Raw genomic sequence first — 57,671 nt, 5'->3', positions numbered from 1 at the left:
ATGGCCGGCATTGAAAAACCTGATGATGGCACGCTGACGCTGGGACAAACCGTCCAGCTGGCTTACGTTGATCAGTTGCGTGACAACATGGATGCCGGTAAAACAGTCTTTGAAGAAATTACCGATGGATTGGACATGATTACCGTGGGTAAATATGAAACACCGTCGCGTGCCTATGTCGGACGCTTTAACTTCAAGGGTGCGGATCAGCAAAAAAGAATCGGCGATCTTTCCGGCGGCGAACGCAACCGCGTACATCTCGCGAAACTACTGAAAAGCGGCGGAAACGTTTTATTACTTGATGAGCCGACAAACGACCTTGATGTTGAAACTCTGCGCGCACTGGAAGACGCCTTGCTGGCTTTCCCCGGTTGTGCCGTGGTTATTTCGCATGATCGCTGGTTCCTGGATAGAATCGCTACGCATATACTGGCTTTTGAAGGCGACAGCCAAGTCGTATGGTTCGAAGGCAATTATCAGGATTACGAAGCAGATCGCCACCGCCGATTAGGCAGTGATGCTGACAACCCGCACCGCTTGAAATATAAAAAATTAACCCAGTAATGAGTCACCCCTATCTGATCTAAACATATTTTGTTTCAAAAAGGTGCGGGGTGTGTTTGGCGAGGATGTCGGCAGCAGGGATGCTGCCGTCAAGCCTCCTGGGACGGATTCACGGCGGACCTCGACAGGCAAATCCCGAACCTTTATTCAAGTCGAACGATTTTTCAGCATGAAATGGTTAAGGAATAAGCACAAAACACCCCCACAAGCATGACTGTTTGTGGGGCTCGGTGGCTCGTCTGACAGGACGGGACGCCGACACTTGTCAATCGAGCCACCGGAACCCCTTCCAGTCTTTGAAGAATATGTTTCATGCTTGTTCCTAAGTTAGATGCCGATTATAGAAAATCAGAACTGGAGCCTAATAACTAACCACACAACTGATCAACCCGGCAAAATCCGCTCATGTTGCTTGATAAAAGCGGCAATTTGACTTCTAGCAAGCAGTTTAACGGGTAAACAGAAATCCTGAGTAGACAAACCTCGCTGCTCTAACGATTCGGTTTCCGCATAAAAAGCATTAACATCGTAAATTTCCAAGGCTTCGAAAATAGCCGTAGTCGCTTTCAATCCCAAATCATCAGGCCGCTGATTTTTTTTTATTTGAAATACGCCGTCGTCAATAAACAGCAAAGACACAGCCTGATCAAAAGCCGCCGCGCTCATTATCTGATCAAGCGCTTCCTGAACAGGCACGCCACAGGCTGATTTGCTGATAATAAATAGAAACTTTTTCATCTGGATCAAGGGAAAACGATCAGTCGATCAGCCAACAAAGAGGCCTCGATCATTTGCCCCAAACCTGAAATTCGAAAGCCTTCCGCGAGATCATTATCCAATTTCCCCTGCCTTTGGGCTTCATCCGGATGTAATAAGCCCCGGCGTTGGGCTGCCGAAACGCAAATAACCAAATCAATAGCATGCTCTTTTGACAAAGCAGACCATAAACGTGAAAAATTCAGCTCATCGTCCGGCGGAGTGGAATAACGGTAACCGTGATAGATACCTTCCTTGTAGAAAAATATCCTGATGACCTGATGGCCAGCCGCTATCAGCTCACAAACGAAACGATAAGCATAAAAACCATTTTGACCTGCAGTAGGACTGCTATTGATCTGAAGGGTGAATTTCATTTTTAATAAGAGTTGTTAGAGAGACACAAATTGCTAGACGGTCTTTCAAAAGATTATAATCGGCCACGATTTAAAACAAAATGCTGACATGTCCTTTTCTCCTCCTCACTTGCTCGACTCTTGACACTACCACAGTTACGTTTAAACCGGGGATTGGCAATCATCTTAAAATTTCGCTTGAGAGCTTGGTATGAGCATTTCCGGCAAGTCTAGCAATTGGAGATCAGCAAAAATCCGTCATTCAAGCTCCCCTATAGAACACCCTACCCAGGGGAGTTTCCGAGTGGCAACTGATCAAGCAAGCCTTAAACAAAGGAACCAAAATTCCGCTCATATGTCCGATCTTTCATGATAAAAAATACCGCTAAATTTTTTGCCGCTTATTTAGTCCTTGCAACTTACAGCGCTGCCGCCCTTGACTTGGAACCCGAAAAATTCAATTTGCCGGATATCGGTGATTCCTCCGGCACACTGATTTCTCCGGTACAGGAACAAGAACTGGGTGAAGCCTTTTTCAGAAGCTTGAATTCACAGATCGATATCAACCAGGATGTTGAAATTCAGGAGTACATTGAAACCATTGGCAACAAGCTTGTGGCAAACAGCGATTCACCCGGAAATCCGTTTCATTTTTTTGTGGTTAATGATAATGCCATCAATGCGTTTGCAGGCCCCGGCGGTTTCATAGGTGTTAATTCGGGATTGATTTTAACAACTGAAGCGGAAAGTGAGCTAGCTTCGGTAATGGCTCACGAAATTGCACACGTTACTCAACGCCATCTTTACCGGGCGTTCGAAGCCGCCAGCCGCCTGTCTATTCCAACCGCGGCCGCAACGCTGGCGGCCATATTATTAGGCACCCAATCACCTGAACTTGCCCAAGCAGCTATTGTGGCGGTCCAAGCCAGCAGCATACAATTTCAAATCGACTTTACGCGCGACAATGAAATGGAGGCGGACCGGGTCGGCATGCAAACATTGGCTAATTCAAAATATGACCCACGCAGTATGCCGATTTTTTTTGAACGGCTACAACAATCAAGCCGGTATTACGGACGCGGCATTCCTGAATTTTTAAGAACTCACCCGGTTACTTCATCTCGGATCTCAGACACACGGGGACGGGCCGAAAAATATCCTTATCAGCAATACCCTGACTCGCTAGGCTACCTGATTACCCAGGCAAAACTACGGGTGAGCACAAGTCATGATTTATCTGCAGTGCAGGATTATTTTAAAATCAGGATTAACCAGGGAACGATCCAACAACGCGCGATAGCCCGCTATGGACTGGGCCTGGTTTATTTAAAGCAGCAGCAATTTAACGAAGCTGCCGCACTTTTTAAGCCATTGATGACTGAATACCCGGAACAGACCCATTACGTGACAGCAATGGCTAAAACAGCTCAAGAATCCCGTGACTACCCCGCCGCGCTGGATTTATACAAAAAAGCACTGTTTCAGTTTCCAGGCAATACGGCGCTAAAAATGGATTACATCAGCACGCTGCTCAAGATAGGCAAACCAGAAGAGGCGAGAGAAATCATGCTCTTACTGCCCCCTAAAATTAAACAAAGCGCCCTTTATCTTAAGCTCTTGGCTCAAATTTCCAGTGATTTACAGCAACCTGCGGAATCCCACCGTCATCTTGCCGAATACTATTACAAACTGGGCCAAAATGAAGCCGCTATCATACAGATTAAACTGGCTCAAAAGGCAGCCGGGCTGAACCAGCATCTTTCTGCAATTCTAGATGAGCGCTTGGCTTTTTTTATCAATGAGGAACGCGAGCGCAAACTCAATCGATAAACTAAATCGCCCATTAAAAAAATTAGCGAAGGTGAACTGAAACTTAATGACTGAAAAAACCCTGGCAATCGCTGCCGATTGAAAAGCCTGTTTCAAACTTAATATGACTTATAACTTACTGATGAATAACTATGTTTTCGACACGAAACCATTATTTTATTTAATTTGGCTATTTTGATAGACAATATGTTTTTTGATGGTATAGAATGCTCGGCAGCTAAACGGAGTGAGCCCGATTCTAAATCGGTAATGAGGAGGATAGACCAAATCGGTCTCGTAACAATAACAATAACAAACGAGTTAAAGCTTAGTTGGCCTTGAGTCAACAACGTTCATCCAATAATAATAATAACACCTGAACATGCCCGCGTAAGCGGGCTTTTTATTGCCTGAAAAAATCCAAAACCTATGTTTCTGCACCAAAAAAGGCGATCCACAATGACCGCCATTTCATAAAAAAATCAAAACATCCGATCACATGCTCAAGCGCACTCCAATCCAACCGGCTCTGGGCGCTCCTGGCGAGACAAAACGGCCATCGTCATAAGCGTCACCCAACACCTCATCCGCTTCACCATAAACACCGAATGAGTTGTAGCGCTTATCGAATATGTTGTCGACCCGGCCAAACACAGCAAAATTCTGGGTCACTTTGTATTCGGCCTTGCCGTTAAACAACCAGTAGCCGCTTAATTTGTCGTGATTGTTGGCCTCGTCACCCCTAAAGAAGCGGGCACCGCTATAAGTGCCATCCATGCCCAGCGAGACTTTTTGCCACAAATCAACGCTGACGGCCGCTTTAAACATATGCTCCGGTATCCCGGGAATCCGATCTCCCTTTTCAACCATCACACCCTCATCATTATCTTCATCAACCGGATCCTGAGTTTTAAATCCACTTAAGAAACGGGCGTTCAGATACGTATAATTCGTCATAAAATGCCAATCATCTATACTGCTGAATAACTGCGGATAATTGACCATGGCCCCCGCTTCAACTCCGTAGCGTCGGGTTTTACCCACATTGTCAAAAAAACCTTCACTGATACTGTCACCGCCACGCTGGAAGATAATATCGTTCGAATTAGTGGTATGAAAATAACCCAGATTCCATTTTAACTCGCCATGCCCCAATAATTGATTCAAATCCCCTCTGAAGCCACCCTCATACGTTTTAGCCACGACTTGCTCAAGTGGCGGGTCAGCGACGAAGGAATTCGGCAACTTACAAGGCGCTTCAGGATCGGCACAACTGAGTTCCATAGGCGATGGAATCCGGGAAGACTCACTGTAGCCCCCATAAACCGTCAAGTTGTCTAATAGCTTGTAGGTCAAGCCACCCGATGGATTCAGACGCTCAAAAGTATGGGAACCGTCCAACGTTTTGCCGGGATCATTGACGTACTGATCAATCATGTTGATATGCGAATAGTTGTAGCGCCCGGCAATGGTGGCACTCAATTTCTCGGTAACATCAAACGTATCGGTCAAAAAAACGCCTACCGTCGAAGTATTGGTATCCAGACGCACTCTTGATTCATCAACAAGCACACCACTTCTTGTCGTTCCTCTCGTGCTCGTTAAAGAGCCCAATTCCGTATCCGATGAAAAATTGACTTTGGCATAATCGTAACTCACGCCGGTCGTTAAACTGTTTTTGTGCTTGAACAAGTCCTGACCGAAGGTTGCCTGCAAGGTACCTCCCCGGCTGCGCATATTGGTTTGACTGGTGTTGTTCGTTGCGCCCTCGACAGCATCGGAAGCAAGAATATCATTACCGAAAATATCGGCGACACGTTCTTCATCACCATCATCTTCCTCGCAAAGAAAACTGGCATTACCGGCATCCCTACAGGCCTCAAAATCACTGTCATCACCATTAAATGTCTTGATACGATTCTGACGAAAATAAGCATTACCGCTGAGTTCAATATCATCGGTCACAGCGTAACTACCTTCCAGCTCAGAAAAAAACATACGGGTTATCGTTTGATCAGGATGGGTAAAAACCGCTTTTCTATGCTCATCCAGCAACTGAACCGGCACAGCACCGTTTCCTCTCAAATCGTTATCATTGCCGCCCAATGTCAGATCCAGAGAGCCTTTATCGCCCCGCCAGCTTAAGGTGCCGAAAGCCTGATCCGCCTTGGTCGGGGAAAAATCCCGCCAGCCTTCTTCTTCAAAATGATGCAGATCCAAAAAATAACCCCAGGTTCCGTTATTCCAGCCACTGGTTAGCTCTTCCGAATGCCGGCCCCAGGAGCCGCCATAAGCCTCAACTTGATGTCCTGGCGCAGAAAATCCGGTTTTAGTCCTGACCGAAATTGCACCACCCAGACTGTTTAAACCATAGACAGGATTGGATCCGGGATACAAAGCCATGGACTCGATAGCCCCTTCAGGGACCAAATCCCAATTGACCGTATCGCCGAACGGCTCGTTAAATCGGACGCCATTGACATAGGTAGACAAACCTTGCGGCAAGCCCAACAAAGGTGAGGCAACAAAACCCCGGTAGTAAATATCAGGCTGTAGCGGATTATTTTGAGCATCATTGACGTGCACGCTGCCGAGATAACGATTTAAATACTCAGCCAATGAAATAGCCTGTGCATTCTGCAATTGCTCTGATGTGACGGTTTGAATGTTTGCAGGGATCTTATCGACAGGCACATCCGATCCGGGCAACGGCGTTACGCCAATCACTTCCATAGCCTCCAGCTCCATCGCATCGCCATCAGCAAAAGCTGACTTACCGCTAGCTAGACAAGCAACGCCCAATACTGCACAAAAAAGTCTTTTCATTCCTTTTATCCCATGAAAATTTGGTTGGCCATGATATGAGGATGACTAAAAAATAACCATCGGCTTTAAAAAAAAGGAAATATTCCTAAACCCTGATTGAATACCCCCATGAAATCGAAGTGATTCAGCCTTAATTGTTTATAATATGCACGACGAGCGGCACTCTGATAGGTGATTATCTGTTTGCATACAACAGACCTGGCTAGAGTTCGAAGCGTTGACCCAAAAAACTCAAGGCACTTAATGCGTTAATCGATCTCCTTGAGTCATGTTTTCATTCATACATTAGCCCAGGGTACTTCCATGACCACCCCACCCATAGCCACAAAAATTCAGCAATTTTACGGCTCACAAGTACAAAAAGCGCAACAAAGCGAGTATTACAAAAAACTCATGGACATGCCTACACCCAAAAGATGGATGACCTTAGCCGGAGTTTTTGCGGCATCCCAAGTCATCGTATTCAGTGGGCTTTATCTGATTTTCGGAAAAATAGTGGTCATTGGCTTCCTCGCCAGCATTTTGGCAGGCCTTGCCACAGGCGTCGGCGCCATTCCTGCTTTATTTTTTACCAACATATCCAGAAACCTCTTCAACAGCATGCTGGGAGCCGCCGCCGGCGTGATGCTGGCAGCTACGGCTTTTTCGTTACTGGTTCCCGGCATAGCCTATGGCAACGAAATTTGGCCTGGCAATGGGTTATGGGTAGTCGCGCTAGGCATGGTCATAGGCGCTTTATTTCTTGACATTGCAGACCGCCAGTTGCCGCATATCCATTTTGATGCGGCAATGAATAGCCAGTTAACTTCGTTAAAAAAGATCTGGCTGTTTATTATTGCCATTACGATACATAATTTTCCTGAGGGCATGTCGGTAGGTGTGAGTTTTGGCTCGGGCGACATGAAAAACGGTATCGTATTAGCAACGGCAATTGCCTTACAGAATCTTCCTGAAGGACTGGCCGTTGCACTGCCTCTGGTAGGACTGGGTTACAACAAATGGCGAGCCGTTGCGATAGCTACAGCAACAGGACTGGTTGAACCTGTCGGGGGTTTACTCGGGATAACCATGGTCACCGTATTTTCACCTATACTGCCTATTGCCATGGGCTTTGCTGCCGGCGCCATGCTGTTTGTTATCAGCGAAGAGATCATCCCTGAAACACATTCCAATGGACGCTCGCGTTTTGCGACCTTTGCATTGATGATCGGTTTTATCATTATGATGGCTCTGGATAATATTCTGGGTTAATTGCAAGCGATTAAACGCTACACCCCCATTCCGAAAAAACTCGTCGCTACTCGTCAAGCGACGAGCTGAATAACCTCATTCATTCAACTGTCCACTATCAACCTTTATGGAAACCGCTCAAATAGCATTGCAAAACCTGGCAAGCTCTTTTATGGTCATCAACTTTGCCGAACTATCCTTGACCGGACTGACCAGTTTTACACTGATCGCAGCCGCTGAAATTGGCGATAAAAGCCAATTGGTTTGCATGACACTGGCAGCAAGACATCGGTCATTTCCGATTATTTTCGGCGCCATTGCGGCATTTGCCTTACTGAATACCTTGGCGGTTATTTTTGGCGCAGCAATCGCCAACTGGCTGCCTGACTATATTGTTGCATCGACGGTGGCAATTTTGTTTGCTGTCTTTGGCATTCATGCCTTGCTGTCAAAAGAAGAAGAGGACGATGAAGACATCAAGGAAAAAAGCGGACATGGCATTTTTTTCACCACGTTTTTACTGATCACTTTGGCTGAATTTGGGGACAAAACCCAGCTGGCCGTTGTCGCATTAAGCAGCACATCACAACCCTTTGCAGTCTGGCTGGGGGCCACCTGCGCACTAACTTTTACGTCAGCCTTAGGGGTTATTGCCGGCAGAACGATTATGAAAAAAATACCTTTAGTGTTACTGCACCGTATCAGCGGAAGTATTTTTCTAATTTTGGCTGTAGCGGCAGGCTATCAAGCTTATTTAAGCTTTGCCGTTTTATAAAAAATCCCGCAAAAGAGACGCCCTTAGCTAGAGGCAATGTCTGATAATTTCCAAAATTATCAGACATTGCCGGCCCTGTTCTTTTTTAGTTGCGCGATAATAATAAATAACATTGTGTTTCAATGCCTTAAATTAATCTTAACCACCAGTCGACCTACATTTTCACTAAAATTCCCACAATAGTTTTGACACAACACAGTCGACCATGATAAAAAGTGCCCTGTCGTAGATATTCACATCGACAGCGTCCTTATAGACAATACTATAAGGACTCCCCTTTGAGGAGAGGGGGCTTTAAATCATTATTAAAATAACAAAGAGGATATTAAAATGGCAGAAGCACAAGAAAAAGATAACTTTTGGTTATGGATCGGCGGAATCATTGTCGTGACAGTCGTCCTTGTTTTGGTGTTGAAAAGCAGAGAAACCGAGCATTTAGCAAGTGACGCCATACAAATCCAAAAAGCTGAAGTTGAAAAAACTTTCGCTAAAAGAAAAACTTCAAATACAGCTGTAGAATAAGTTTTTGACCCCCGTTGACTTTCGACGGGGGGTTTTTAAGCACACCTCAAGCCAGCCCAAGATACATACCTCTCTTTAGAATTATCCCCCCATTTGATTTGATCTTATTAATTGTGTTTGAAGCCGGCAATTAAATTAACATCTGCACAGACATTGATTGATCGCTATACGGCTGATCTGACTGCAACTCCATTCGAACCGACTGAGAAATTGCATCTCATGCTCTGCACCACTTTATACATACCACGCCAGATAACGCACCACGATAAAGCATTTAAACAACATGAGTTATACTTGACTTTCCAAGAGCATTTTTAATTAAAAGTTAACCTTTTTAAGATCTCCCAGCAAAATCATAAACATCCTTTCAAACGAAAAAAACCATCAAATCCAAAAACATAATCTTTTTTTCAGCAAAGGATATTCGACTACCCTGCACAACAAAACCTCTGATTGGCATTTTTTATGCTTAGTTAAAGGAAAATAACCTCATAATAAAAAGTGACACTATGTCTAGTATCTGGGAAAACTATAAAACCGATAACGCCTACGACGAACTGATGTTTGCTGAATATCAACCGCGAGCCGTTAGCCATACGCTTTGTCAGTATCTAAATACCCTCAACAGGGAAGATATAGACAAACGAAAAACAGCGGCCGAACTCGCTATTCTCGAAATGGGCATTACCTTCACGGTATACAGCGACGAAGGTAATATAGATAGAGCCTGGCCGTTCGATATCATCCCCAGAATCATTGATGCGCGCGAATGGAAAATCATAAACAAAGGCCTTAAACAAAGACTGACCGCGTTAAACTGCTTTATCAGCGATGTTTACGATCAGCAAACATTCATTAAGGAAAACCTGATACCTCAGGAAATTATAAGCAGCTCTAAAAACTTTAGAAAAGAGTGCGTCGGTATAAAGCCTAAACATAACGTCTGGGCAAACATATGCGGCACCGATTTGGTGCGCGACAAAAATGGCGTCATGTATGTCCTGGAAGATAATCTGAGAGTACCGTCCGGTGTATCCTACATGCTTGAAAACAGGATCATCACCAAACGCGTATTCCCCGAATTACTTCAAGACATTGAGATTCTTCCTATCGATGATTACCCGACGCAATTGCACGAAATGCTTTGCTCAATCGCCCCTAATCCCAATGGTAAGCCTCAAATTGCGGTACTGACACCCGGCATTTATAACTCGGCTTATTTTGAACACGCCTACCTTGCTCAACAAATGGGCGCTCAATTGGTTGAAGGCAGCGATTTGATAGTCGATGATGACGATTGTGTCTACATGCGCACCATTGAAGGTCACGAAAAGGTGGATGTTATTTACCGGCGTATTGATGATGACTTTTTAGATCCCGAAGTTTTCCGCAAAGACTCCATCCTTGGCGTACCGGGCCTGATGCGCGCCTGGAAAGCGGGTAATGTCGCACTGGCCAATGCACCGGGAGCCGGAGTGGCTGACGACAAGGTGGTCTATGCCTACGTTCCTGAAATGATTCGTTATTATCTTAATGAAGAACCCATACTGCCTAATGTGGAAACCTATTTATGCAGCAATCCGGATCATCTGGATTATGTGCTCAAACACTTGGCAGAACTCGTGGTCAAACCCGCCAATGAATCAGGAGGTTATGGCATGCTGGTAGGGCCTCATGCAACAGCCAAGGAAGTAGAGGCCTTTAGAAAAGTAGTGATAGGCAATCCCAGAAACTACATTGCCCAGCCAACGTTAGCTATATCGACATCGCCAACTTTGTGCAAAAATAAGCTTGAACCTCGACATATTGACCTGCGGCCTTTTATTCTCCAGGGAGAAAACACTTTCGTTACAGCCGGAGGCCTGACTCGTGTCGCTTTGAAGAAAGGCTCATTAGTCGTCAATTCTTCTCAGGGTGGCGGCAGTAAAGATACCTGGATAATCAACATGGAGACAAACTGATGCTTTCTCGTTCTGCAGAGCGCTTATATTGGCTGGCTCGTTATTTGGAGAGGACTGAGAATATCGCTCGCCAAGTTAACGTACACATGAATTTACTGATGGACTTACCCAAAGATGTAGAAATGGGCTGGCAGCATTTAATTCAAATTAATGGTTGCAAAGACGCATTCTATTCTCGATACAGTTCAACCCAGGAAAGAAACGTAACGCGTTTCTTATTAACCGACACGACACACCCAGGCTCCCTGTTATCCTCTTTGAGTTTTGCCCGCGAAAATATCCGCACCTCTCGTGAACTGATGCCGGATGAAGCCTGGAGGCAGGTTAACGAGCTTTACCTTTACAGCAATAAACAAATCGATGCAATAACCAACCGCAGAAGCCGGGTGCTTTTTTTAAATGAGATTTTAGAGGGCTGCCAACGCTTTAACGGGCTGTTATCGGGCTACATGAGCCACGACAACGCTTACCGATTCATCAGACTCGGCAGAAATATTGAGCGGGCCGACATGACCACACGCATACTTGAATTGGGTTCAATATTGTTATCAGAGGCCAGAAGCCCTAGCGCGCGACAGTACGAGAACATACTCTGGATGAATATCCTGCAATCCCTAAACGCCCTACTGATGTATCGCCGGCACGTAAGAAGTAGAATCAAGGATGATGACGTGCTTAATTATCTGCTTTTGGACGAAGCCCTGCCCCGCTCGGTCAATTGCTGTCTTTTTGAAATGGCTGACGCTATACAATCGCTACCCAATCACAATCAGTTGCCTGAAAAATTGGCTGAACTCCAAGATTACGTCAAATCAATTGATACGCGACAAACCACTCAAACACAGCTACGCGTAATACTGGATCATTTGCAATCGAGACTGGGTGTTTTACACGCACAGATTGCAAAACACTGGTTTCTAAACAGTACGCAGGATCAATATCAATCTTCCTCCAAGACAGAAGAGCAAAACCCAGCTTAGGAACTAATTGAATAAGGCATAAACGGAATATAATGCCACTAAGATAAGCGTATTTTCTAGGAGCGGGCCATGCCCGCGACCAATGAGGTTAACTCGCGGGCATGGCCCGCTCCGACAATACTGTCTATCGATCCTATCCTTAATAATCCATTACAAATCAGCTAATAATGACTTGGATTTTGTTTTATCCAGTGAGGGCAGTCTTGAAAAGGCTTCCCGCAAAGTTGCTTCCCAGCTTTTTCTTAGATTCAACATATATGCGTTTTCCGCCTCAAAGCAATAGTATTCGTCGAGCTTGTAACTGTCCTTTCGATAAATAACCATTTCTATGGGCGGACCCACACTCACATTACTACGAATAGTAGAATCCATAGATACCAGACAACAGAGAGCCGCCTCGTCCAGATCGCTGTCAGGCTTTAAAAAACGGTCCAATACCGGCTTGCCGTATTTTGTTTCGCCTATCTGCAAGAAAGGCGTATGTGCCGAGGTGGTAATATTATTGCCCTCAGCATAAATCATATAAGCGGCGGGCGGCTCATCACCGATTTGCCCCGCAAGAATAAATGTCGCTGAAGGATTGAATGCGGACTGCCCTTCTGCATCCATATGTTGTTTTTGTTTTTCAAGACTGACCTGACCGAGATACTGGGCCGCTTCAGACAGATAATCCACTGTATTGATATTTATTTTTGCGTCTTTGATTTTATCTCGCTTGAGCTGCTCCAAAACAGCTTGAGTCGTCGCTAAATTGCCCGCACTCAACAAGACGATCGTCCTATCTTCGGATGTTTCAAATGCATGCATTTTTCCATAGGTACTGACGTTATCGATTCCAGCGTTGGTTCTTGAGTCAGAGACAAGAACAAGCCCTTCATTTAATGAGGCGGCGATACAATAAGTCATAATTCAATCTTTCAAAAAGTTAAAACAGTCATGCGGACCTCTAATAGCAGGTCTTGCTGATTAATTGGAGCGATCCATGCCTATAAAGCAAAAAAATATTAACCGGGTAAACCTCACCAGTTGCTTGATTACTGATTTTTAAAAAGTGATTCTTAAACAGCCGCATCCATCAGGAATCATCGGTGAGGCTGGCTAATTTTGCCAAATGCGCCATGCGCCCCGACAACTGCTCCGGACTGTGCGCACGGACAGTGGCATGTGCCACTTTCCTGCCCTTTCTAGGCGCCTTGTTATAAAAGTGAGGATGAACATCAGATAAGCTCAGCAATTCTCTTAGAGAAGGCATTCCGCCTATAAAATTCTGCATGGCTGAATAACCCACCGGGGATGTCCTGCCCAGAGGCATTGCTAAAATCGCTCTGAGATGATTTTCAAACTGACTGGTTTCCGCGCCTTCAATAGTCCAGTGACCTGAATTATGTACGCGCGGCGCAAATTCATTAGCAACAAGATGACTATCAACATCAAACAATTCGACCGCAATGACACCGACATAATCCAGACCAGAAAGCACTCGGGTCGCAATCGACTCTGCTTGCTGTTGCAATGGGTCATTTTCAGAGCATTTGGCGACTCTTAAAATTCCACCTTTATGATGATTTTCAGATAACGGATAGTAGGCTATTTCACCTGAAACACTTCGGACAGCGATGATGGAGACTTCCCTGCGGAACGGAACAAAGCCTTCCAATATACAGGACGCCCCCATAAGTTCACCCCAACCCGTAGCCAGATCTGACGGTGAACGCAACAGGACCTGACCCTTGCCGTCGTACCCTAGACGGCGAGTTTTCAGTATTGCAGGGTAGCCAATTTTTGCAGCCGCATTTTTCAAATCGCTCAAACTGTCCACGGCGGCAAATGGCGCCGTCGGGATGTCCAGATCACGCAAAAAATTCTTCTCTATCAGCCTGTCCTGGCCGATAGCCAGGGCTTTGGGAGCCGGATAAACAGTTGCATGCGCCGAAATAAAATCAATCGTCTCAGCCGGTACGTTCTCAAATTCATAAGTGATCACGTCGCATTGCTCAGCCATCTGCATCAATAAGACATGATCAGTATAAGCACCTTGCAGATGGGTACCGACTTCTGCCGCGCAGGCTTCTGAGGCAGGATCCAGAAATAAAAACTCCAAGCCTAAAGGTTTACCTGCCAAGGCCAGCATTCTGGCCAACTGGCCGGCACCAAAGATACCTACCTTCATAAATCGAGTTCTCTTGGATCTGGATTAGCAAGCACCGTATCGGTCTGCTGCAACCTGAACTGTCGCAATGCCTCTTTATGATCCTGATATTTATTAGCCAAAATAGCCGCTGCCAGCAACGCGGCGTTAACCGCACCCGCTTTTCCGATCGCGAGAGTGCCGACAGGAATACCTGCTGGCATTTGTACAATCGATAACAAAGAATCCATGCCGTTGAGTGCTTTTGATTGCACAGGAACGCCTAATACCGGAACCAGTGTCTTGGCCGCCACCATCCCCGGCAAATGAGCCGCGCCGCCGGCGCCGGCTATAATGACTTCAAGCCCTCTTGACTCAGCAGATTCAGCATATTTGAATAGCTTGTCCGGAGTCCTGTGGGCTGAGACCACTTCAACTTCGTGAGAAATACCTAACTGTTCAAGTTTTTCCGATGCGTGACGCATTGTTTCCCAGTCAGACGTTGACCCCATAATTATCCCGACCAAAACAGCGGCCATCAGCAGATTCCTCTCAACACCATCATGAATTACACATGCATCAAATTAAAAAAAGTTGTTAATTATACCTGAATTGGACCGGTTTAAAAATTTCTACAGCCTTAAGGCAAAAAAATAAATCCACTTAATGCGTGAAAACCCACTCACACAGCATAGAATCGATTTGAACCGGCTATCAAGAACAATTGAGTTGCTTGCCTGACAGTCTAGTCCCGGAAAATCCAAGAAAGCATCTTGACTACTCATCCACTTTGAATTGAAGACGTAGGCAATTGATTTCAAAGGATACATCAATACGTCTCTGCAGCTATCCGCAACACCCCTGTTGCAGAAGCCTTTTCAATCAACCACCTACACCCAATAAAATGGGAGGGGGTGAGCCAGCAATTCTCAATTTGAAGAAAAAAAGGGCTGGGAGAAGCTTTTTGAGGATGTCGGCAGCAGGGATGCTGCTGTCAAGCCCCCATGGAAGGGTTTACGGCGTTCCTCAAAAGGCTTTTCCCAGCCCGAAATGATGCCGAAAAAATCAAACGGAGAATTGCTGGGGGGGGTGAGCAGAAATGGAAACATCATTGAAAATACCTGAATGGACTGGAAACATACAAACAACAATAGCCTGCATACGGCCACCCAGCAAGCCTGGTACGTATGCACCAAAATGAAGCAACAACGAACTTATGGTGCATTATTTTTAATAAAATGTATTATTTGCTGCTTGTTGAAGAGCACTCAAATCCACAGGTTAGCTATTTGATGTAAAAACTGGTTTTTTTACATGGAGTTAAAATAGATACTAACAAATGGTTTACATTTTGCTAATAAAAAACAAATAATCCTTACTTTCGTAAAATTCTAATAATGAAGCAGCTAAAGTGTGGCATACCTGATGTCGATGGCTTTAAAACGTTTCCTACTTTTAACTTGTTAGTACGTTAAAAACTCAAAAATTTTCTCCAGTATCAAAACAATGTCATCAAAAACTTATAATCCTTGCGACTTGGTCATATACGGTGCACTAGGCGACTTATCCAGACGTAAATTATTGACTTGCCTTTACCGTCTTGAGCTATCTAATTTTATTGAACCTGATACCTGTATCATCGGTATCGATAGAATGGAACTGGAATCATCCGAATTTATTGAGATCGCACATAAAAGCTTGCAGGAGTTTTTAAACACGGATCTGGATGAGGCCGTCTGGAAAAGATTTTCATCACGGTTGTCATATTTGCAGATTGATCTGACTCAAATGGAGCAATACTCCAAACTTCTGGCTTTCGTTGATCACTCAAAGCGCGTCATGGTCAACTATTTTGCCGTGTCTCCTGTGCTTTTCAAAAGCATCTGCCAAGGGCTTGATCAATCCGGTGTTTTGAGCAGAACGTCCAGAATGGTGATGGAGAAACCCATTGGTCATGACCTTAAGTCTTCCCGCGAGATCAACGATGAAGTGGCCAAAGCATTCAACGAAGACCAGGTATTTAGAATCGATCACTATCTGGGCAAAGAAACAGTGCTTAATCTGCTTGCACTTCGTTTTGCCAATTCAATTTTTACAACCAACTGGGATCACAACACCATCGACCATGTGCAGATTACCGTGGCCGAGGAAGTGGGCATTGAAGGCCGCTGGGAATATTTTGATCACACCGGACAACTCCGGGATATGCTGCAAAATCATTTACTGCAAATATTAACTTTTGTGGCCATGGAACCACCTGCCACTCTCGAAGCACAAAGTATCCATAGCGAAAAAATTAAAGTGCTTAAAGCACTGCGACCGATTACCGCCAAAAATGTCAAAGAGAAAACGGTACGCGGCCAGTACACAGCGGGTTACATGAAAGGCAAACCGGTTCCCGGTTATCTTGAGGAAGAAGGCGCCAACACAAAAAGTATCACCGAGAGCTTTGTGGCACTGAGGGTTGATATCGACAACTGGCGCTGGGCCGGAGTCCCTTTTTACTTGCGGACGGGTAAACGAATGAACGGCAAAAGAACAGAAATTGTCATCAACTTCAAACGCCTGCCGCATAATATCTTTAGAGACAGTTACCGCGAACTGCCTCCCAACAAACTTATTATTCATTTGCAACCGAATGAGGGTGTTGAAATCCAGGTTTTAAACAAAATTCCGGGAATTGACGAAAACATCAAACTGCAAAAAACCAAGCTCGATCTCAGTTTTTCGGAAACCTTTAAAAATAGCCGTATTTTTGGCGGCTATGAGAAATTGGTGCTGGAGGCCATGCGCGGAAACCCGACGCTGTTTCTCAGCCGGGAAGAGATTGAACAGGCCTGGACCTGGATTGACTCGATACAGAATGCATGGACCCATCTGCTTGAATCACCCATATCCTATCCTGCAGGAACCTGGGGACCCATTGCCTCGGACTCTCTTCTGGCACAAGACGGGAGAGCCTGGGAAGGCTGAGAAAGGTCACTAAATACCGCTCTTTGTGAAACAGGATTCTCAACGGACAGGAACATAAATAAGCCATGAGTCCCATAAAGTTATATACGGTGAGAAAGAACTAATTAAATAAAATCCTGTAAGATAAAATTAAATCGTACGTTTTAACAACGCTTGTTTATAAAGCCGCAAAAGCGGCCAATCGAAGGAAGTAAGCTATGCACTCGGTATTAGAAAAAGTTACTCAGGATGTGATAAAACGCAGCCGCGAAACCCGCTCAATCTATCTGGCCCGAATTGATTCTGCTGTATCGGACGGCCCGGCACGTGGCGCACTCGGTTGCGGAAACTTAGCTCATGGCTTTGCTGCCTGTTCCCCCAGTGAAAAAATCGATTTGGCCGCGACTAAAAAAGCCAATGTCGCCATTATTTCCTCTTACAACGATATGCTGTCTGCGCATGAACCCTACAAAGACGCCCCGGCACTGATCAAAGCAGCCATCAGTGAAGCAGGCGGTATAGCTCAGTTTGCAGCAGGCGTACCCGCAATGTGCGACGGTGTGACCCAAGGCCAACCCGGCATGGAGCTATCCTTGTTCAGCCGCGATGTGATCGCGATGGCAACCGCAATTGGCCTGAGCCACAACATGTTCGATGCTGCGCTGTATTTGGGCGTTTGCGACAAAATTGTCCCGGGCCTGTTGATCGGCGCTCTTACATTTGGTCATCTACCTGCTGTTTTTGTGCCCGCAGGCCCCATGACCAGCGGCATAACCAACAAGGAAAAAGCCCGAGCAAGGCAAAAATTTGCAGAAGGAAAAATCAGCCGCCAGGAATTGCTGGAATCGGAATCCAAGTCTTACCATGGCCCCGGCACCTGTACTTTTTACGGCACGGCCAACAGCAATCAAATGATGGTCGAAATCATGGGCTTGCATTTACCTGGCAGCTCATTCGTCAACCCTTACACACCGATAAGAGATGAACTCACCAAAGCAGCTGCCAGGCAGGTACTGAAATTTACCGCTCAAGGTAATGACTTCAGACCAATAGGGCATTTGATCAACGAAAAAGCGATACTCAACGCTGTTATCGGTCTCCTGGCAACGGGCGGCTCAACCAACCACACCATGCATTTGGTAGCTATTGCTCGCGCCGCAGGCATTATTTTAAACTGGGATGATTTTGATCAGCTTTCACGGGCTGTGCCGCTGCTCGCTAAAATCTATCCGAATGGTCCGGCCGATGTTAACCACTTCCAGGCAGCAGGTGGCATGGGCGTCTTGATTGGCGAATTACTGGCTAACGGCTTGCTCCATGAAGATATCATCACCATTGCTGATAAGCCCGGCTTGAGTAACTATACCCAAGAGCCCAAAATGATTGAAGGCAAACTCTCCTGGGAACCCTCCCCTAAAGCTTCTTTAGACCCTGAGGTGATCAGCTCTGTTGCCAGTCCTTTTGCCGAAGGCGGCGGCCTGCATGTCATGCACGGCAATTTGGGCCGAGGTATTTCAAAGATTTCCGCAGTCGCCAAAGAGCATCAAATTGTTGAGGCGCCAGCCATGGTATTCGATGATCAGGATGATCTGATGGCAGCTTTCAAACGCGGTGAACTGGAAAAAGACTTTATCGCGGTCATTAGGTTTCAAGGACCTAAATCAAACGGCATGCCTGAATTGCATAAGCTGACCCCGCCTTTGGGCTCACTGCAGGACAAAGGATTTAAGGTTGCCCTGGTCACCGACGGCAGAATGTCAGGTGCATCCGGCAAGGTACCTTCAGCGATTCATATGTGCCCGGAATGTGCCGATGGTGGGCCGCTTGCGAAAGTAAGGAACGGAGATATCATCCACTTGAACACGCAAACGGGCGAAATCAACGTACTGATCGACAAGACCGAATTCAACGCGCGTAAACCGGCCATAAACTCCGCCAAAGATCATCATCATGGCATGGGCCGCGAGTTATTTGCCGGTTTCCGTCTAAATGCCACATCGGCAGAAAATGGCGCGAGCAATTTATTTTTCAATGATTAACTCAGGAAACTAAAAAACTCATCAAGCAAAAGCCATGGCTAAATGACCGTCAACATGAACATTTACTCTTCTCTCATATTTTTAAATAGAGAAAGAGTCAATCCTTCGTTGCAGGCTTTATGAGACAAAAGTGAATAATGCTGCGTTACCTTGTAAACACAGCGAACTGAATAATTTAACTTTCTGAAAAAACGGAACCGAATGAATCAATTAGACTGGAAAATTAATCCTAAAGATATTCTTAACGCCGGACCGGTAATGCCCGTGATGGTCATAAAACAACTGGAAGATGCCGTTCCTCTGGCCCAAGCCCTGGTTGCCGGAGGCATAAGAGTGCTTGAAATTACGCTGCGCACACCAGTTGCACTTGAGGCCATCAAAGCCATCAGCACGCATGTCAAAGACGCCATAGTCGGAGCCGGCACTATTCTGACGCCCATACAATTAGCCGCTGCAGAAGAGGCCGGCGCCGTTTTTGCAATCAGTCCAGGGCTTACGCCCAAACTATTGGAAGCCGCCTGCAAAAGCAGGATTGCGCTGATACCCGGCATCTCAACGTTATCCGAATTAATGATGGGTATGGAGTATGGCCTGGATCATTTTAAATTTTTCCCGGCTTCTGCAGCGGGTGGCGTCAATATGTTAAAAGGCATCGCCGGCCCTATTCCTGCTGCGACTTTTTGCCCTACCGGCGGCATATCGGCAGATAACTACAACGAGTATTTAAAACTACCCAATGTGGCCTGCGTAGGGGGTTCCTGGCTTGCGCCCGACGAGGCCGTCTCGACCAAAAACTGGCAAAAAATAACTGAACTGGCTAAAACAGCCATAGCAAATGCCGTGAAATAATTCCGGAAAATTGAACATCTTTGAATCAAACGGAATTATTCAATTACCAACATGTAATTAGTAATAACTCATCCGGACACTGTCAGTCGAACAGAGTCCGGATGACATACGAATACTTAACCAGAAGGGCTATGCCATGACTGATGATAACCATGTAATTTTACAGAACGAAACCACAAAAACATCTTGTGAACTGCCTGTTTTATCGGGGACCATTGGGCCCGATGTGATCGATATACGAACGCTCAGTCAAAAAACCGGCATGTTCACTTACGACCCCGGCTTTACTTCAACCGCAAGTTGCAGCTCCACCATCACCTATATTGATGGTGACCAGGGCATTCTGCTGTACCGGGGCTACCCAATAGAACAGCTTGCAGAAAAGTGTGACTTTCTGGAAGTGTGTTACCTGTTGCTTAAAAGCGAGTTACCTACCGGTAAAGAAATGCAGGGCTTCGTCAAAGAAGTTACGTATCACACCATGGTTCATGACCAATTGACCAACTTCTACAAAGGTTTTAGACGTGATGCTCACCCTATGGCAACGATTGTGGCCGTCGTGGGTGCATTGTCGGCTTTCTACCATCATGAACTGGATATCAGATGCCCGATTGACCGCAACTTGTCGGCCATTCGCTTGATTGCGAAAATGCCGACCATCGTTGCCATGAGTCATCGTTACAGCACCGGCATGCCTTTCATGTATCCACAAAATCGTTTGGGCTACGTTGAAAATTTCATGCACATGATGCATGCCACACCTTGTGAAGATTATGTTCAAAATCCTGTTCTGGTGAGAGCGATGGACAGAATCATGATTCTTCATGCTGATCATGAGCAAAATGCATCGACCTCGACAGTCCGTCTGGCGGGCTCCAGCGGTGCCAATCCCTACGCCTGCATCACGTCCGGAATTGCCTGTTTGTGGGGAGCAGCTCACGGCGGGGCGAACGAAGCCGTATTGAGAATGCTGGAGGAAATTGGTCATGTGTCAAAAATTGGCGAATTCATAAAACGCGCCAAGGATAAAAATGATCCTTTCCGGCTAATGGGCTTTGGTCACCGTGTTTATAAAAACCATGACCCGCGAGCCAAACTGATGCGTAATACCTGTCATGAAGTACTTACCGAATTGGGTTTGCATGATGACCCGCTGTTTGAACTCGCTCTTGAACTGGAGCGCATTGCTCTGGAAGATGATTATTTCATCGAAAAGAAACTTTATCCGAATGTCGATTTCTATTCCGGCATCGTGATGCGCGCGCTGGGCATACCTACAGTCATGTTCACGGCCATCTTTGCAATGGCCAGATCCGTAGGCTGGATTGCCCACTGGGATGAAATGATTTCCGATAAAGAACAAAAAATCGGCCGACCAAGACAACTGTATAAAGGACCCGCCAAACGCGATGTGATAGCCATTAGCGGGCGTTAATGGTTTATACTATCGCGCTTTAAAACCATTGCCGGTTCTTTGATGTTATTTTTAATTACATCAAAAAAGAATCGGCCGTGATTTAACCACGTAAAATTTACAACTATACTCCGCGCGGAGTATAAAACTCTGACACAAAATCAGATCTCGCGTCTGACGATGGAGCTAAAAATAAATGACAAATAACACCATCCCTGCGGTTAGTGAACAGGAAGATATTGATCCAGTAGAAACTCAGGAATGGATTGATGCACTTGAAGCGGTTCTGGAACATGAAGGCAAGGATAGAGCCCAATATCTCATTGAGAAATTAGTGGCAAAAGCCCGCCAATCCGGGTCACAAATTCCTTTCAGCGCGAACACCGCCTACATCAATACTATTTCCCTGGACCAGCAAATAAAGTTTCCCGGAGACATAACGATCGAGCGGAGGATCCGGTCTTATATACGCTGGAATGCCATGATGATGGTATTGAGAGCCAATAAATACAGTAATGTAGGTGGCCATATCGCCAGTTTCGCATCAGCGGCAACCCTTTATGATATTGGTCACAACCATTTTTGGCGGGGTGCATCAGAGACTAATGACGGTGATCTGGTTTATATCCAGGGGCATTCCGCACCGGGTGATTACGCCCGCGCTTACCTGCTGGGCCGTCTGAACGAAGAACAATTGGATCGTTTCCGTCAGGAAGTCGATGGCAATGGCTTATCTTCCTATCCACACCCCTGGTTAATGCCCGAATTCTGGCAATTTCCAACTGTATCAATGGGTCTTGGACCCATTATGTCGATTTATCAGGCTCGTTTTATGCGCTACCTGCAAGACCGCGGCTTTGCCCAAACCGAAGGGCGCAAGGTCTGGAGTTTCCTGGGAGACGGAGAAACTGACGAACCTGAATCGCTGGGTGCTATCGGCATGGCGGGACGGGAAAAACTGGATAATCTCATTTTTGTCGTCAATTGCAATCTGCAACGACTGGACGGACCGGTCCGAGGCAACGGCAAAATCATTCAGGAACTTGAAAGCACGTTTAGAGGCGCTGGCTGGAATGTCATCAAAGTCATTTGGGGCCGCTATTGGGATTCGCTCTTCGCAAGAGACAAAGATGGCTTGCTGGTCAAACGCATGATGGAATGCGTTGACGGTGACTACCAAACTTTTAAAGCTAAAGACGGGGCATACGTCCGCGAATATTTTTTTAATACACCTGAACTGAAAGCGATGGTCGCAGACCTGTCCGATATGGATATTTGGCAGCTTAATCGTGGCGGACATGATCCGATGAAAATATATGCCGCATTTAATGCCGCTGTAAACCATAAAGGGCAACCTACCGTCATACTGGCCAAGACCATCAAAGGCTATTCGATGGGTGAATCGGGTGAAGCGCAAAACACTTCGCATCAGCAAAAGAAAATGAGCGGCGATTCGTTAAAACGCTTCAGAGAACGTTACGAACTCCCCATTGATGAAGAAGATCTTGAAAAGCTGCCATACCTGAAGTTTGCCGAGGACTCCAAAGAAATGGTGTATATGCGTAAGCGCCGCGAGGAACTTGGAGGCTTTCTACCGAACAGAAGAGCAAAGTCCACATCACTTGAAATTCCAGGTCTGGATACCTTCAAATCCTTGCTCGAAAGCACCGGCGAAGGACGAGAAATCTCCACAACCATGGCCTTTGTGCGCATGCTAAACATTCTGGTCAAAGACAAAAACATCGGCAACCGCATTGTCCCTATCGTCCCGGACGAATCGCGTACCTTTGGTATGGAAGGCATGTTCAGACAACTGGGCATCTGGTCTCAAGTCGGTCAGCTCTATACTCCACAAGATGCCGATCAGTTGATGTTTTACAAAGAATCCAAACACGGACAGGTTTTACAGGAAGGCATCAATGAAGCGGGCGGCATCTGTGACTGGATTGCCGCCGGTACGTCTTATTCGACACATAATGTTCCATTGATTCCGTTTTTCATTTTTTATTCGATGTTCGGATTCCAACGAATTGGCGATTTGATCTGGGCTGCTGCCGATCAGCGCACACGCGGTTTCTTGCTGGGCGGCACCGCGGGGAGAACAACGTTAAACGGAGAAGGTTTACAGCATGAAGACGGGCACAGTCATATTTTTGCCAGCACCGTTCCGAACTGCGTTTCCTACGATCCCACCTACGCCTACGAAGTCATCGTGATTATTCAGGACGGCATGCGGAGAATGTACGCCGAACAGGAAGATATCTTTTATTACCTGACGGTGATGAACGAAAACTACGAACATCCAGCGATGCCGCAAGGTATTGAACAGGATATTCTTAAAGGTATGTATTTGTTCAAAGCAGGCGGCAAGACGAAAGCGCCCCGCGTTCAATTACTGGGTTCTGGAACCATATTCAGAGAAGTGGTTGCGGCGGCGGAATTGCTTAAGGCGGACTGGAAAGTTGAAGCGGATTTATGGAGTTGTCCAAGTTTTACTGAATTGGCAAGAGATGGCCAATCATGTGATCGCTGGAATCGCCTGCATCCGACTGAAACGCCTCGCAAACCCCACGTCAAACAGTGCCTGGAAAACGCTAAAGGCCCTATTGTTGCAGCAACTGATTATATTCGTCTGTTTGCCGATCAAATTCGTCCTTATATTTCGGCGCCTTACACAGTCCTGGGTACGGATGGCTTTGGAAGATCCGACAGTCGAGAAGCGTTGCGCCGTTTCTTCGAAGTTAATCGGTATCATATTGTGGTGACCGCATTAAAGAGCCTGGCTGACGCCGGAGAAATTGAATTGACCACAGTTAAAAACGCTATAACCCAGTACGGCATCAACCCAGACAGCCCTGCACCCTGGCGCTTATAACAAGGAACCGGCAAATGAGTGATTTAATTGAAATTAAAGTACCCGATTTAGGCGGCGCGACTGAAGTCGAAGTTGTTGAAGTACTGATTAAGCCGGGCGACAGTATTGCCCCGGAACAGACACTGGCTGTAATGGAAAGCGATAAAGCGACGATGGATTTGCCCTCTACTCAGGCAGGAACCATTGTAGAAGTCAAAGTCAAAGTGGGCGATAAAATATCACAAGGCCACATTATTGCTTTATTCTCCCCCGCTGAGAGCCTGAAACCGGAAGCCGAAATTCCGGCCTCAGCTCCAAAAGCCGAAGCCCCGGCCGCATCTGTGGCGGCAGCTCCGAGCCCAGAAGTCGAAGCTGAACCGGCAAAACCCGCACCGCCACCTCCGATTGCCAGTCTTCAGCCGGTTTCGGTCGACACCAGCGGCGGCGAGGCGAAACCCCATGCCACGCCCGCTGTGCGTTTATTTGCAAGGGAGCTGGGCATTGATCTGTATAAAATTTCCAAAGGCACAGGACGAAAAGGCCGTATCCTCAAAGAGGATATCAAGTCCTATGTAAAACAAACCTTGAATACAGCCCCGCAAGGCGGCGTAGGCGCAGGCATACCGTCGATTCCGGCGGTCGATTTTACTCAGTTCGGCGAAATTGAAACATTGCCTTTGAGTAAGATCAAACGCCTCACAGGACAAAATCTGACTCGGGTCTGGCTGAATCTGCCGATGGTGACCCACCATGATGAAGCGGATATCACCGATCTGGAAGATTTTCGCAAATCTATCAATAACGAAAACAAGGAAAACAAGTTAACGGGGCTGATTTTCATCACCAAAGCACTCGCCACGGTCATGAAGCAATTTCCGCAGTTTAACGCGTCATTATCTCCCGATGCCGGTAGCCTGATTTTCAAAAAATACTGTCATATCGGAATTGCCGTCGACACGCCAAACGGCCTTGTGGTTCCTGTTTTACGTGATGTGGACAAGAAATCCATTTTTGAATTGTCGTCCGAACTGGCCGAACTCAGTGAAAAAGCACGCGCCGGTAAACTAAAACCTGCAGAGATGCAAGGCGGCTGCATGACTATTTCCAGCCTCGGCGGTATCGGCGGCACCGCGTTCACGCCCATAGTCAATGCGCCTGAAGTGGCCATTCTCGGAATCACACGTGCGAAAATGCAGCCGGTATGGGACGGCAAGCAGTTTGTGCCGCGACTGATACTGCCGCTGGATCTGAGCTATGACCACCGCGTCATCGATGGTGCTGAAGCCGCCCGGTTTATGGTCACACTGAGTAAACTCTTGAGTGACATCAGGCGTTTCATGCTCTGAGTGATCTTCTGAATAATTTTTAATAACGCAACCCCTTGTTTTACCTGCGGCGGCCTGATTGCATTCGCATTGAACCAAAAATAGGAACACCTCATGACCGATAAAGCAGTAACCCCTAATGAATCCAACTTACAAACAGAAGTGCTTGTGTTGGGCGGAGGCCCTGGTGGATATACGGCTGCCTTCAGAGCCGCTGATCTGGGCAAACAAGTTGTGCTCGTTGAACGGTATCCGGTTCTGGGCGGTGTCTGCCTGAATGTCGGCTGTATTCCTTCCAAGGCTTTACTGCATATGGCACAGATAATTCATGAAGCCCAGGAGTTTGCCCATCACGGCCTGGATTTTGGCCAACCGCAACTGGATCTGGACAAAATCAGAAGCTGGAAAGAGAGCGTCACCAAGGGCCTGAATACCGGATTGGACAGCTTGGTCAAACAACGCAAGATTACGCTAATTCAAGGTTCAGGCCAGTTTATCTCCGCCAATGAAGTCCAGGTGGAATCGGCTGAAGGAACGCGCGTAATACGCTTTGATAACGCCATTATCGCAGCCGGCTCTCTACCTACAAAAATACCTGTATTTCCTAATGATGACCCTCGCCTTTGGGATTCAACCGATGCGTTGAATCTGCAGACTATTCCCGAAAAATTATTAATCGTTGGCGGCGGTATTATCGGTCTTGAAATGGCAACGGTTTACCATGCCCTGGGCTCAAAAATCAGCATAGTTGAATTGATGGACCAAATCATTCCAGGCTGTGATAAAGATTTGATCCGCCCGTTACAAAATCGTATAAAAAAACAATATGACAATATTTGGTTGGAAACACGCGTCACAGCAATTGAAGCTCAAGAAGAAGGCCTGAAAGTCTCTTTCGAGGGCAGCAAAGCGCCCGAGACAGAAGTTTTCAATGCGGTGCTGGTGGCAGTAGGTAGAAGGCCCAACGGCAATAAAATCGGCGCTGAAACCGCGGGTATAGAAGTCAGCGAACAAGGCTTTATTCCGGTCGATAAACAGCAACGGACCAATATTCCCCATATTTTCGCGATCGGCGATATCGTCGGCAACCCCATGCTAGCGCATAAAGCAGTCTATGAAGGCAAAATCGCAGCCGAAGTTATTGCCGGACACAAAGCTGCATTTGATGCGCTGACCATCCCGTCTGTGGCCTATACTGATCCTGAAGTTGCCTGGATGGGCCTTTCTGAAAATCAAGCCAAGGAACAAGGTATAGAATATGATAAAGGCGTATTCCCATGGGCTGCCAGCGGACGATCGTTGAGTATGGGCCGCAGCGAAGGAATGACCAAAGTACTTTGCGAAAAAGGAACCGGACGTATCATCGGCGCAGGTATCGTGGGTCCGCATGCAGGTGATCTGATCGCCGAAGCCGTTCTGGCTTTGGAAATGGGCGCAGACGCTGAAGATATCGCTTTATCCATTCACCCTCATCCTACGCTATCTGAGACCTTCGCATTTGCAACCGAAGTCGTCACAGGCACCATTACTGACCTTTACCTCGGTAAGAAACGTTGATCGGCCTCTGACATGAAATTAAGCTTTCTCGCTTCTCATGGGGGCAGTTCGGCCAGGCAAATTATTACCGCGATCAGTGAAGGCAAATTAGTCGGCTATGAAGTCGGCATCCTTATTACTAACAATAAAGATGCCGCAATTTACCAATGGTGTATCGATAATCAGATTACAGTCCATCATATCAGCGCCAAAACCCATCCTGATCATGAAGATCAGGCAATCAGGGACTGTTTAGTTGAGTCCCGGACTGATCTGGTCGTGTTATCCGGTTACATGAAAAAAATAGGCCCGCTTACCTTATCGACTTTTGCTGACAAAATCCTAAACATACACCCATCCCTGCTGCCCAAACACGGCGGGCAAGGTAAATACGGGGACTATGTACACGCTTCGGTATTACAGTCCGGCGACCGGGTTTCGGGCGCGTCTGTTCACTGGGTAAACGGCGCCTATGATGAAGGCCCCGTTTTATTACAAGAAGAAGTCCCCGTTTACCCTGATGATACGGTTGAAACTCTGGGTCAACGCGTTCGAGCCATCGAAGCCGGACTCTACATCAAAGTATTGAAAGCTATTGCAGTCCGCTGACCACTCCATCTGCTATCGCGTTCCATCAACTTTGATGCCATTGAATCCAGCCATTCCCAGGGCGTAAACCTTACTGGGTGCGCCGTTGACCCATCCATGGGGACTTAACGGCAGCACCCACCCTTGCTACCGAATCCCCGCAAAGCTTCCCCTTTTTTTATCATCAAATTGGCAATTGCTGCCATTTTGCCCGCAATTAACGTTAGTCGCAGGCGCAATATTTTGCATCGACTCCAAGCCCAAGCATTTTTATTTTTTTGCCTTTTGTTTAGTGCCCATCTATCTGTCACCTATGCTGAGGCGCAATAATCCAGATCAAAATGAAATCAAGCTTACAAATGACTAGATGCAGATTTTAAACTCTGATAAATTGCAATCAGTTTTATTAAAAAGTGTGAAGGGGGAGGCAAAAAAGAAAATCAAATGTATTTGCTTAGTAAATCATAATAAAAATAATTACTAACATTTTAGGGGAACAAAAAATGGCACTTTCAAAAAAATTAGGCGCTGAGTTTATCGGCACATTCTGGTTGGTATTAGGCGGTTGTGGTAGCGCAGTACTTGCCGCCGCTTTTCCTGAAGTGGGCATCGGTCTTATGGGCGTTTCATTCGCTTTCGGCTTGACCGTATTGACGATGGCTTACGGAATTGGTCATATTTCAGGCTGTCACCTTAATCCGGCCGTTTCGATTGGACTTTGGATGGGGGGGCGGTTCGGCGCCAAAGAATTGGGACCTTATATCGCCGCTCAGGTTTTAGGCGGCATTACAGGAGCAGCGATTCTCTACCTGATCGCTACAGGTAAAGCTGGATTTGATCTAAGCGGCGGGTTTGCATCGAACGGTTACGGTGAGCATTCACCCGGCGGATACAGTCTTGTCGCAGCATTAGTTACTGAAATCGTCATGACCTTCATGTTTTTGGTGATCATCTTAGGCAGTACAGACAGCAGAGCGCCCCAGGGCTTTGCCCCCATAGCGATAGGCTTGGGACTTACATTGATTCACTTGATCAGCATTCCTGTCACCAATACTTCAGTCAATCCGGCAAGAAGTACCGCCGTAGCGATTTTTGCAGGTGACTGGGCTATCTCTCAATTATGGCTATTCTGGGTTGCGCCTATCATAGGCGCTTTGCTTGCCGGCATCGTTTATCGCTGGTTAGGCAATACGGATCAAGCGTAAAAACAGAATAAAATTCTCTCCACAGAATGCAGCGATCTTACCAGTACTGCATCTCTGTGGAGACTTAATCCTGCTTCTTTTGTAATTATCGCTAATCCGCAATCTCAGTCCACTGACATCCGTCCTTAACGATGGGTGATGTATGGTGATTGCCGATACCCTTGGCAATTAATGCAACAACCCTGTCATCCTTGGTATAACCCACATGTGCTTCAAGGGGATTGGCAACTTTTCCAAATCCAAAGGCATCAATCACTTTGGCGACATTGATATTTACGTTAGTTACATTAACGCACAGCCGGGAATCAAGATATGTATCTACAAATCCGTAAGGTATGGCATAACTCAGTAAATCGTTTGGGTCACTGAAGGCAATAATGGAGGTTTCTTTGACTGCTTTCAAATCGTATTTTTCACCTGTCGCTTCACAGTAAGAAGCGTGCTGACCCGTCACTTTTGGTAATTCCCTACCCAGTTGCAACATGGGTAACTGGTTCGACAACATAAAGATTTGAATATGACGGTCGTGTAAAAAGCTCTTTACCCTATCAATCGCCTTGATTTTGTAGACACCATTGGAGTGGACTTCCGGCTCATCCAGCATAGACACCAATCGCTGCAAGCCATCAATGGTAATCCGACTACCTAAACTGTGTGATATGAAGACAAAATTATCATTCATACTTTTTTCATAACTCTTATCAGATGTGCAGGTATGTTTTCCGGATTTAGGTAAATCCTCCCATCCGCCCAGGCCCATCCAGCAGAAAGCCTGCGAGAAGGCCATCAGGATAAATTTTCTGCTTTCGCCTAAATAGATAATAGGATCAGGACCGGTATCATTGGAAAACTTCTTCATCATGTCATTGACTTCTGCACGACGGAAAGAATATTCACCGGAATTATCAAAATCGAGCAAGGCTTTTTCTCTGCGAGTAATTTCCGACCAAGTCAGTTCGTAAAAGAGTAACTCTTTACTGCCATCCTCATTTTGCAAGCGAGTTATTCGCAAATTACCCATATCTTTTTCAGGAGCTAATGGCGATGATAGCTTGATATCCCGATAGGCGCTTTGCTTTGCTGTAACTTTCAGTTCACCACCGAGTTTCTCAAAAAACTCGGTGGCATAGCCCGGCAAACGATCCCCAACACCATGAACCATTAACACTTTCGTTTTACTGGCACTATTGGACAATCCTGGTTCGATTCCGTCAAATGCTTTACCTTTAACCTGACAAACCCGTGTATCTTGTTCATTCGACTTCTCGAGCACAGCCTCAGCAATACCTTTACCAAAACTCGCACAACCCGATATCGAAATTAGCCCAGCCATGCCGAGGAAAAATAAATGAGCTCTGACTTTTATGTAATGTCTATTCATAATCTTTATTTCTGTTTTGTTTATGCACATTGATATCAGTGACGGATATCCTGACCAAAAGTCTGCGCGAAGTCGTCTTTTTATTCAATCGGTTAACGTTTTTAAAACAACTCTCCATGTCAATAGCAGCAATTCTCAGCTTGATCTTTTCGGCATCATTTTGGGCTGGAAAAGCCTTTTGAGGAACGCCGTAAAACCCTTCCATGGGGACTTGACAGCAGCATCCCTGCTGCCTACATACATAGCTGGCTTAATCATAATTAATTCAATCTATTATGCCACCTTTACTACTCGTCATAGAATAATGCTGTCCAGTAACAAAGCACAAAGCCTGTTTTTTGCCGAATCTAAGTTTCATTTCTATCTAAAAAGCACATATTTTATTCAACAGGCCAGCTGATTTATAGTAGAATATTAGTAACTATTAATATATATGGTGACGCTTTTGGAAAACTTTACCCCACTCTCCTCATTTTCGGGCGGACTTCTAATCGGTCTCGCAGCCACGCTTTTGCTTTTATTTAATGGCCGCATTGCCGGCATCAGCGGCATCATGAGCGGCCTGATAAGCCCCGGCAAAGGCGAAATATTCTGGCGCCTCGTTTTTTTGCTGGGCCTTGTTCTGGGCGCCTTGCTTGTAAAAGCAGTTATTCCTGATTCGATAAAAATAAGAGAAGGCTTCCCTTATGGTCTACTGGCAATAGGGGGTTTTCTGGTCGGTTTCGGCACACGCATGGCCAATGGCTGCACAAGCGGCCATGCTGTTTGCGGTATCGCGCGTCTATCAAAACGTTCGATTGCGGCAACGCTCACCTTCATTGTTAGCGGCATGATGACCGTTTATCTTTTGCGTCACCTTATAGGACTTTCAGTATGAAAAATAATACTGTCGCCCTTCTTTGCGGGATTATTTTTGGAGCTGGTTTGACGCTAAGCCAAATGACTGATCCAGCCAAAGTGCTTAGTTTTCTAGATGTTACCGGAAACTGGGATCCTAGCCTTATATTCGTCATGCTGGGTGCATTAACGGTAACAATGATCAGTTTCAGGAAAATTTTAAAAAAACCGTCGCCTCTGTTAACTCAGCGGTTTGTGATTGCCAGTAAAACAGCCCTGGATAAACCTCTTATTTTGGGTTCTGCTATATTCGGCATAGGCTGGGGAATTACAGGTTACTGTCCTGGACCTTCAGTTGCAGGCTTGGGACTAGGCAACATCGAAGCGCTAATTATGGTCTGCTCTATTTATGCAGGCTTTTGGGCTTATGGAAAAATGAAGGTGTAACCGAATTTCAAAGGAAGGCGCTGAGCGAGTACTCAGCGCCTCGACTAAATTAATGTCTGGACTTGGCGGACACATAGCCAATGAGCGCCAGCACGACACTCAAACCATACCACATAGCCATTGGCCACTGGGATACTGACTGAACAGTGCCCTCATTGCCAAATTCGTTACTGGCCATAGAGGAATTTGCGCCAAGCAGCATCAGTAGAACCAAACAACTAAAAATCACGTTTTTTCTCATCTGTTTTTGCATAGAATTGCCTCAAAAAATCCCGCCTATTTCCGTCTTATTAAATGAATTCCTTTTTCGGTGCGGACTGAATTCTATGAAAACCAGCGCTAAAAAGCCATTGTACTCGCGTACCAGAATATCAATAACATGAACTAAATCATATAATTAGTGTGACGCAGGTCATATTTACGACATTCAACCTAATTGAAGAGTTTTTACCGTGTCAATAAAGCCTGATCAGCATCAAAAAATAATAACGATAAAAGCCGCATTTAAATTAAATGCGCCCATAAATCATGCTCATCCGCTTCCTCAAATTCAACATCGACCCAGTCACCGACATTAAGGTGTGTTGCGCCATCAATAAATACCTGACCATCGATTTCAGGTGCATCGGCTTTAGTTCTGGCGATAGCCCCTTCTGCGACAACCTCATCAACCAATACCGTTTCAACGCGGCCGACTCTCTGCTGCAATCTTTCCTCGCTGATTTCTGCTTGATGGGCCATAAAACGGGCTAATCTTTCCTGTTTGATTTCTTCAGGTATTGAATCGGGCAAGTCATTGGCTGCTGCGCCTTTGACCGGCGAGTAAGCAAAGCAACCGACTCTGTCCATCTGCGCTTCAGTCAAAAACTGCAACAAGTCTTCAAATTCCTGCTCTGTTTCACCGGGAAAGCCTACTATAAAAGTACTGCGCAAGGTAATATCGGGGCATGAACGACGCCAGGCTCTAATGCGTTCCAGATTATTTTCAGCGGCAGCCGGACGCCTCATCAACTTAAGAATCCGGCTACTGGCATGTTGAAAAGGGACGTCCAGGTACGGCAATATTTTTCCTTCAGCCATCAACGGCACTACATCATCAACATGCGGGTACGGGTAGACATAATGCATCCTCACCCATACATCCAATTCGCCCAGCGCGTTGGCCAAATCATAGAAACGGGTTCTGTAAGCATTGCCCCGCCAGTTTCTCTCCTGGTACTTAAGATCCAAACCATAAGCACTGGTATCTTGAGACACCACCAGCAATTCTTTAACGCCGGCATCCGCTAACCGCTCGGCTTCCAGCATGACTTCGTCGATCGGACGACTGACCAAATCACCGCGCATGGACGGAATGATGCAAAATGTGCAGCGATGATTGCAGCCTTCGGAAATTTTCAAGTAGGCATAATGCCGTGGCGTCAATTTGATACCTTGCGGCGGCACCAGACTAATAAACGGGTCATGTGTCGGCGGCAAATGTTCATGCACTGCAGCAACCACTTCTTCCAGCGCATGAGCGCCGGTAATGCTCAATACTTGCGGATGACGGGCCCTGATCTCATCGGCTCTCGCCCCCAGACAACCGGTCACAATAACGCGACCATTTTCAGCCAATGCCTCGCCAATACTGTCCAGTGATTCTTCAACAGCCGAATCAATAAACCCGCAGGTGTTAACCACCACCAAATCAGCTTCTTTGTAAGAAGGCGATACTTCGTAACCTTCCGACCGGAGTTTGGTCAGTATTCTTTCACTGTCAACCAAGGCTTTAGGACAACCCAGACTGATAAAACCGATATGTGGCGCACTCATTTATACTCTCATCAATTACTTTAAAAAAACGCTAAGAACCTTAATTAGGACAATCCGCCAGAACAATCGCCCGTTTTGGGGCAGGATAGCCCTCGCTGGTCAGATTAACATCATCCGGATCAAGAAAATCCTTTAACGAATGGAACTGCATCCACTCGGTGGAACGTTGCTCCTCAATCGAGGTAACACTGACATCGATAACCCGGCAATTAATAAAACCACAGCGTTTCATCCACCCCAGTAGGGTTTCGCAACTGGGCAAAAACCAGACATTCCTCATTCTGGCGTAACGATCTTCCGGGACTAAAACCTGACCTAATCCACCATCAATTACCAGGGTTTCCAAAACCAGTTCGCCACCCGGGCGCAAGCATTCCTTCAACTCAAGCAAATGGTCAATAGGCGAACGCCGGTGATACAAAACCCCCATGGAAAAAACCGTATCAAAAGCTTTCATGCCATACGGTACATCTTCAATACCAACAGGCAATCCATAAATTGGCGCTTCGCCATACAGCTGCCTAAGCAGTTGAAACTGCATGATATTGAGCAACAACGGATCAATACCCACCACCATTTTTGCACCAGCCCCCAGCATCCGCCAGCAGTGATAACCGCTACCGCAACCGACATCCAGGACCAGCCTGTACTTAAGCGGTTTGATGTGATCTTTTAAACGATCCCACTTCCAATCCGAACGCCATTCGGTATCGATCGGCACCCCAAACAACTCATAGGGACCTTTTCGCCAGGGATGAAACTGTTTTAGACCATCAATAAACAGCTCAGGGGATAAGGCATTCAGATCGGTTGAAACACCAATCTTCACCACATCGGCATCCAATTCAATCAACGAAGGTTTTAGCCCTGATAACGAATTAATCAAATCATGCCATTTTTTTGAATTGCCATGCCGTTCGGGATCTAACGATTTTTTAAGCTGGTCCGGTAAGGCATCCGCCCAAACCTGAGCCCCTGCCTCGCGCAACACGTCATATAAAGGTTGATAGTCGATCATTTCAGCGCAATCATTGACACAAAATTAAAAAATTGAACCAGATCTTGGCACTGCTGATGTTGACCCAACGTTTCAGGTATCAATGCCGTTCGTTTCTGTTAAATTCCGGATGCTACCCTGAACTTTTTTAAAGATAGGGTGCATATCCTTCGTTGGTCAAATTATAAAGGGGTGACACTATAACAGTTGGCCCCTGCCTAATCACTCAAAATGAATTGCACTTGTTAGTTAAATCCGCGAAGTAAATAAGAAAAGGACGTCAACAAATCCCGGAGATCGCTTATAAAAAATCAACAATTTGAATCTATTTAGAGACCAGTCAGTACAGATGGCTAAAAAATACCAGCCCTCTCAATTTTCTCAGTTTGATCTTTTCGGCGTCATTTTGGGCGGAGAAAAGCCTTTTGAGGAACGCCGTAAAACCTTCCATGGGGGCTTGACAGCAGCATCTGACCGCCAAGGACGGTGGAAATGCAGATTATGTCCGGAATAAAAATCTGCCCTGCTGCGAACATCCTCAACAAGCTTCCCCAGCACTTTTGTCTCTTCAAATTGAGAATTGCTGCATGTAAAAAAGGCTGGCTACAGGAGTTATTTCAAATCCAAAGAAGCACAATAATCAGCACTTCCCGATTGACGTTAATTACGCTGATCTATAATGATTTACGATTGACCGGATGGGTTACCGGCGAGCGCTTCCTTGTTCCTGGCGGCCAAACCATCAATAATTGCGGCAAGCGACCCTTTATTCTGGAAATCATTTTGAAATGTCGTGCGGTAGTTGGTCACCAAACTGACACCTTCAATCATGATGTCATAGACTTTCCACTGGCCATTACTCAATACCATACGATAATTGACAGCGATCGGTTGCAGGCCGGGCTGTAATATTTCGGTTCTGACAACCGCTTTTTTATCATCAGCAGCCAGTTTCAGTGGAAGAAAGCGTACAGACCAATCTTTAAATTCAACAAAAGCACGCGAATAAGTTCTAACCAATAAAGTTTGAAATTCTTTTTTGAACCGGCCGCGTTCATCCTGAGGTGCATCTTTCCATATTTTGCCTAAGACCAGGGCAGAAATGCGGTTGAAATCGACATGCGGATAGATCACTGACTCAACAAATTGATTAATTTTTGCAAAGTCCTTGGTAAAAGCCGGATCCTGCATGTTTTGTTTCAACTGCACCGATGCCTGTTCAATCGCTTGCTGCGGCGCCAAAAGATCTGCCGCTAACGCTTTTGTCAATGGCATAACCAACAATAACGAAGCCCATAAGAGCAAGCCATAAATGCCAGAGCGATGATTTTTCATAATATCCTCAAAAAAATACAAAGAACAAAATATAAATTAGCCGAACGTCAAGCCCTGCTTACAAAAGCTTGATCTGATTGAGCGAAACTCTTTTCAAAAACTCTTGCAGTCAACCCGAGCATGATTTCAAAAGTGTAAACATTCCCTGTTACAATGCGGACTTAAAATTTAGCCCATTGCCGAACTCACAGACCCAACCGCCAAGATGACGCATAATACCATCAAATTTCCTTCTACACGCATGAGAAGAATGCGTTTTGACGCTTTTTCACGTCGATTAATGAGCGAAAACAAGCTTTCAGTCGATGATCTGATCTATCCGATGTTCGTCACAGAAGAACATAAGCTCAAACAGGCCATTCCTTCCATGCCCGGCATCGAGCGCTTCTCTCTTGATTTACTGCTTGAAGAAGCGCGTGAACTCAGCGAACTGGGCATACCTGCCATTGCACTGTTTCCGGTAACGCCACTAGACAAAAAATCGGAAGATGCCGCAGAGGCCTATAATCCGGAAGGCTTGGTACAGCGTAGCGTCAGAGCCTTGAAAGCCGCTTTCCCTGAATTGGGCATCATTACCGATGTTGCCCTGGATCCTTTTACCTCTCACGGCCAGGATGGTCTCATCAATGAAAACGGCTATGTCGTCAACGACGAAACGGTGGCTGTTTTAACCCGGCAAGCACTTTCGCACGCCCAAGCCGGTGCTGATATCGTGGCTCCTTCCGACATGATGGACGGGAGAATCGGAGCTATCCGGGATGTATTAGAGCAAAATGGCCATATCAATACGCGCATCCTGGCTTATTCGGCAAAATATGCGTCCAGTTTTTACGGTCCCTTCCGGGACGCGGTTGGCTCGGCCGCCAACCTTGGCAAAAGCAACAAAAACAGCTACCAAATGGACCCGGCCAATTCAGATGAAGCGCTGCGCGAAATCCAGCTGGATCTGGAAGAAGGCGCGGATATGATCATGATCAAACCCGGCATGCCTTATCTGGATATTATCCGTAGAGCCAAGGATCAATTTGGTGCCCCCACTTTCGCTTATCAAGTCAGCGGTGAATACGCAATGCTCAAAGCTGCTTCACAAAATGGCTGGCTGGATGAAAAAGCCGTGGTATTGGAATCGCTTCTGGCTTTTAAGCGGGCAGGCTGCGACGGGATTCTGACTTATTTTGCCAAAACAGCGGCGCGCTGGTTGAAAGATGGCTGATTACCCCGAAACAAGCGCATTACGTTTTGAGTGTGCGAATCAATTCGCACCGGCACTTTTTAATTCCAACATTAACCGAAGTTACTAAACGCTAAATTGACTTTCAACTACTTAACCCACTAGGAAACGCTTATGTCCGAAGACGCATTTATTTCCGAAAGACGCCGCAACCAAATAGAGGAAATCCTGTTGGTATTGCTGATCATTCTCTCTTTAGCCGGTGTGGGACTAACGGATTACGACCCCAGTGATGGTTATTTTTACTGGCTGTTTATGATGATCGTATTTGCATTTTCGGCCATGTTTATCGCATGGTTACAAAGCAAACATGAAGTTGAAGACCTCAAATCCATTTTACGCGAACAATCGCTACACTGGGGCGTCTCGATGTTGATCGTCGGCGCCGCTTTCATGGTGCAAAAATCAGGACGCATAGACCCCGCCAGTGCCGGCATCGTTATCTCGTTAATTCTGTCGCTTTCTACCATATTGGACGGCATTAGAATCGGCTGGCGATTCAGTCTGGTCGGCTTTTATCTGGTCATATCCGCCGTATTAGCCTCTTATACGCCCCATTCAATCTGGCAGGAAATTTTAGTCGCATTCACTATCATTGGCGGCACCGTGTTGTGGGAAATCCGGTCACGAAAAAAGGCTGCCGAATGAAAAACCGTTATGCCGTTTTTGGTCATCCCATCAAACACAGTAAATCGCCTCTGATCCACCAGGCTTTTGCGGAACAAACCTTACAAACAATGTCATATGAGGCGCAAGACGTACCGGCTGACCAGTTTGAAACGGCCGTCAAAGACTTTTTCAATCACGGCGGCAAAGGGCTTAATTGCACGATTCCTCTCAAAGAACTGGCATGTCTCAAGGCCGATATTCTTTCGCCCAGAGCGCAAGCCGCCAAAGCGGTCAACACCCTCGCGCTTCAGGAAGACGGCATGATATTCGGTGATAACACCGACGGTATCGGCCTGGTTCGCGATCTCACCATTAACCATGGCATCCTGCTCGATAATGCCCGGATTCTGATTTTAGGCGCGGGGGGGGCTTGCCGCGGCATCATCAGGCCGTTGATGGATCATCATCCACAAAGCCTGTTTATCGCTAATCGAACCGCATCCAAAGCTGTCACCTTGGCCGAGGAGTTTTCCGGACTCATTGCCATTAAAGGCGGCAGTTTTGATCAATTGAGCGGCCGGCAGTTTGATTTGATCATTAATGCGACCGCGGCCAGTTTGTCTAATGATTTACCCCCCCTTCCCGCCGGCCTGTTGGCTGACAATGGCAACTGCTACGATTTGGCCTACGCTAACGAACCGACACCCTTTGTTCAGTGGGGAAAGATCAATAATGCCGGCAAAAGTCTGGATGGTCTGGGCATGCTGGTGGAGCAGGCAGCTGAAGCTTTTTTTATCTGGCGTGGTGTCAAACCAGACACACAACCGGTCATCACTCGGCTTAGAAACGCTCATGCTATGACTTGAAAACCGTCAGGAGCGAATTGATTTGCCCCGTCAAAACCTTGATACTTAAAAAACAGAATCCCGGCTTAACCCGGCTTTTCAATAAACGGCCTCACAACAATACAACAAGCACTGACCATGATTAACGATTATGAAGAAGACTACCTGGAAGAAGAAGACGATGACGAGTACATTGAGTACGCGATACGTCCCAACAAAACGCAAATCAAACGCGAAATTGCCGCCCTATTTGAATTAGGCGAAGAACTGGCCGAACTATCCAATGCCCAACTGAATCAACTGGATTTGACCGATGAATTAAAAGCCGCAGTCGTTCTGGCAGCGGGCATGCCGCCCAAAGGTGCGCGTAAACGCCAGCTTAAATTTATCAGCAGTTTACTTCGCAATGTCGACTCTGAAGCCATACTTGAAAAACTGGCAAGAATGAAAACTCAAAGCGCTCATGCTGTTAGAGAGCATCACAAAGTCGAAAAATGGCGCGATCGTTTAATAGCCGAAGGCAATGACGCCTTAACTGAATTACTGGATGATTATGCGCAAGCCGATCATCAGCACTTAAGACATTTGGTCAGAAGCGCCCAAAAAGAAGCCGAATTGGCAAAACCGCCCAAATCATCCAGACAGCTCTACCATTATTTGAAAGAATTATTTGAAACCGATTCAGCAACAGACAACGACGATCAACCCATTGACTAAATAGACGCCTTGAATTCACCAGGAATACGCCAGTTAAATGGGATGACTGGCCGCACCAATAAGCTTTCGTTTAATCATGTCTAACCTGAGTCCACTCATCATCTGAACCCGGATCAAACGGATTTACTTTATCCGTCAAGATAATACAGACCGAGCAGATGTAAAAAACATCCGAAGGGAAGCAATGACTCAAAAAAGCAATTTTTTTTGTATCTGCTCACCCCCTCCAATTTTATTGAGTAGCTGAATATCGACAAAACCCATTTTTTGGTACTGGTTTTAGGGCTTAACGAAGAGCAAACGAATGGTTTAACCAACATGCACGATGTGACTTTCGTTAATGAAACTAATTTTATTGAGCATATTACGCAATTAAGCTCATAAACCGCACCTCTCTGATGGCCTGTTCTTAGACTCCAGGTGTTAATCTTCACGATAAAACCACTTCCAACATCGGCACTTCCCATTGCTCGACTTTACATCGCGACTGGTATTCTTCTTCAGAATCGGCTTTATATCGCGCAATCATGGCTATAACGGTGGCTGAGTGGATGTTTTTATAACGTTCTTGCCATTTCTGGCCGGCGTTTTTAGAAAGTGCGGCGATAGTCATCGTATCTTTTTGCAAGACGAGTTTTCCGTTTAGCTGTTGTATTGTAACGACAGATCCTGCACTTAGACTTGCCAGCTTTTGATGAATGGGATGATGTTCCGGAAAACTTGCCGCATAGCTTAAATCAAAATCTTTCAAGCCCAGAAAAGCATATTCCTTATTGATGGAAGACATGGCTTCGTCATCATCCGGCACACCCTCACGTTGCACACTAAAATCGCCTATTAAAGACGCCGGATAAGGATTGCGCAAATCCAGCCTTTGCATTAAACACAGCGTCTCTTTGGCCCGGGTCATCGCGACATATAACAACCGGCGCTGTTCCTCTGTCGCAGGCGTTGTCCAACCACCATCAAGCACAAACACATGCGAAAATTCCATTCCCTTTACAGAATGAACCGTGCTGAGAAATACGCCCTGCCCTAAGCGGCACTCTCTTCGCTGTTCGGCCAGCGACTCATAAAGATATTCCAGCAGTTGCTGCTTGCCGATGTCTTCATCGCCGGTTTCCACCTGCCATTGCAGCAACAGTTGCTTAAGCTGATTGGTCCAGGTGTTTGGCACGCCGTTTTCAGCATTCTGTAAAAAACTCAGCCAGTCACCGGCTTTACAAACCTTACGACCACTGTCTTTGATTGCCTTGAGTAAGGCCAGGTTTTCCCGAACACGAAACGGCGGAGGCTGAGCGTCTTTAGGTAAAGCCAAGCTCAACGGGATAGTTTTCGCGTCCAGACACGCTCGAACCGGATTCAACAACCGCCATTCTGTGGTCAACACCGCACATTGCCGCCATTCAAGACTGCTGTCCAGTTGCCTCAGACGCAACAGCTCGTCAACCAGCACTTGGGCTTGCTGCATTTCATTCCGGCACGTCAAAATCTGCACGCGCCCATGGACTAAAGGATCGAGTTTTTCCCAACGTCCACCGGCAGCTAGGCTTTTTCTTCCCAGGTTAATCCGAATCGGATGCTGCTGTTTCATCCGGTCGCGATTTTGTTGAATCAGCTGATTGGCGGCTGCAATGATATGTGCGCTGGACCGGTAATTCTCAACGAGATAGTGCTGGTAAGCCTGATAATCGTTTTCAAATTGGCGAATAAAGCCGATGTTGGCGCCACGGAACTGATAGATATTTTGATCGTCGTCACCTACTGCAAGAATAGTTAAACGGCTGTCTTCATCTTGCTTTCTTCCGGCTATGGCGGCAATCAGTTCATACTGCAATTCGTCGATATCCTGATATTCATCAACCAGAATAAACCGGTACCCCGCCAGTAAACGGTCCCGCATTTCATCGCTGCCTAAATTCATGCAGCCCTGTTGCCCGTTCAACAGTTTAATCGCCTGACGGATCATGTCCTGAAAAGTCTGCTCGGCGCCGGATTCCGGGGTCTTCTCAAGGCCAGTCAAGGCATGACCGGATAATCGCAGACTCAGTCCATGATAGGTTTGGATGGTAACGGATTTAGCTTCCGGACCGACCAGATCAAACAGACGCTGCCGTAATTCGGTTGCCGCATTACGGTTAAAACACAGCACCAAAATACTGCGTGCCAGCACTTGTTTTACGCGTAACAGATACGCACAACGATGGATCACCACACGCGTCTTACCGGAACCGGGACCGGCCAGAATCAATAAATTCTGCTCTTCCGAACTGGCCACCATTGCCTGTTGTTCCGGGTTTTGAAGATCACTGACAATACGCTGAAACGACTGCTGACTGGTGGCCCGTTCCAGAATTTCTTTTCGCCCCTGAAAATAGCGTTTTACAAATTCGGTTTTATCCTGAGAAAAATATGCGACGACAAATGCCAAAGCCTGCCCGATTTTTTCCAGTCCCTGCCGCGCGTATTCATTCATGACGTGAACCTGAAAAATACGCTCACTGTAATGTTGCGACAAAGTCTCATAGTCGCCTTTACTGTATCGTCGCCGTTGCGCTTCTGGTAGCACTCGTATCGTCATGGCTTGCCGGAATACAGCCAGGCCTTTTTGCAGCGTGATGATTCTTTGTTCATGCAGATAATTAAGTCCGCGCTCCACCGCCGCCAAGGGGTCTGTTAATTCCGAGCGCAAATGGATATCCTGATTCAGCGCCGCCAGTAAATCTTCCACCGAGAACTCCACCAACAAATCGGCTCCCGGCTTGGTTTCAGCCGGTATTTTTTGTAATAGGGTCTTCAGTGAAATCTGGGCTACCGCCTGGCGACGTTCGATGGTTCCGGACAATGCCCGCCAGCCGCGGTTAAGCTTGATCCGGTATTGATCCTGTGAAACATGACGGATAAACAGACTGCCTTTGTTGCCCGCCAGACCTTGCCCGTCCTTGCTCATGGACACCAGCAACAACCTTAACACTTCGGGATTACAATCTTTAAAGCCCTGGTCCAGCAAGTGTTGATTGACATGCCGTAATGACAGGTTTTGCCATTCTTCGGGACCGGCATCCGGTGCTTGCTCCTGCAACAAATTGACCAACGCATTTTCCAGGGTGCAGATCTGTTCCAGCAGCGAACTCGACGCATTGGCAACTTTGTAACGGACAAACGCGGTCAACAATAGATTTTTTTGAATGATGCCCGCAGAGGACATATCGTATAAGGTACGGATAACCCGTTGGCTGGCCGTTTCGTTGATTTTGTTTTGCCCGGGTTCGTTGTTGTCTTCCGAAAACTCGCTCAAAAGTGCCAACTCATCGGCACTGAACCCGTCATCACTGTCGGCATTGAATAACGCATCCAGAATAGCCAGCCAGCGCTTTTGCTGACGTTCGGACAAACCCAGCTTGGCTATTTTCTGCTGCGCTTCGTCCAGGTTTTTAACCAGAGGCCGACCCTGAAAAACCTGCGTTTTGTTTTCGTTACGTTCAACAAATCCGGTCCGCTCCAGCCAGGATATTGCCGTCATCACTTTAGTCGGCGCATCCGGATCTTCGGCCTCAAACGTAGTATCAACCGCTTCATTCTGCAGTATTTCCCCGGCAGTAATCACGACATTGCCGGATTTATCCTTGCGTATTCCGCGTAAACCCCTGAGTATCTGCGCAATGTCGCGCTGATTGAGCTGCGAAGAAGCCGACAGTTTAAACTGGCTATCAATGTCATTTTCATCAAACAGCAAAATACATTCGGCTTCGTTCTGATCACGCCCCGCCCGGCCCGCCTCTTGTAAGTAATTTTCCAGTGAACCGGGAATATCGGCATGAATCACCAGCCGGACATCTTCTTTATCGATCCCCATGCCAAACGCATTGGTTGCCGTAATGACCCGGGTCCTGCCACTGATAAAGTTTTCCTGGATATGTTTTTTTTCAGCGGCATTTTTCCCGGCGTGAAACGCCTCAACCTGCCAATCCTGATTCTGTAAAAATTCGGCAATGGCTTCGGTTTGTTTACGTTTCGCACAATAAATAATCGCGCTGCCGCCATTATTTTCGGCCAAACGCTCATGAAGCAAGCGGTTGATGCGTGAATATTTATCGACACTGCTGACCGTTTGCACTTCAAACAGCAAATTGTTTCGCTCGACCCCACCCTCAAATAGTTGTAAATCCTGGGCCAGATTAGCCCTGAAGTAATCAATGATCTCATTTTTGACATCCTGTTTGGCGGTCGCGGTAAAGCATTGCACGGGCGGCAATAAAGCCTGCTGTTTTTCAGCAAATTCCTTGATAAACCGAGCGACATATAAATAATCGGGCCTAAAGTCATGCCCCCATTTGGACAAACAATGCGCCTCATCAAATACCCAGCAACCGATTTCCCGGTGCTCAATCGCTTTTTGAAAACCCGTATTGCGCAACTGCTCCGGCGATACATAAAGCAACGCAATGTCACCCATCTGTATGGCTTTTATGACTTCGCCGCGTTCGGGCGCAGTCAGCATGCCATATAAAGCAGCGACGTTGGGCGCCCCGGTTTTGTTGCGCAAATTATCGACCTGGTCTTTCATCAAAGCCTGTAACGGCGAAATCACAATGGTCAGTACACCGCGCCGCTGATAACGCACCAGTGCCGGCAATTGAAAACACAAGGATTTTCCGCCACCGGTTGGCAACACGGCAAATAAGGGCATATCCGCCATTCCAGCTTGCACAATGCTTTGTTGAAGGCTTCCGCCCTCGGAATTTTCCGGCTGCGATCTAAAAGCAGAAAAGCCGAAATAACGTTGTAGTTGAGAAACAGGATGATGTGTTTCTTGACAATAAACGCAGTCCGGCGACTGACAGGGAATATCACGTAATTGCCGCAATGCAGGAGTAACCGCCTGAAACTGTTGCCGCACCCAGGGCGGCAGAACCGAATTACCGCCTGAAACCCGTAACCATGCCAGACAATAAGCTAACGCAGGACGTAATTCAGGATTCGGCAAATAGGCCAAAATCACTTTATTGAAAGCGGTTTTGCAGACTTTCCCCAACGTCTCTTTTTTGAATAAATCAAACGCGGCACCGGCATTCAAAGGTTGCGCACCCATGGCATGAAAAGCCCTTTGTAAACCGGTGAAACGGGGTTGGCCGGAAAAAGCATAATGATAAAAAGACAATAACTGCCCTTCGACCTGCTGGGTCTGAAAGGCTTCCCATTGGTCTTGAAACAGCGACAACGCTATCTTCGCATCCGAAACCGGATCACTCTGACTGTCTCGCAATAATTTGTAATTTTTGACTAAGCGATGATAGGGATTTTCAGGGAAAGCCAGCGGCGATAAAAATAAGGTATCAATAACCGGTTTACTTAGAAAACCAAGCTGCCGGTTAACAGCCTGACACAAAGGCAGATCATGCAAAATAAGATTATGCCCTAATACAAACTCGGCCTCAGCAGTAAACTGATCCAGTTCGCCCAGTACTTGATGAATCTTAAACGGGGCTCGCCGGTTAAATACACGGCCCTGAAAAACAGCACCAACGGCAAAAATCTCTCCATTGTAATCAGCTTCCAAATCCAGGCTGCAAAGGGTGTTAGAAAAGCTTTGCCAATCCATTGTGATTAATTCACTGTTATTTTTGTAATCATGCTGTACATAGGTACATACGATAGTCGTAATGCGGGCTTCATGCTCTGTAATGATGAAATGGTGTTCATGATCCTTAATCAGAAAACAGGTGTTGCAGGTTAACCAACTGAACCCAGCCAAGAACCGTTAAGAACATCACAGCTTTACTTTAAATCCGGTGAGATTTTAAAAATTTATGCGTGACAATTAGGATATTACTGGTAGTTTATGAGACACTTTAGCAACAAAACAACAAATTGTGTCTATTTGATCACAAATTGATCTAAAAGCCTGTTCTGTACAGCTGACGTTTAGGAAACATCTGATATCCTTTATCAAAAGATGACAAAAAAGGTGAACACCATGAAAATTATAATAAACAGCAGTACCCCCGATATATTGAATACTTTAGCCCAAGACTTTAACGGCAACAGCATCTACGGAGTAGAATTTATTCTGGAAGATTTGTATGAAAGCAACAAAAAAGAATTATTCAAAAAAGAATCCGACAATTTCGACTGGTTCGGATTGTCCGACTTGTGCATCTAAAATTTTTAAGTCCAATACATAATAGTGATTACTTTTTCATTCTAAGTGCCTGACCTCTTAATCAGGCACTTATATTGAACCCTTGCAAAGTCACTGATACGCTCCCCACATTAATTTCGTTCATAATAAAACTTTTCGTTCTTTAAGCTGTTTTGCTCATGCAGGCTTGACCCGATGAATGAAACTTTTGAGCAACCTGTTCAATCTCGTTAAAACCATACTGGTCTTTCATAACATCAGGCCCACCCTCAACCAGCTGGTCAAAATCGGATTCATGCCCTGACTCCAGGTATCGATACAAATCGTCAATATTTTCTTCTTCAATATTCACCCCATTCATGCGGGCATAGGCGAGTATAGCCAGACGGAAGGTTCTGTTATCCGGACTGAAGAAGATTTTTGCCGTATTTCCCGCTGTTTTAATGCCGGACTGGCTTGGAAAATCCAACGGATTACGAAATATATTGGGCACATCAGATACAACTTGGTCCGGTGAGTTATGCACTGCCTTTAACAACTTAATAAAGCTGCGCTTTACGTCGCTTTTAACCTGCCCCGGTCTTCAATAAAGTAAATACTTCTTTCATTTGTTCTTCAGTTAGGAATAAGCACAAAATTACCTCCACAAGCATAACTGTTTGTGGGGTTCGGTGGCTCGTCTGACAGGGTCCGTGTAGGCTTGACGGCGTCAATCCCTGACGCCGACACCTGTCAATCGAGCCACCGAACCCCTTCCAGTCTTTGAAGAAGTTGTTTCATGCTCGTTTCTTAAAGGTACAGAGGTGTCAACCCCTTCTTACAGCTTAACTTTGAAGTTATCGTAAGATAAATCCATCGGATCACTATTCTCAATTTTTAATGAGCAAGTGGCCTGGCTATCAACCGCATCAGCGTCCAAAAAATTGCCCGAGTTCATTTTTTGGCTGAGTGAAGCCAGGATGACTTGTTCGGAGAGATTAATCTTGCTCGCTAGCGTATCGTTGGATTTTATACTGGAGCACGAACTCAAAACGGAGGTTAATGCCAACATCAAAATAGACAACCAACCATATTTACTTTTCATATTCATTACCTCTGAAAAATAAGTTTTTAAGACAGTCTGATTCTACCCTGAGCAACTTTACCCGACCACCGGCCGTTAACAGCCACTTTCGCACTAATGAAATATTTCAGCAGAGACCGTTAAGGGCAAAAACAGGGAATCCAAAGCAAAGCTTAACGGCAGATCGACGATTGGATAACGCGGCGGTATCACTTTGAATCGGCTTAGCGCAATATCATTTCGGACTATAGCGGCCCAATCAAGCCGTGTTCCACTATAAATAAACACCCGTTCATAAAGGGGGCTATCTGTTTCTAATGTTTTAAATGTCGCGCATCCGGACAATACTGTGACGCTGATTGCACACCATATCAAATGTTTGAACATACGCAGCCCCGTTTGAAGTTTGAAATGCCGCCCTGGTGGAGCCCGATTATAGTTTTCATCATCACGCTGCTATTCAATTGACAATATCAGCCCCTTCCCCAGATCAAGTTCCAGCGAACAACGCTCTTTTCCGCAAGAACTCTGACTGTAACTGAATTGCCGCTTTGACTGACTAAGTTCATTGTCAAAAATCACGACTATGTTTCTATAGTGGCCGCCCAATCCATTCGCATTAAAATAACGATCAAAGTTATCCGCCAATGCCTTTGCGGCCTTGTCATAAACAACGCCGGTTTGGGCTCGCCCCTTGGCTTCCAGATTTTTAGAAACGTCTTGCTTCAGTTGATCAATAAGCGTTTTACCATCCGGCCCGAACAAAAACCGATGCCAACTTTCACGTACTGTTGAAAATTCAAAAGCAACCGGGGTAGATAAATACAGTTTCGGAACATGAATATAAACACTCTCGTTTTCAACCGCATGCCTTAACTCAGCAAGCTTGATGTAATAGGTGTAATTGGCAACGAGTGAGAGTTTGACCTGCGTATCTCCCACAGGAAACCCCAACACATGCCTGTATTTTTCAATCGTAAATTCTTCATTACCGGCAAGTCTGGCGACAACATACTCGTCCGCGCCTTCCAGAGAAATAAACCGGCTGAAACTTTTACTCACTTCCTGCGTATCCACCAAAGAAATACGGCCGCCATAAAACCACCAGATTACAACAATAAGGGATAACAAACTGATGATAAGGCTGACGAAGACTTTAATACTTTTAATCATATTTGTAGTAAAAAAATTAATAGGTGATTTCAGTTGATTGAAAAAACACCTAGCTTCCAAACGGCACTGTTAGTGTTAACAGTTGGTGTCGGCTCGGGCAATCAATGCCGGAATGGCGGCGTTGATGAAAGGAGTAAAACGGAGACTCATTCTACCGTTCCGGAGTTCATGATAAATGACTGATAGGGAAAACAGGCCGGTCAAAACCTAATATTCCTGATCCAGAAATGTGCCGGTCCTGGCTATCGCCGGAATCAGGACCTGATCAGCATAGAACGAACCGGTTGTCTCCAAGGGCTTTTGGTTAATTTTCCCTGCTGCATCCGGCGCATGACCGTGACCCGCCAATAACTGATCCAGCATCGGTTGATAGCCGGGTTGCCAGGCCTCTAGTTCGTCAAAGGAATTGCGTAGCGATTTAAGTATCTTCATGCCGGAATAGTCCAGATCACCCCAAAACCACACTGGAATAGTCTCGTTACCGTCAAGCAGCCAGGTCAGAAAACGTTGGCGTGATGCTTCCGCCAGGCTGCCGTGACTGGCGAAATAAACAGAAGACCCGAGGGTCGTCCGCAACCGTTTGGCCGCACCCTTAAAACCCGAGGCAAAGACCAGCACCAGACCGGCAAAACGCCCTGTAACATCGCGCGTCGCACGTTCGAAACTGACCAGATTTTCAATAAACAGTACACCGCAGAACACGTGCTCCGGCAAAAAAACTTGAAGCTGAATAGGCAATTCCGGAAATGGACACTCATCGACCTTCAGAATCGCGGCAACCAGCGATTGCCGATTATCCAACACCTTGGATTGGCCCCAAAACAAGCGTGCGGAAACTTCGCGCAGCAACAGCGGTTGGTTGGCAAGATCAGCGAGCAGATTAAGTCGCTCGACGATCTCTGCGGCAGACTTGCCCGGAATTTCCAGTTTTTGATTGGCGACGCTGTCCCTTACCCTGGTGTCAGCCTTTAGCAAACCGAACACCGCCTCTCGCCAGCGCTGCTGGCTGGATATCATCGGCTCAAGGCGTGAAGTAGTCTCGCGAATCGCGGCTTCGTCAGTGATTTGTATGCGAGGATTCAATTCATAACCGGCTTTTCCCTGTTGCGGTCGGTCAGTCTTGATGCGAATCCAGCCCCATGCCTGTATCTGCTCTATTTGCGACCAATAGTTGGCCTTATCGGCTTCAAATTCCGCATTGAACAGCGCCGAAAAAATACGCCCATCCAACTTGACCGCCTGCATCGACCGGCCCGTTGCATGCGCTTTGTCGAGTCTATCAACCAACAGATTCAGCAATGCCCTGATTTCGGACTTATACAGCCACTGCGGCGGGGGCATTGTCACATTTTTTCCTCGGCTTCAAATTCAAGCCTGGTTTGCTGGCGAACCTGTTGACGACGATACTCCCACAATTCTCGCAGCTTATCGGGATTCAGGTCTCGTTCGTCGGATTCGGAAATAAAATCGACCTCACCGTTACCCTCAGCCTCGGTGCGCGTAAAACTCCATTCCTTGGTAAATTCGGTTTTGATGGCGCCTGCATGTTTGGTCGGCATCGCGCAAATCAACTGCATGCCGAGACTGTCCCGAATAAAGCGGATCACGTCATGAGCCCGGCGCTCGTCCATTTTGGCGAAAGATTCGTCGTTAACCAGCAATTTCAGATTCATACCTTTATCGAAATGTTTCAGACGGTTGGTCACCACTGCAGCCCGGACGATATAAGCCGGGGTTTCAAGCTGCCCGCCGGAACCGGTTCCCCACTCTGAAAGCGCAACGCGCGAACCACTGTCTGAATCCTTCCAGATTTCATAGCGGCGGTAGTTGCGGTAATCGGCGACCCGTTGTAATTCCTTCAAAGCGCGTTCCTGATCATCCGAAAGCAGAAAGCCGACCAGCCGATCCCGAATTTTGCATTGTTCAAGGCTCAACTCACTGGTATCAAAAAGGTCGCCGGACTCCTGCGATTCAGACATATCGTAGGCTGCGCAAAAGAAATCGTAATACTCCTTAAACTCCGGTACCCACACCGACCAATCCAGCTGAAACCGGTCAGTGCCGAATTTTAGCCGGTTCAATTCCGCATTTAAAATCTTCAAGGTACTCACGCCTTGATCGACAGCATTGCGGATTTCATAACAAAATTGCTTGGTGAATACATCCTTGAATGACGATTCAGCGGTACGCAATTTATCCAGGTTTTTGACGAAACCGATTTCCCGCTGTTCGCGCAATTGCTCTTTAAGCCGCTCGAATAACTGAACCAGTTGACGGTAATGCCCGGTAAAATCGGTGTCGCGCAATTCACTATCGTATTGCAACTGCAGCTGTTCATGACTGCGAGCATGCTGATTGTACTCGGCGATTTTTTCGTGCAACTTGCTGTAGGCGCTGTTGGCTTCGATTAGCTTGGCGGTATGTTCAGCCTGCAACTCATCGTTCGAAAACTGCGAGGATTCAACGATGACATCAACTGCTTGCAAAAGTGCCGTCAATGACTGGCTTTCATTAACCGAACAGATCCATTTTATGGGTTGCAAGCTCCTATCGATCTGTTTTTGTCTATCGGGCAAACCTTGTTCCAGCAATGCCGACCGGTTTAGCTGCTGTTCTTTGGCTTTCAGGTATTTACCTACTTCCTGGTTACCGAGGGTCACCTGTTTTTCCAGATCGGCAATCAGTTGCTCAAGGGTGTCTTTCTCGGCCTCCAACTGGTCGACTTCAGTCAAATCGAGGCGTGCCAGATCAGCGTGGGCGGCTTGACTGTCATGAACAGTCTGCTCCAGTTTGGCAGCATCGGCAAAATTCGGCTCTTTCAAATCATGAAGCGAGTCCAGTAACTCATTTAGCTGCCTGCCTTCGTCTTGTAATACCAGCAATTCCTGCTCGGCCTTGCCGTGCGCCTCCATCGCGTTTTGACGCGCCTGACGCTGGGCTTCCTTGCCGAAAACCAGCGCATCGGCATCGCCGGTAAACAGCGTGCGTGACCCGGCCGCCTTACCGTCTTTCATAACCCCGCGCGGCGTAACACGAAGCTGTTCGACGTTATCGACCTTGACGACATGACCGTATTGTTCGACCAGATAGGCATAAGCCAGCGGATGTTCGGTATGCAATTCGTGGATGATGGAGTCTTGGGAGACGCGTTCCGGTTTGGCATTACGTTTACACAGCGAACCCTGAATCACTTTGGCACGCAAATGCTGCTTTCTGACAAATTCGATGGCTCGTGCTTCCCAGTCTTCATCAACCACAAAGTTGAAGCGGGCACCGGCAATATAGCCTTCAATCGCAGGCTGCCATAACTTATCTCTGGGTTCGATCAGATCGCACAACACCTGTGCCCGGGCTGCCGGCAGTTCGGCGCGAAAGGCTTTTAGCGCCTGGGTGATTTCCCGCGGATAATCGGCTCCGCCTTCGGCCAGATTGGCCTTGCGCTGAGCCAGAATTTTTTCCCGGTCCTGAGCCTCGTCCAGACGCTTTTGCAACTGACCAAGCTGGCTTTGAACGGTAGCGACAAAACTGTTACGGGTTCCAGTCAGCGCTTGATAAAGCCGCTCAAAGCCTCCGTTCAAGCCTTCCAAGGCGCGCACCGTAACCAATACCTCTCGCGGATCCTGTCCGGCAAGCAATTGTTGCTCAAGCTGTCGGCACGGCGTATGTCCTATCGCAGCCATCACTTCGGCCAGCAACTCTGCCGCTACCGATAGCTCACGTTTGGATGCCGGAAATGCCATACCGGCAATCGCCTGCGCGGCAGATTGTAAATGCCCTGCCTGTTGAAGCGCTTTTTGCAGATTGCCAATCGCCGCTTTTGCTTCAAGCCGAACCGATTCCAGGCGTTCGGTAATACGACGTTTCTGATCGGCTGCCGCAATGCCGCTCAACCGCGCAGCCAACTGGATTTGACTTTCAACGTAAGCTTTCTTGTCCCGGTTCAACCCTTCAATCCGCGCATTGGCGTCCTGGATATTTTTGTCCAGTCCGGCCACCGCCGCTTTGGCTTGCTGTATCTGCAACAAATCGCCCTGCAAAGCTCGCTGCGAATGCGCAAGTTGATACTGAACAGCGGTTTCATAAGCCGTATTGGCTTTCGTCAGCGTTTTTTCAATGCTTTCAAGCCTGACCACATTCGCCTGCAGCCGGTCGCCTTCGATGCGCAATTGATGCACCTGCCGCATTAAACCGCTGATCTGGCTAATCCGCTGCGGCAATTGCTGGAGATCGTATTCCAGAATCTGGGTTTTCACCAGATCATCGACGCTGCCTATGGGCTTATGGGCGATAGACTGGCTCCAGGCTTTCGCGGCCAGTTCCGCTTCAGAAAACGAAACGTTGCGCTGCCCGCGAAAACGGCCATACAGCTGACACAGATATTCGCGCTTGGCATCGCGCAGATTCAGCACCTGTGCATAGCGGGCTTTCAGGTGATTTTCTACTTTCTCAACCTCGACAACGCACATGTTGTCGCTGCCGTCGTAATTAACCAAATCACTTAAGCCCAGCTCGGCATCGTCGATCAGCAACAAAGCCAGACGTTCTTGTACCGCCTGTCGACGATCGCCTGAACCATCTACCCGAACGGCAGCGCCGATCAAAGCGGTAAAAGGCTTGCCCACCTCGCCGCTATCAGGCTTGAACACCGCCGCGACATAGCCGTGAGCGCCATCCGGGCGGGCAAACAGATTGTCTTCGGCACCAGCGATGTAAGACCACAAGGTACGTTTGCTTTTGCTGCCGCGCGAAGTTTGCTTGGTTTCATCCTGGCCGGGGTTGTAGCTGTAAATATTTTGATGGGCGGCAGTCATCACTGTTTGCAGCGCATCCAGCAGCGTCGATTTGCCGGAGCCGGTAGGACCGGTCAACAAGGTCATATTGCCCATCTCGTATTCGTCGCTACGCAGAGCACCCCAGTTAACCAGGATCAGCTTATCCAGTTTCATAGGCTGTGATCTCCACTTTCCGGTTCACCGGCTACGTCGATAATGCCCTCAGCTTCCAAGGCCGCCGCCAGAACATCCTCACCGATAATACCGAGGATGGTTGGCCGTATCGCAATCAGCGCATCTTCATCGTGCATTGAGAACAACGCGCCGTATTGGATCAAACGATGCCGTTTCAAATCCTTAAGCAAGCGGTCGCGGTCACCCAGATTATCGGGCAAGGGCCGTTTAATCTGGATTTGCTGAGTGGTCGCCAGTTCCTCGAAACGAATCAGGACTTCGCCGTCATCGCTCAAGCGACCACCGCCTTCCGCCAAGCCTTGCTGATATAAAAACCGCAAGGCCAATGCCGCCGCAACAAAATCAGCAGACAACCGGGCGCGTAACGAGGGTGCAGGATCGTTATCGTCCTCAGCCAATCCCGGTATCTGCGCGCCAGGCGCGTATAGTCTGAAGAATTCATTTTGCAGGTCGTGGATGAGCCGAAAGCCCGCCAGAGCAAAATATTCGGTCAGCAGGTTTTCAATGCGGCAAGCGTCATCGTAATAACGCTGTTCGACACCGTCTTCGTCGCGAACGATAATGCCCCAGGCAAAAAGTCGCGCGGTGATTTCCTGAAAGCGTTGCAATTTAAGGTTTTCAGGTTCCAATCGGTCAAGCAGGATTTGAGTCAGCGTCATGGTTAAATTCAATTTGATAGTCACTTCCTGTGTAGTAAGCGTTGTGTAACCGGCCACGCAGTTTGGTGGCTTTAAGGGTTTCATCTCGGGATGACCGCACGGCCTCAACCATCTGCATGGCTTGCAACACATCCGATGCGGTCTCTATAGGCAAGCTTGAGAGCCTTATTGACCGTTGCTGCAAGCGTAATTCACGGCGAATGTAATCAACCACATCCTGATTGGAGAGCGTAAACGCTGCCGCCTCGCTACGCTGCATCGCTGCCTGCAAGCGCGCTTCGCGGCTGACTTTGGGCAGAGCGGTGACGGTCAACGCCTTGCGCCGTTGCGAAGCACTGCGCAATTTGAAAGCCGCCGGATCCAGCAAACGGATTTCGCAGGCGGCAATATCGGTACCTAAACGTTCCAAAAACAGGGTCTGCGCTTCACCTTCAAGCGCGGCTGTCTGTGCAATGGCGCGGCTGTAAGCTTGGCGGCTTTGCCCGCCTTGAAGCATTAATGCCTGCTGGACAATACTGGCTGCGCGGCGCATATAAGTATTCATTGCCTTGATCAGTTCCGGATGTTTTGCGGTACAGGCAACTTCTACCCGGTCTTCGATACGATCAAGTAACCAATCAAAAATCGCGGTATCAGCCCGTTCTTGATTGGCCCAGACGGCAATATCCTGGAGCTGGCTTTCGAAGGCATTAAACTTGTCGCTTTCCAGATTGCGCAAGCGGTTCAAGCTATCGCGAATCGCCTGACGGTGACGCTCGACATTGTCGGCAGTCAACTGCTTTTTAAATTCTTTTTCGAAACGGTCCAGAAATGCGATAAATTCTTCCCAGGGTGTATTAGAGGCCTCCGACATCAAACGACGCACCAGTTCCTGAAAATAATCGACACCCTCCGATAAATCGCTGATGATTTTTTCGGCATAATCATAGGCATCGACCAAATCATAAGCATCGATATTTTTGCGCGCTGCTTCCAGAGCATTACGGCAACTGCGGACATTACGCTGACGGCTGCGGGATCGCAAACGATCCAGCGACCACAAGGCTTCAGCGAACAATTTTCCTGCCCGGGTAAAACGATAGGCGGTCACCAAACCCGCGCGATCGCCAAAGGTTTCCAGCCAGCCGTCTTTCAGCAGTGCGCGGATCAGCGCATTAGTCAGTTGCTGATCGTCGGCATTATCCAATCCGGACAGTTCACCCTCGTCAAAAACGCTGTCAGCCGCAATATCATTAATCAATACCTGCACGGTCGGCGCCAGCAAATCCTTTAAATTGTCGCGGCTCAGATTCTGCGAATAATCCGCGCTAGGCCCATGCAGACTGTCATATAAGGTACGAAGACAGGCCACCACCAGTTCACGGCGTTTTCCATTCAACGGACGAAAAAAGTTCAGCCGTTCTGCTTCAAAAAACACGGGTTACCCAAAAGTCTGTTATTCCAACACTCACCAATATAATTCCCCAAAATGCAGTTTGCTCAGCTATATCCATCGTAGATCGAAATTCGGCACCGGGCTGCCCGTCAAAGGACGCCGTAAAACCATCCCTATAGGCTCTATGCCAGCATCCATGCTGGCAAAGCCTTTGCCGAACACCCCGTTGCCTCCTTAGGCACTGCCGAAATTTGAAGTGCGAAAGGTATAACACGGCTGATTATCCGGGCTGATTATATCAAACATATCAAGCAGCGCTGGCTTTAGACGATCTCAACAGCAAGTCTCAATTTGAAGGGATGAACACGCTCAACTATTTACCAATAAACCTTCGCTCGTGTAAGCATTTGTACGGATTTTATTTTGCCTGTTTCTTTGCTTCAATTAGAAACAGGCCAATCTTTGCAATGAATAAACAAGCTCGAACAGAACTCTGGATTTGGCCAACACTGAATATGCCCCTTCCTATTGAGAAATTAACGTTCTCGCAAACACTCTATACCGAAAGTAAACCGGTGACTTTTGCGAAACATCCGTTATAAATTATAAAAATACCGGAGGTATATCATGCCGGTCAAAGCGTGGATACATTGGCTTGATGAAAATCAGGAACAGGGTTCCAGGATTCATGAAGCCGTCGATTATCTGATCAAAAATGGCATCGAGTTACAGACCCCTGATGCGTGCCTGACCAACTGCCCTGGAGTCATTTTCACCAGCGATATGACTCCGGCAATTTGCGAACAGCTGCGCCATTTCAGTTGCAATGGACAAATACAGGTGTTGGCCTGCTGTTTAAAATCGATTCCGACCGATGCGGCCTGGCAATTGATGGAAGCCGGCGCGGCGGATGTATTGTCATGCGCAGAATACAGCAAGTTAGTCAATGAAATCATGACCCGGCTCCACCGATGGAATAGAGTGGACCGGATGGTCAATTCACCGGAAGTAAAGAACACCTTGATCGGAAGCAGTCCGTCTTTGAAGTCGATTCTCCGCCAAGTCGTGGAAGTGGCTCATTTTTCAGACTCTCCGGCACTTATTCTGGGTGAAAGCGGAACCGGCAAGGAACTTCTGGCCAACCTGATCCATACGCTGGATTCCCGCCCCGGCAAGGGTAATCTGGTTGTCCTCGATTGCAGCACCATCATGCCGGGCTTGTCAGGGACCGAATTTTTTGGTCATGAGCGCGGCGCTTATACCGGCGCAGTTTCCTCGCGGGACGGCGCCTTCGCTATTGCTAATGGCGGGACGCTGTTTCTGGATGAAGTGGGCGAATTGCCGATGACACTGCAAACCCAGTTACTCAGAGTGATTCAGGAACAAACCTTCAAACGCCTTGGCAGCAATGCATGGCAGCGAACCTCGTTTCGGCTGATTTGCGCCACCAATCGGGATCTCAAGGCTCAAGTCCAGCGAGGAGAATTCCGTGCTGACCTCTATTACAGGATTGCCGGTTATGTCTTTACATTGCCGCCATTACGAGAACGGCCGGAAGATATTCTTCCCTTGGCCTGCCATTTTCTGAAAGAGCAGCATCCGGACTCGACGCCCCCCGTTTTGGATACGCCTGTTCAAGAATATCTGTTGCGCAGGGACTATCCGGGTAACGTGCGAGACCTCAAACAGGTTATAGCCCGTCTGCTGTGCCGTTACACCGGACAGGGATCTATCACGATGGGTTGCATTCCACCGGACGATAGACCGATTCTGACAGAGTCTTATCAAGACTGGCGTGATGCGGGTTTTGATCGTGCGGTTCGAATAGCACTGAGACAAGGTATAGGACTAAAAACCATCAGTCAACGCGCTAAAGAGACCGCAATCCGCATCGCTATGAATGAAACAAACGGAAATCTGCAACGGGCAGCCCTGCTTTTGGGCGTGACCGACCGCGCCCTGCAAATGAGGCGAGCAGCGCAGCGTCAGGTACAGTAGGCACCCGTCAATTGCGTTCTGACTATTAGCGGTCTGTATCGAGCGGCTCCACACCTGACAGAGCTGATCAGATTCAGGAAATTTCCCGCCAGTATCAGGTTTTCTTGTGCGGGTGCTAAACGCAAGGCTCTGATTTTGGCAAGCTCAACACCGGGATGCAGCCAGGGGCCGTCCGAGCCGAACAAAATCTTACCGGGTCCGGCTCTTTTGACGGCTTGATCCAGAAGATCAAAGCGCCGCACACCGGCGGTATCGGTGTAAATATTCGGATGCCTGACCAAATGATCAATTAAGGCAAGTTGAGCCCGCCAATCATCGGCAAAGCTGCCCAGATGAGGAATAATGAAATTGACATCGGGGTACTCCTGAGCCAGTAACTCGCATACAGAAACCTCTCCCCCTACATCATAAAGTACAGGCAAGGCAAAGGCCCGAGCGACGGCACAGATCTCACGACTTATCAGGCCATCGTGACGGTGTACCTTGATACCGACAAAACCATACTGCTCTACCGCAATCTTAACCAGTTTGAGCACGCGTCCACGATCTCGCACCGGGTGGACAAAGGCAAAGCCAAAAAAACGGCCGGGACGGCTCGATACAATCCGCGCCACCTCTTGATTAGCAACGGCATAGTTGGAATGAAAAGCAGAGAACAATACTGTCCGATTAATTCCTGCCGCAGCTGCCCGGCGCAAATAGTCATGCAACGGCGCGCTGGTGTCCCAAGGCCCGGTTAAGCCGTCTCCTTTTCCTGCATGGCAGTGACAATCAATAATCATTGTGCAGCCCTCCTATTGGATATTTAACTACGACTTAGGATATTGCTGGAAACAGCTTGCGGCTAAACCGGTCTTGTTTGACATCCACTAATACGCCCCCAGTACGAGTATCGTTTTACCTTGACGAATCCACCTGCCTGATTGAGCAGTTCCCCTGTTCCCGACCATGGAGCCGGACCTGTTGAAGTTGGATGGAAGATGCGCAACATGTCGCCGAGCCGCAACCATAACAGCATTTTTTGCTGCTGCTTGTGAATCCGCATTGGGGTCAGCCTGCGCGGCTTGCCGGGCCGCTGTCCCCGCAATCCGAACAAATCGGCGCGCTATTTCAAACTCCTGATCTTCCTGTGCGAGCTCACCGTATTCAAGTTCCAATGCCTTGCTCAATGCGCCACCTAGAGCAGATCCAACAGCGGTGCCAACACCGGGAATAGGGATAAATGAGCCGAGTGCACCGCCAACAACAGGCAGCGCTGCCTTGGCGACACCCCTCAGTGTCAGGATAGTTGTCGCCTCTAAAATTTTATAGAGGTACAAAATGCAAACCCGTTATAGTGAAGAATTTAAACAGCAAGCCCTGAGTAAAGTATTGCAACGCGGTGATAAAAGCATTCAATCGATTGCCGATG

46 protein-coding genes (1 of these 46 running past the window's edge) are annotated in these 57,671 nt (G+C 47.2%); 24 read left to right on the top strand and 22 right to left on the bottom strand.

What is annotated here, in order from left to right; genetic code table 11:
* Positions 1–564, top strand: the 3' end of a protein-coding gene (ettA, locus tag Q7V32_RS07780; protein ID WP_304896411.1) for an energy-dependent translational throttle protein EttA. The gene continues 1,104 nt to the left of window position 1, outside the view; only the last 564 of its 1,668 coding nucleotides appear in the window; its start codon lies beyond the left edge, outside the window; the stop codon is at positions 562–564.
* 384 nt (positions 565–948) lie between these two features.
* Here ettA and tusC read toward each other — a convergent pair whose 3' ends face one another.
* A complete protein-coding gene (gene tusC / locus Q7V32_RS07775) occupies positions 949–1,302 on the bottom strand; it encodes a sulfurtransferase complex subunit TusC (protein WP_304896410.1) in 354 nt (117 codons plus the stop codon).
* A 5-nt stretch (positions 1,303–1,307) separates the two neighbouring features.
* A complete protein-coding gene (gene tusD / locus Q7V32_RS07770; RefSeq protein ID WP_304896409.1) occupies positions 1,308–1,697 on the bottom strand; it encodes a sulfurtransferase complex subunit TusD in 390 nt (129 codons plus the stop codon).
* Positions 1,698–2,045: 348 nt separating this feature from the next.
* Here tusD and Q7V32_RS07765 point away from each other — a divergent pair, with 348 nt between their 5' ends.
* Positions 2,046–3,506: a M48 family metalloprotease gene (locus Q7V32_RS07765; protein WP_304896408.1), complete on the top strand. Its 1,461-nt coding sequence runs from the start codon at positions 2,046–2,048 to the stop codon at positions 3,504–3,506.
* 474 nt (positions 3,507–3,980) lie between these two features.
* On the opposite strand, the gene Q7V32_RS07760 is transcribed toward Q7V32_RS07765, so the two are convergent.
* The gene (locus tag Q7V32_RS07760) at positions 3,981–6,311 is read right to left on the bottom strand and encodes a TonB-dependent receptor (protein WP_304896407.1); all 2,331 of its coding nucleotides are present in this window, start codon (positions 6,309–6,311) and stop codon (positions 3,981–3,983) included.
* Between the two features lie 303 nt (positions 6,312–6,614).
* Between Q7V32_RS07760 and Q7V32_RS07755 the strand changes: the two genes are divergently transcribed.
* The 5 genes from Q7V32_RS07755 to Q7V32_RS07735 all read left to right on the top strand — a co-directional run bounded on the left by Q7V32_RS07755 (position 6,615) and on the right by Q7V32_RS07735 (position 11,779).
* Positions 6,615–7,562, top strand: a complete 948-nt coding sequence (locus Q7V32_RS07755; protein WP_304896406.1) for a ZIP family metal transporter — start codon at positions 6,615–6,617, stop codon at positions 7,560–7,562.
* Between the two features lie 106 nt (positions 7,563–7,668).
* Positions 7,669–8,316, top strand: a complete 648-nt coding sequence (locus Q7V32_RS07750; protein WP_370691435.1) for a TMEM165/GDT1 family protein — start codon at positions 7,669–7,671, stop codon at positions 8,314–8,316.
* Between the two features lie 330 nt (positions 8,317–8,646).
* Complete coding sequence (locus Q7V32_RS07745; RefSeq protein WP_159656455.1) at positions 8,647–8,838, top strand: hypothetical protein; 192 nt, start codon at positions 8,647–8,649, stop codon at positions 8,836–8,838.
* 509 nt (positions 8,839–9,347) lie between these two features.
* Positions 9,348–10,799, top strand: a complete 1,452-nt coding sequence (locus Q7V32_RS07740; RefSeq protein WP_304896405.1) for a circularly permuted type 2 ATP-grasp protein — start codon at positions 9,348–9,350, stop codon at positions 10,797–10,799.
* Positions 10,799–11,779: an alpha-E domain-containing protein gene (locus Q7V32_RS07735; protein ID WP_304896404.1), complete on the top strand. Its 981-nt coding sequence runs from the start codon at positions 10,799–10,801 to the stop codon at positions 11,777–11,779. The genes Q7V32_RS07740 and Q7V32_RS07735 overlap by 1 nt, the downstream gene beginning before the upstream one ends.
* A gap of 150 nt (positions 11,780–11,929) precedes the next feature.
* Here the strand turns inward: Q7V32_RS07735 and Q7V32_RS07730 are convergent, their stop codons facing one another.
* The 3 genes from Q7V32_RS07730 to purE form a co-directional block, all read right to left on the bottom strand.
* Positions 11,930–12,685, bottom strand: coding sequence for a peptidase (locus Q7V32_RS07730; RefSeq protein ID WP_304896403.1), 756 nt, complete (start codon positions 12,683–12,685; stop codon positions 11,930–11,932).
* A 169-nt stretch (positions 12,686–12,854) separates the two neighbouring features.
* Positions 12,855–13,949 carry a 5-(carboxyamino)imidazole ribonucleotide synthase gene (locus tag Q7V32_RS07725; protein WP_304896402.1) on the bottom strand — a complete coding sequence of 365 codons (1,095 nt, stop codon included), beginning with the start codon at positions 13,947–13,949 and terminating at the stop codon, positions 12,855–12,857.
* Positions 13,946–14,446 carry a 5-(carboxyamino)imidazole ribonucleotide mutase gene (gene purE, locus Q7V32_RS07720; protein ID WP_304896401.1) on the bottom strand — a complete coding sequence of 167 codons (501 nt, stop codon included), beginning with the start codon at positions 14,444–14,446 and terminating at the stop codon, positions 13,946–13,948. Before purE ends, Q7V32_RS07725 begins: the two co-directional genes overlap by 4 nt.
* Positions 14,447–15,413: 967 nt before the next feature.
* Here purE and zwf point away from each other — a divergent pair.
* The 9 genes from zwf to aqpZ all read left to right on the top strand — a co-directional run bounded on the left by zwf (position 15,414) and on the right by aqpZ (position 28,669).
* Complete coding sequence (zwf, locus tag Q7V32_RS07715) at positions 15,414–16,880, top strand: glucose-6-phosphate dehydrogenase (RefSeq protein WP_304896400.1); 1,467 nt, start codon at positions 15,414–15,416, stop codon at positions 16,878–16,880.
* Between the two features lie 197 nt (positions 16,881–17,077).
* The gene (edd, locus tag Q7V32_RS07710) at positions 17,078–18,898 is read left to right on the top strand and encodes a phosphogluconate dehydratase (protein ID WP_304896399.1); all 1,821 of its coding nucleotides are present in this window, start codon (positions 17,078–17,080) and stop codon (positions 18,896–18,898) included.
* A gap of 201 nt (positions 18,899–19,099) precedes the next feature.
* Entirely contained in the window at positions 19,100–19,747 is a 648-nt protein-coding gene (locus Q7V32_RS07705) for a bifunctional 4-hydroxy-2-oxoglutarate aldolase/2-dehydro-3-deoxy-phosphogluconate aldolase (RefSeq protein ID WP_304896398.1), read from the top strand.
* A 136-nt stretch (positions 19,748–19,883) separates the two neighbouring features.
* Positions 19,884–21,182 (top strand): citrate synthase, encoded by a 1,299-nt coding sequence (gene gltA / locus Q7V32_RS07700; RefSeq protein WP_304896397.1) that lies wholly within the window; start codon positions 19,884–19,886, stop codon positions 21,180–21,182.
* 175 nt (positions 21,183–21,357) lie between these two features.
* A complete protein-coding gene (gene aceE, locus Q7V32_RS07695; RefSeq protein WP_304896396.1) occupies positions 21,358–24,036 on the top strand; it encodes a pyruvate dehydrogenase (acetyl-transferring), homodimeric type in 2,679 nt (892 codons plus the stop codon).
* A gap of 14 nt (positions 24,037–24,050) precedes the next feature.
* Entirely contained in the window at positions 24,051–25,361 is a 1,311-nt protein-coding gene (gene aceF, locus Q7V32_RS07690; RefSeq protein ID WP_304896395.1) for a dihydrolipoyllysine-residue acetyltransferase, read from the top strand.
* 93 nt (positions 25,362–25,454) lie between these two features.
* Positions 25,455–26,897 (top strand): dihydrolipoyl dehydrogenase, encoded by a 1,443-nt coding sequence (gene lpdA, locus Q7V32_RS07685; protein ID WP_304896394.1) that lies wholly within the window; start codon positions 25,455–25,457, stop codon positions 26,895–26,897.
* A gap of 12 nt (positions 26,898–26,909) precedes the next feature.
* Positions 26,910–27,485 carry a phosphoribosylglycinamide formyltransferase gene (locus Q7V32_RS07680; RefSeq protein ID WP_304896393.1) on the top strand — a complete coding sequence of 192 codons (576 nt, stop codon included), beginning with the start codon at positions 26,910–26,912 and terminating at the stop codon, positions 27,483–27,485.
* Between the two features lie 482 nt (positions 27,486–27,967).
* A complete protein-coding gene (aqpZ, locus tag Q7V32_RS07675) occupies positions 27,968–28,669 on the top strand; it encodes an aquaporin Z (protein WP_304896392.1) in 702 nt (233 codons plus the stop codon).
* Positions 28,670–28,760: 91 nt separating this feature from the next.
* On the opposite strand, the gene Q7V32_RS07670 is transcribed toward aqpZ, so the two are convergent.
* A complete protein-coding gene (locus Q7V32_RS07670) occupies positions 28,761–30,050 on the bottom strand; it encodes a hypothetical protein (protein WP_304896391.1) in 1,290 nt (429 codons plus the stop codon).
* Positions 30,051–30,483: 433 nt separating this feature from the next.
* Between Q7V32_RS07670 and Q7V32_RS07665 the strand changes: the two genes are divergently transcribed.
* Entirely contained in the window at positions 30,484–30,927 is a 444-nt protein-coding gene (locus Q7V32_RS07665; RefSeq protein ID WP_304896390.1) for a YeeE/YedE family protein, read from the top strand.
* The gene (locus Q7V32_RS07660) at positions 30,924–31,334 is read left to right on the top strand and encodes a DUF6691 family protein (RefSeq protein WP_304896389.1); all 411 of its coding nucleotides are present in this window, start codon (positions 30,924–30,926) and stop codon (positions 31,332–31,334) included. The genes Q7V32_RS07665 and Q7V32_RS07660 overlap by 4 nt, the downstream gene beginning before the upstream one ends.
* A gap of 49 nt (positions 31,335–31,383) precedes the next feature.
* On the opposite strand, the gene Q7V32_RS07655 is transcribed toward Q7V32_RS07660, so the two are convergent.
* The 4 genes from Q7V32_RS07655 to Q7V32_RS07640 form a co-directional block, all read right to left on the bottom strand.
* A complete protein-coding gene (locus tag Q7V32_RS07655) occupies positions 31,384–31,587 on the bottom strand; it encodes a hypothetical protein (protein WP_304896388.1) in 204 nt (67 codons plus the stop codon).
* Positions 31,588–31,838: 251 nt separating this feature from the next.
* Complete coding sequence (rimO, locus tag Q7V32_RS07650; protein ID WP_304896387.1) at positions 31,839–33,149, bottom strand: 30S ribosomal protein S12 methylthiotransferase RimO; 1,311 nt, start codon at positions 33,147–33,149, stop codon at positions 31,839–31,841.
* A 40-nt stretch (positions 33,150–33,189) separates the two neighbouring features.
* On the bottom strand, positions 33,190–34,167 hold the full coding sequence (gene cmoB, locus Q7V32_RS07645; RefSeq protein ID WP_304896386.1) for a tRNA 5-methoxyuridine(34)/uridine 5-oxyacetic acid(34) synthase CmoB: 978 nt from the start codon (positions 34,165–34,167) through the stop codon (positions 33,190–33,192).
* A 663-nt stretch (positions 34,168–34,830) separates the two neighbouring features.
* On the bottom strand, positions 34,831–35,481 hold the full coding sequence (locus tag Q7V32_RS07640; RefSeq protein ID WP_304896385.1) for a phospholipid-binding protein MlaC: 651 nt from the start codon (positions 35,479–35,481) through the stop codon (positions 34,831–34,833).
* 205 nt (positions 35,482–35,686) lie between these two features.
* On the opposite strand from Q7V32_RS07640, the gene hemB reads away from it, so the two are divergent.
* The 4 genes from hemB to yjgA all read left to right on the top strand — a co-directional run bounded on the left by hemB (position 35,687) and on the right by yjgA (position 38,883).
* On the top strand, positions 35,687–36,694 hold the full coding sequence (hemB, locus tag Q7V32_RS07635; protein ID WP_304896384.1) for a porphobilinogen synthase: 1,008 nt from the start codon (positions 35,687–35,689) through the stop codon (positions 36,692–36,694).
* Between the two features lie 132 nt (positions 36,695–36,826).
* On the top strand, positions 36,827–37,360 hold the full coding sequence (locus tag Q7V32_RS07630) for a hypothetical protein (RefSeq protein WP_304896383.1): 534 nt from the start codon (positions 36,827–36,829) through the stop codon (positions 37,358–37,360).
* Entirely contained in the window at positions 37,357–38,187 is an 831-nt protein-coding gene (gene aroE, locus Q7V32_RS07625; RefSeq protein WP_304896382.1) for a shikimate dehydrogenase, read from the top strand. Before Q7V32_RS07630 ends, aroE begins: the two co-directional genes overlap by 4 nt.
* 117 nt (positions 38,188–38,304) lie before the next feature.
* On the top strand, positions 38,305–38,883 hold the full coding sequence (yjgA, locus tag Q7V32_RS07620) for a ribosome biogenesis factor YjgA (RefSeq protein ID WP_304896381.1): 579 nt from the start codon (positions 38,305–38,307) through the stop codon (positions 38,881–38,883).
* Between the two features lie 430 nt (positions 38,884–39,313).
* Here yjgA and Q7V32_RS07615 read toward each other — a convergent pair whose 3' ends face one another.
* Positions 39,314–44,485, bottom strand: a complete 5,172-nt coding sequence (locus Q7V32_RS07615; RefSeq protein ID WP_304896380.1) for a RecQ family ATP-dependent DNA helicase — start codon at positions 44,483–44,485, stop codon at positions 39,314–39,316.
* A 375-nt stretch (positions 44,486–44,860) separates the two neighbouring features.
* On the opposite strand from Q7V32_RS07615, the gene Q7V32_RS07610 reads away from it, so the two are divergent.
* On the top strand, positions 44,861–45,046 hold the full coding sequence (locus Q7V32_RS07610) for a hypothetical protein (RefSeq protein ID WP_304896379.1): 186 nt from the start codon (positions 44,861–44,863) through the stop codon (positions 45,044–45,046).
* A gap of 142 nt (positions 45,047–45,188) precedes the next feature.
* Here Q7V32_RS07610 and Q7V32_RS07605 read toward each other — a convergent pair whose 3' ends face one another.
* From Q7V32_RS07605 to Q7V32_RS07570, 8 genes are all read right to left on the bottom strand, one after another.
* Positions 45,189–45,518 carry a hypothetical protein gene (locus tag Q7V32_RS07605; RefSeq protein ID WP_304896378.1) on the bottom strand — a complete coding sequence of 110 codons (330 nt, stop codon included), beginning with the start codon at positions 45,516–45,518 and terminating at the stop codon, positions 45,189–45,191.
* Between the two features lie 324 nt (positions 45,519–45,842).
* Entirely contained in the window at positions 45,843–46,109 is a 267-nt protein-coding gene (locus Q7V32_RS07600; RefSeq protein ID WP_304896377.1) for a hypothetical protein, read from the bottom strand.
* Between the two features lie 93 nt (positions 46,110–46,202).
* Positions 46,203–46,475: a YceK/YidQ family lipoprotein gene (locus Q7V32_RS07595; RefSeq protein WP_304896376.1), complete on the bottom strand. Its 273-nt coding sequence runs from the start codon at positions 46,473–46,475 to the stop codon at positions 46,203–46,205.
* A gap of 69 nt (positions 46,476–46,544) precedes the next feature.
* Entirely contained in the window at positions 46,545–47,261 is a 717-nt protein-coding gene (locus Q7V32_RS07590) for a hypothetical protein (protein ID WP_304896375.1), read from the bottom strand.
* Positions 47,262–47,468: 207 nt separating this feature from the next.
* Entirely contained in the window at positions 47,469–48,602 is a 1,134-nt protein-coding gene (locus tag Q7V32_RS07585) for a Wadjet anti-phage system protein JetD domain-containing protein (protein WP_304896427.1), read from the bottom strand.
* Positions 48,603–48,604: 2 nt separating this feature from the next.
* The gene (locus Q7V32_RS07580) at positions 48,605–52,207 is read right to left on the bottom strand and encodes an ATP-binding protein (RefSeq protein WP_304896374.1); all 3,603 of its coding nucleotides are present in this window, start codon (positions 52,205–52,207) and stop codon (positions 48,605–48,607) included.
* On the bottom strand, positions 52,204–52,887 hold the full coding sequence (locus Q7V32_RS07575) for a DUF4194 domain-containing protein (protein ID WP_304896373.1): 684 nt from the start codon (positions 52,885–52,887) through the stop codon (positions 52,204–52,206). Before Q7V32_RS07575 ends, Q7V32_RS07580 begins: the two co-directional genes overlap by 4 nt.
* Positions 52,862–54,304: a Wadjet anti-phage system protein JetA family protein gene (locus Q7V32_RS07570; protein WP_304896372.1), complete on the bottom strand. Its 1,443-nt coding sequence runs from the start codon at positions 54,302–54,304 to the stop codon at positions 52,862–52,864. Before Q7V32_RS07570 ends, Q7V32_RS07575 begins: the two co-directional genes overlap by 26 nt.
* 585 nt (positions 54,305–54,889) lie before the next feature.
* Between Q7V32_RS07570 and Q7V32_RS07565 the strand changes: the two genes are divergently transcribed.
* Complete coding sequence (locus tag Q7V32_RS07565; RefSeq protein WP_304896371.1) at positions 54,890–56,260, top strand: sigma 54-interacting transcriptional regulator; 1,371 nt, start codon at positions 54,890–54,892, stop codon at positions 56,258–56,260.
* On the opposite strand, the gene Q7V32_RS07560 is transcribed toward Q7V32_RS07565, so the two are convergent.
* Both Q7V32_RS07560 and Q7V32_RS07555 read right to left on the bottom strand, forming a co-directional pair.
* Positions 56,248–57,042 (bottom strand): amidohydrolase family protein, encoded by a 795-nt coding sequence (locus Q7V32_RS07560; protein WP_304896370.1) that lies wholly within the window; start codon positions 57,040–57,042, stop codon positions 56,248–56,250. The two genes, Q7V32_RS07565 and Q7V32_RS07560, sit on opposite strands and share 13 nt — an antisense overlap.
* A gap of 87 nt (positions 57,043–57,129) precedes the next feature.
* Positions 57,130–57,579, bottom strand: a complete 450-nt coding sequence (locus Q7V32_RS07555) for a hypothetical protein (RefSeq protein ID WP_304896369.1) — start codon at positions 57,577–57,579, stop codon at positions 57,130–57,132.
* Positions 57,580–57,671: the final 92 nt, after the last annotated feature.

This window comes from Methylicorpusculum sp., from assembly GCF_030651835.1.
In the GTDB taxonomy this organism is placed as follows: domain Bacteria; phylum Pseudomonadota; class Gammaproteobacteria; order Methylococcales; family Methylomonadaceae; genus Methylicorpusculum.
The sequence above is the reverse complement of the archived record's forward strand: the minus strand, read 5'-3'. Positions and strand labels throughout refer to the sequence as shown.

Coding starts and splice junctions, on each gene's coding strand:
- tusC (WP_304896410.1), bottom strand. CDS start 1,302: ATGAAAAAGTTTCTATTTATTATCAGCAAATCAGCCTGTGGCGTGCCT.
- tusD (WP_304896409.1), bottom strand. CDS start 1,697: ATGAAATTCACCCTTCAGATCAATAGCAGTCCTACTGCAGGTCAAAAT.
- Q7V32_RS07765 (WP_304896408.1), top strand. CDS start 2,046: ATGATAAAAAATACCGCTAAATTTTTTGCCGCTTATTTAGTCCTTGCA.
- Q7V32_RS07760 (WP_304896407.1), bottom strand. CDS start 6,311: ATGAAAAGACTTTTTTGTGCAGTATTGGGCGTTGCTTGTCTAGCTAGC.
- Q7V32_RS07755 (WP_304896406.1), top strand. CDS start 6,615: ATGACCACCCCACCCATAGCCACAAAAATTCAGCAATTTTACGGCTCA.
- Q7V32_RS07750 (WP_370691435.1), top strand. CDS start 7,669: ATGGAAACCGCTCAAATAGCATTGCAAAACCTGGCAAGCTCTTTTATG.
- Q7V32_RS07745 (WP_159656455.1), top strand. CDS start 8,647: ATGGCAGAAGCACAAGAAAAAGATAACTTTTGGTTATGGATCGGCGGA.
- Q7V32_RS07740 (WP_304896405.1), top strand. CDS start 9,348: ATGTCTAGTATCTGGGAAAACTATAAAACCGATAACGCCTACGACGAA.
- Q7V32_RS07735 (WP_304896404.1), top strand. CDS start 10,799: ATGCTTTCTCGTTCTGCAGAGCGCTTATATTGGCTGGCTCGTTATTTG.
- Q7V32_RS07730 (WP_304896403.1), bottom strand. CDS start 12,685: ATGACTTATTGTATCGCCGCCTCATTAAATGAAGGGCTTGTTCTTGTC.
- Q7V32_RS07725 (WP_304896402.1), bottom strand. CDS start 13,949: ATGAAGGTAGGTATCTTTGGTGCCGGCCAGTTGGCCAGAATGCTGGCC.
- purE (WP_304896401.1), bottom strand. CDS start 14,446: ATGGCCGCTGTTTTGGTCGGGATAATTATGGGGTCAACGTCTGACTGG.
- zwf (WP_304896400.1), top strand. CDS start 15,414: ATGTCATCAAAAACTTATAATCCTTGCGACTTGGTCATATACGGTGCA.
- edd (WP_304896399.1), top strand. CDS start 17,078: ATGCACTCGGTATTAGAAAAAGTTACTCAGGATGTGATAAAACGCAGC.
- Q7V32_RS07705 (WP_304896398.1), top strand. CDS start 19,100: ATGAATCAATTAGACTGGAAAATTAATCCTAAAGATATTCTTAACGCC.
- gltA (WP_304896397.1), top strand. CDS start 19,884: ATGACTGATGATAACCATGTAATTTTACAGAACGAAACCACAAAAACA.
- aceE (WP_304896396.1), top strand. CDS start 21,358: ATGACAAATAACACCATCCCTGCGGTTAGTGAACAGGAAGATATTGAT.
- aceF (WP_304896395.1), top strand. CDS start 24,051: ATGAGTGATTTAATTGAAATTAAAGTACCCGATTTAGGCGGCGCGACT.
- lpdA (WP_304896394.1), top strand. CDS start 25,455: ATGACCGATAAAGCAGTAACCCCTAATGAATCCAACTTACAAACAGAA.
- Q7V32_RS07680 (WP_304896393.1), top strand. CDS start 26,910: ATGAAATTAAGCTTTCTCGCTTCTCATGGGGGCAGTTCGGCCAGGCAA.
- aqpZ (WP_304896392.1), top strand. CDS start 27,968: ATGGCACTTTCAAAAAAATTAGGCGCTGAGTTTATCGGCACATTCTGG.
- Q7V32_RS07670 (WP_304896391.1), bottom strand. CDS start 30,050: ATGAATAGACATTACATAAAAGTCAGAGCTCATTTATTTTTCCTCGGC.
- Q7V32_RS07665 (WP_304896390.1), top strand. CDS start 30,484: ATGGTGACGCTTTTGGAAAACTTTACCCCACTCTCCTCATTTTCGGGC.
- Q7V32_RS07660 (WP_304896389.1), top strand. CDS start 30,924: ATGAAAAATAATACTGTCGCCCTTCTTTGCGGGATTATTTTTGGAGCT.
- Q7V32_RS07655 (WP_304896388.1), bottom strand. CDS start 31,587: ATGCAAAAACAGATGAGAAAAAACGTGATTTTTAGTTGTTTGGTTCTA.
- rimO (WP_304896387.1), bottom strand. CDS start 33,149: ATGAGTGCGCCACATATCGGTTTTATCAGTCTGGGTTGTCCTAAAGCC.
- cmoB (WP_304896386.1), bottom strand. CDS start 34,167: ATGATCGACTATCAACCTTTATATGACGTGTTGCGCGAGGCAGGGGCT.
- Q7V32_RS07640 (WP_304896385.1), bottom strand. CDS start 35,481: ATGAAAAATCATCGCTCTGGCATTTATGGCTTGCTCTTATGGGCTTCG.
- hemB (WP_304896384.1), top strand. CDS start 35,687: ATGACGCATAATACCATCAAATTTCCTTCTACACGCATGAGAAGAATG.
- Q7V32_RS07630 (WP_304896383.1), top strand. CDS start 36,827: ATGTCCGAAGACGCATTTATTTCCGAAAGACGCCGCAACCAAATAGAG.
- aroE (WP_304896382.1), top strand. CDS start 37,357: ATGAAAAACCGTTATGCCGTTTTTGGTCATCCCATCAAACACAGTAAA.
- yjgA (WP_304896381.1), top strand. CDS start 38,305: ATGATTAACGATTATGAAGAAGACTACCTGGAAGAAGAAGACGATGAC.
- Q7V32_RS07615 (WP_304896380.1), bottom strand. CDS start 44,485: ATGGATTGGCAAAGCTTTTCTAACACCCTTTGCAGCCTGGATTTGGAA.
- Q7V32_RS07610 (WP_304896379.1), top strand. CDS start 44,861: ATGAAAATTATAATAAACAGCAGTACCCCCGATATATTGAATACTTTA.
- Q7V32_RS07600 (WP_304896377.1), bottom strand. CDS start 46,109: ATGAAAAGTAAATATGGTTGGTTGTCTATTTTGATGTTGGCATTAACC.
- Q7V32_RS07595 (WP_304896376.1), bottom strand. CDS start 46,475: ATGTTCAAACATTTGATATGGTGTGCAATCAGCGTCACAGTATTGTCC.
- Q7V32_RS07590 (WP_304896375.1), bottom strand. CDS start 47,261: ATGATTAAAAGTATTAAAGTCTTCGTCAGCCTTATCATCAGTTTGTTA.
- Q7V32_RS07585 (WP_304896427.1), bottom strand. CDS start 48,602: ATGCCCCCGCCGCAGTGGCTGTATAAGTCCGAAATCAGGGCATTGCTG.
- Q7V32_RS07580 (WP_304896374.1), bottom strand. CDS start 52,207: ATGAAACTGGATAAGCTGATCCTGGTTAACTGGGGTGCTCTGCGTAGC.
- Q7V32_RS07575 (WP_304896373.1), bottom strand. CDS start 52,887: ATGACGCTGACTCAAATCCTGCTTGACCGATTGGAACCTGAAAACCTT.
- Q7V32_RS07565 (WP_304896371.1), top strand. CDS start 54,890: ATGCCGGTCAAAGCGTGGATACATTGGCTTGATGAAAATCAGGAACAG.
- Q7V32_RS07560 (WP_304896370.1), bottom strand. CDS start 57,042: ATGATTATTGATTGTCACTGCCATGCAGGAAAAGGAGACGGCTTAACC.